The following is a 54,775-nucleotide window of genomic DNA, read 5'->3' on the forward strand; positions in this document are numbered from 1 at the left end:
GGCGGCATCGCCTTGAAACCCTGGGTCACGTGTTGCACCAGCGTCTCCATACCTTTCGCCAACCTCGGCGTCCAAGCTTCCTGATCGCCCTTTCTGGGCGCCATGGGTAGTTGGCCGGAATGACAGGCACCACAAACACGGTTGTACACAGCTTCCGGATCCTGTGTAGCCTGAGCGCTGTAAAGCGGCATCAAGACACCGGCAGCTAGCAGCCATTTCGTCATAAAACGACCTTTTCAGGGTTGAGAGCGTTCTGCGTTCTAATGCGCAATCAAGGTCAATCGCTCTCGTGAACTTCATCCTACGCTGGGACAAAGCGCACACAAAATCTGCGGCATTATATACTGGCGTCACTGAAACGGAAACGACACCGCTTGCCGCGTCCATTCCCGGCGCCGCCCACATCGGAAATCCCATGCAACTCAAGAACCCCATCCTCGGCCTGTGCCAACAGTCCACCTTCATGCTCAGCGCTGCCAAAGTCGACCAATGCCCCGACGACGAAGGCTTTGAAGTGGCTTTCGCCGGGCGTTCCAACGCCGGTAAATCCAGTGCGCTGAACACTTTGACGCACGCCAGCCTGGCGCGGACCTCGAAAACTCCGGGTCGCACGCAGCTCTTGAACTTCTTCAAGCTAGACGATGATCGTCGTCTGGTCGACCTCCCGGGTTACGGTTACGCGAAAGTACCTATCCCGTTGAAGCTGCACTGGCAGCGTCACCTGGAAGCTTATCTGGGTGGTCGCGAGAGCCTGAAAGGTCTGATTTTGATGATGGACATCCGTCATCCAATGACCGATTTCGATCTGTTGATGCTCGATTGGGCTGTCGCCAGCGGCATGCCAATGCACATTTTGCTGACCAAAGCCGACAAGCTGACCTACGGCGCGGCGAAAAACGTCCTGCTCAAGGTTCAGACTGACATCCGCAAAGGATGGGGCGATGCGATCAGCATCCAGTTGTTCTCGGCGCCAAAACGCATGGGCCTGGAAGACGCCTACACTGTACTGGCAGGCTGGATGGAACTGGCGGACAAGGGCTCCGAGGTTGCCCAGCAATAAATCGCAGGCAAAAAAAACCCCGGACTTCTTATGGGGAGGGGGAAGTTCCGGGGTTCAAGTTCCGGACCGCTAGGGCGGGGTCCAGATATCTGCCAACACTTAACACAACATAGGAGCATCGAAGGGCTTCACCAGCCATTCAGTAACTCTGAGTGGCAGTTCACAGGTTTAGTTCCGGAGTTTCAGAAACCATTCGAAATAAGTTTGATTTCTTTCCGAGATAAGGGCCCTTCAGCCTTCTGCTGCGGCGTTATGCCGCAGCAGAAATCGCCTTTTCAGACGGCTCAGTGAGCCTCATCCCAGTTATTGCCTACGCCAACCTCGACCAGCAGCGGTACATCCAGCTTCACGGCGTTGCTCATGTGCGCACGAATTTCATCGCGAACTTGGTCGACCAGATCTTCACGTACCTCAAGCACCAATTCATCGTGCACCTGCAGGATGACTTTTGCGTCGAGGCCCGAGGAAGTCAGCCAGTTATCCACCGCCACCATGGCTTTCTTGATGATGTCCGCCGCCGTGCCTTGCATCGGCGCGTTGATCGCCGTGCGTTCGGCACCTTTGCGCAGCGCCGGGTTTTTCGCGTTGATTTCCGGCAGGTACAGGCGACGTCCGAAGATTGTCTCGACAAAACCTTGCTCGGCCGCCTGGGTGCGGGTGCGTTCCATGTATTCCAGAACACCCGGGTAGCGGGCGAAATAACGATCGATGTAAGCCTGGGATTGCTTGCGATCAACGCCGATCTGCTTGGCCAGCCCAAACGCGCTCATGCCGTAGATCAAACCGAAGTTGATCGCCTTGGCGCTGCGCCGCTGATCGGTGGTGACGTCGGCCAGTTCCACGCCGAACACTTCGGCGGCGGTGGCTTTGTGCACGTCCAGGTCATTGCGGAATGCGTGCAGCAACCCTTCATCCTTGGCCAGGTGCGCCATGATCCGCAGTTCGATTTGCGAATAGTCCGCGGCCAGCAGTTTGTAGCCTTTTGGCGCGACGAACGCCTGACGAATCCGACGCCCTTCGGCAGTGCGGATCGGAATGTTCTGCAAGTTCGGATCGCTGGAGGACAAACGCCCGGTTGCCGCGACAGCTTGATGATAAGACGTGTGAATCCGCCCGGTACGCGGGTTGATCTGCTCTGGCAGGCGATCGGTGTAAGTGCTTTTCAGCTTGCTCATCGAGCGGTACTGCATCAGCACCTTGGGCAGCGGGTAATCCTGCTCAGCCAGTTCCGCGAGGACGGCTTCGGCGGTGGACGCCTGGCCCTTGGCGGTTTTGCTGAGGATCGGCAGACCGAGTTTTTCGTACAGGATCACGCCCAATTGCTTCGGCGAGCCGAGGTTGAATTCCTCACCGGCGATGGCGAATGCCTCACGCTCCAGTGCGACCATTTTGTCGCCCAGCTCAACGCTTTGAATGCCCAGCAGGTTCGCATCGACCAACGCGCCCTGACGTTCGATGCGGGCAAGTACCGGCACCAGCGGCATTTCGATTTCGCTCAGGACTTTGCTCAGGCTCGGGATGGCATTGAGCTTTTCTTGCAAGGTTTGGTGCAGGCGCAGCGTTACGTCGGCGTCTTCGGCGGCGTAAGGCCCGGCCAGTTCCAGCGAGATCTGGTCAAAGGTCAGCTGCTTGGCGCCCTTGCCGGCGATGTCCTGGAAGCTGGTGGTGGTGTGATTCAGGTACTTGAGCGCCAGGCTGTCCATGTCGTGGCGGGTCGCGGTGGAGTCCAGCACGTAGGATTCGAGCATGGTGTCGAACGCGATGCCTTGCACGGTGATGCCGCAGCTTTGGTCGCCACCGATGGCGCAGTTGGCCAGGATGTTCATGTCGAACTTGGCGTGCTGGCCGACCTTGAGTTTGTTCGGGTCTTCCAGAATCGGTTTCAGCGCGCGCAGCACGGTGTCGCGATCGAGCTGATCCGGCACGCCCATGTAGGAATGGGTCAGCGGGATGTAGGCCGCTTCGTTGGCTTGTACAGCAAACGACAGACCGACCAATTGCGCCTGCTGCGCGTCGATACCGGTCGTCTCGGTATCGAAGGCAATCAGCGTGGCGTCGTTGAGCTTCTTCAGCCACAGGTCGAAATCGGCCTGGGTCAGGATCGTGGTGTACTTGAGTTCGGTCTCGACAGCGGCTTCTTCAGCCACCGGCGCTGTGACTTCCTGGCCGGAACGCTTGGCATCGCGCTGGTTCTCGTCGAACCAGCTCTTGAATTCCAGCAGGGTGTAGAGCTCGGCGAGTTTGTCGTGATCCGGCCGGCCCATTTGCAGGTCGTCGAGCCCGATGTCCAGCGGCACGTCGATCTTGATGGTCGCCAACTGATAGGAGAGGAACGCCATCTCCTTGTGCTCTTCGAGCTTGGCCGGCAGGGTCTTGGCGCCACGAATCGGCAAGGTCGGGACAATTTCGAGCTGTGCATACAGCTCGGTCAGGCCACCGTTCACGCCGACCAACAGGCCGGAAGCAGTCTTCGGACCAATGCCCGGAACGCCCGGAATGTTGTCGGAAGAATCGCCCATCAGTGCCAGGTAATCGATGATCTGCTCGGGAGCGACGCCGAATTTCTCCTTCACGCCGTCCACGTCCAGCGCGCTACCGGTCATGGTATTGACCAAGGTAATGTGGCCGTCGACTAGTTGCGCCATGTCTTTGTCGCCGGTGGAGATCACCACCGGGCGGTCAGCCGCGGCGCTGCTGCGGGCCAAAGTGCCGATCACGTCATCGGCCTCGACGCCTTCGACGCACAGCAGCGGGAAGCCGAGGGCGATCACGCTCTGGTGCAGGGGTTCGATCTGCACGCGCATGTCATCCGGCATGCTCGGACGGTTGGCCTTGTATTCGGCGTACATGTCATCGCGAAAAGTCCCACCCTTGGCGTCGAACACCACGGCGAACGGACTGTCCGGGTACTGCTTGCGCAGACTCTTGAGCATGTTCAGCACGCCTTTGACCGCTCCGGTCGGCAGCCCCTTGGAAGTGGTCAGCGGCGGCAGGGCGTGAAAGGCACGGTACAGGTAAGAAGAACCGTCCACCAGGACGAGGGGGGCTTGGCTCATGAGCAGGATCAACCTTTTCGGCGGGTCCGGCGCTAGAATAGCGGGACCGTTGACGACAAAGGGACAAGGTTATCATGCGCACACTAAATCGCCTGTTGCTGGCTGGCTTGTTTGCAACCGTTCCACTGTCCGTCATGGCGGCGGATGATGCGCCGACACCGGAGCCGGAAGTCACGATTCGCACGGAAGGCGATAAAACCATCCAGGAATACCGCCAAAACGGTTTCCTGTATGCGATCAAGGTCACACCGAAAGGCGCACCGCCTTATTTTCTGGTGCGCGCGGACGGGACCGATGCAAACTTCATCCGCTCGGATCAGCCGGATATGCTGATTCCGTCGTGGAAGATCTTTGAGTGGAAGTAGTTTCTTAATTTCAATCGGCGCTGGCTCAAGCAGCGGCGCCCGTACTGGCAGTTCAAACATGTCTGTGTTCACCCCGCTGGCTCGGCCCGAGCTGGAAACCTTTCTCGCCCCATACGGGCTCGGCCGCCTGCTTGATTTCCAGGGGATTGCCGCCGGTAGTGAAAACACCAATTTCTTCATCAGCCTGGAGCAGGGCGAATTTGTCCTGACCCTGGTTGAGCGCGGTCCGGTTCAAGAGATGCCGTTCTTCATCGAACTGCTCGACGTGCTGCATGACGCCGACCTGCCAGTGCCTTACGCGCTGCGCACCACCGACGGCGTTGCCTTACGTGAGCTGGCGGGCAAACCGGCGCTGTTGCAACCACGCCTGGCCGGCAAGCACATCAAGGAAGCCAACGCGCAGCATTGCGCCCAAGTCGGCGAGTTGCTGGGCCATCTGCACCTGGCGACCCAGGCCAACATGATCAAGCGCAAAACTGATCGCGGCCTGGACTGGATGCTGGAGGAGGGCACTCAGTTGCTGTCGCACCTGAATGCCGAGCAAAGCGATCTGTTGCAACGGGCACTGGACGAAATCACGCAGCAGAAGACGAAAATTCTGGCGTTGCCAAGGGCCAACATCCACGCGGATCTGTTCCGCGACAACGCGATGTTCGAAGGCACGCACCTGACCGGGTTGATCGATTTCTACAACGCGTGCTCGGGGCCGATGCTCTATGACGTGGCGATTGCCCTGAATGACTGGTGTTCGGATGACGACGGACTGATCGACGGGCCGCGAGCACGAGCATTGCTTGGGGCTTATGCGGCGTTGCGGCCGTTCACGGCAGCCGAAGCCGAGTTGTGGCCAACCATGCTGCGCGTGGCGTGTGTGCGATTCTGGTTGTCACGGTTGATCGCCGCGGAGTCGTTCGCCGGGCAGGACGTGTTGATTCACGATCCGATGGAATTCCAGCAGCGGTTGGCGCAGCGGCAGAAGGTCAGTACACCCCTACCGTTCGCCCTCTGAATTGTGGCGAGGGAGCAAGCTCCCTCGCCACAGGGTTATCGCTGTATTTACAACGACTCCAGACACCCCGCCAAATCATTCCCCAATTTCTCCAGCACCTGCTCATACCCCTGAGCAGTAGCCGGTGTGTATCCGCCCAGCGCGTCCAGTTCCGCCAGCTTCACCGGCAGACCCGCCACCAGGGTTTCCGCCAGGCGCGGACGCAACGGCGGCTCACTGAACACACACGTCTTGCCGACTTCCTGCAAGCGCGTGCGCATCGCCGCGACGTGCTGGGCGCCGGGCTGGACCTCGGCGGCGACGCTGAATACGCCGGCGTGTTTCAGGCCGTAGGCATCTTCGAAGTAGTCGAAAGCCTCGTGGAACACGAAGTAAGGTTTGCCCGCGATGCCGGCCAGGCGTGCCTTCAAGCGCACGTCCAACGCATCCAGTCGCTCATCGAATGCCTTGAGATTGCTCTGATAACGCGCCGCATTGGCTGGGTCGGCGGCACTCAGATCAGCAGCCATTTTGCTGGCAATTACGCGGGCGTTCACCGGCGATAACCACAAATGCGCGTCAAGACTGCCCGGGCGATGATCGTGATCATGCTCGTCGGCTTCTTCCGCGTGGGAATGGCTGTCTTCGGCAAACCGGCGCAGTTTCAGCCCCGGCAGATCCTGAATCGCGACGCTCGGCAGCGTACGACCGTTCAGCACGCGAGGCAGGAAACCTTCCATGCCCGGACCGATCCAGTAAACCAGATCCACCGATTGCACCTTCCGTACGTCGGAAGGACGCAAGGCATAGTTATGCGGCGAAGCACCCGGTGGCAGCAGCACTTCCGGAATCGCCACGCCGTCCTGCACCGCAGCGGCTATCAGCTGAAGCGGCTTGATGCTGGTAAGGACTTTGACGTCGGCTTGAGCTGAGCCAATGAACAGAAAACTTGCGACAAATGCGACAAAGATAGAAAAAAGTCGGGACACGATGACCACTCGAAGAGGCGAGAACGGGTAACATAATAACGTCTCTCACAAAACTCGTCGCCGCTCATGCCTAAAACACCGATTGCCAGCCGTCCCCACGACCACTCTCATTGCGTGCACAGCGCTCTGTCGGAGGCCGATGCCTTGTGCGCACGTCAAGGCCTGCGCCTGACCGCCTTGCGTCGGCGGGTGCTGGAACTGGTGTGGCAAAGTCACAAGCCGCTGGGTGCCTACGACATTCTCGCGGTACTCAGCGAGCAGGACGGCCGCCGCGCCGCGCCGCCAACCGTGTACCGCGCACTGGATTTCCTGCTGGAAAACGGCCTCGTCCACCGCATCTCCTCGCTGAACGCCTTCGTCGGCTGTAATCACCCGGAGCATGCCCACCAGGGCCAGTTCCTGATTTGCCGCGAATGCCACGCCGCCATCGAACTCGAACAGAAGTCCATCAGCGACGCGATCATCAGCAGCGCCAAGGAAGTCGGTTTCGTCGTCGAAAGCCAGACGGTTGAAGTGGTCGGCATCTGTTCGGGTTGCCAGGGGGCTTGATGAGCAATGCGCTGATCCGCCTCGAGCAGGTTGCCGTCACCTTTGCCGGGCAAAACGTGCTGGATAACATCGAGCTGAGTGTCGAGCCGGGGCAGATCGTCACCCTGATCGGCCCGAACGGCGCGGGCAAAACCACGCTGGTGCGCGCCGTGCTCGGTCTGTTGAAGCCGGACAGCGGCAGCGTCTGGCGCAAGCCGAAACTGCGGGTCGGCTACATGCCGCAGAAACTTCACGTCGATCCGACGCTGCCGCTTTCAGTGCTGCGCTTCTTGCGCCTGGTGCCGGGTGTGGACCGCGCCAGGGCCTTGGCGGCACTCAAGGAAGTCGGCGCCGAACAGGTGATCGACAGCCCGGTGCAAAGTGTTTCCGGTGGCGAAATGCAGCGCGTGCTGCTGGCTCGGGCCTTGTTGCGCGAGCCGGAACTGCTGGTGCTCGACGAACCGGTGCAAGGCGTCGATGTGGCCGGCCAGGCCGAGCTCTACAGTCTGATCACGCGACTGCGCGACCGTCACGGCTGCGGCGTATTGATGGTTTCCCACGATTTGCATCTGGTCATGAGCACCACCGACCAGGTGGTTTGCCTGAATCGTCATGTCTGCTGCTCCGGGCACCCGGAACAGGTCAGCGGCGATCCGGCTTTCGTCGAGCTGTTCGGAAAGAACGCACAAAGCCTGGCGATTTATCACCACCACCACGACCACGCCCATGACCTGCATGGTTCGGTGGTCAGCGCGGCCCCGACGGCCCAACCCCATGTCCATGGAGATAGCTGCAAGCATGGCTGATTTTCTGCTCTACGCCCTGCTTGCAGGTCTGGCTTTGGCATTGGTCGCAGGACCGCTGGGTTCATTTGTGGTCTGGCGGCGCATGGCTTATTTCGGCGACACCTTGTCCCACGCGGCCTTGCTTGGCGTCGCGTTGGGCTTTCTGCTGGATGTCAGCCCGACCGTGGCCGTCACCGTCGGCTGCTTGCTGTTGGCAGTACTGCTGGTGACCTTGCAACAGCGTCAGCCGCTGGCGTCCGACACGCTTTTGGGAATTCTCGCACCGAGCACGCTCTCTCTGGGCCTGGTCGTACTAAGCTTCATGCACGAAGTACGGATCGACCTGATGGCGTATCTGTTCGGCGACTTGCTGGCGATCAGCCCGACCGACCTGGCCTGGATCCTCGGCGGCAGCGCTGCCGTTCTGGCCTTGCTGGTGACGTTGTGGCGGCCATTGCTGGCGATCACGGTGCATGAAGAACTGGCCAGGGTGGAAGGTTTGCCCGTGCCGGCACTGCGCCTGACCCTGATGTTGCTGATCGCTGTGGTGATCGCTGTGGCGATGAAAATCGTCGGTGTGTTGCTGATTACTTCGCTGTTGATCATTCCGGCGGCTGCGGCACAACGTCACGCCCGCTCGCCGGAGCAGATGGCGCTGGGCGCGAGCCTGCTGGGCATGCTCGCGGTCTGTGGCGGGCTGGCGCTTTCATGGTTCAAGGACACCCCGGCGGGACCCTCGATTGTTGTGACGGCCGCCGCACTGTTTCTGCTGAGTTTTGTCCTGCCCCGTCGAGGGGTGTAGACTTGCTCGTTTTTTGCGCAAATAGAGAGTCGCAGGAATGAAGCTGTCAGCCTCCCGTTATCTGCTCCTTGTCGCATTTTCGCTGCTACTGGGCGCTTGCCAAAGCACGCCATCGGCCACCACTGAGGCGACCGATGCACGGGCCACGGCCATCGCGCAGCTGGAACAAAACCTGGCCAGCAGCGAGCTGGCCACCGCCGAGGATCAATTGGCAACCTTGCAGGCCCAGTCGCCCGACGATCCATCCCTTGTGCAATATCAGCGGCAATTGGCCGAAGCCTATCTGCGCCGCAGCCAGATCGTGCTGCAAAAGGGCGATGTGAATGCGGCCGCCACGGCGCTGGCCCGGGCTCGGGCGTTGATGCCAAAGGCCCCGGCGCTGACGGGTGGGCTCAACAACGCTATCGTCGATGCCCGTAAAGCCGAGCTGGACAGGGCCGAAGCCGCGCTCTTGGCTGCCGAGGCCAAACCGCAGGCGAAAGTGATCGATCCAACCGCCGAAAGCACCACGGTTGCGTTGAACCTCACCGATATGACCAAGCTTCGCCGTCAACTGGATGCGATCGCCGCTGATGTGGTGAATTATCAATGTGACGTGAGCATTCAGGCGCCACGCACGCAGGATTACCCTTGGTTGGCCACATTGCTGACCAAGCGGGTGAAGAAGCTGGATTCGGATTTTGATCTGAATCTGCAGAAGCAGATCCTGCGCAATGTTCCGGCGCAGATCGTCTTGAGTCCTCGCAAACCCTAAAAGCTTCGCGGGCAAGCCCGCTCCCACAGGTCCTGTGTCGTTCACATAACGAGCGAACGACACAAATCCTGTGGGAGCGGGCTTGCCCGCGAAGGCGTCCTCCCTATCGATACAAAGCTTTAAGCGGGAATCGCCTTGGCCTTCGGCTCCCGATCCCAAACCCGATGCTGCCCGATCGCCGCAAAGAACGGTTTGATCAACTTGGCATCTGCTCCGATGATCAACCCCGCATCCACCTCAAGCTTCAACACATCCAGCAACTGCTTCGCCTCGCCATGCAGCGCAATCGCCTTCAAGTGCTTGTATGCCTCCAACAGGTAATGCAGCGCCACGCCATCGCCGCTCAACGCCTTGATCGACGCCGCGCCACCGGGCACAAACACCGCATCGAATGCCACCGAAGGCAAGCCTTCCATCGAAGCGTCCACCGGCAGAGTTTTGCCATCGGCGGTGGTCACAGGCGCGGAAGTCGGGCCGAGCAACTTGGCGTGCGCGCCCTCGGCCTTCAGCGCCTTCTTCATTGCATCAATCGCAGCACCATCGACTCCGTTGGCCGCCAGAATCGCCACTTTCCGGGTTTTGATATCCGCCGGAAGCAGGTTGGCCTGGCTCAATGCCGGCGAGCGGTCCAGGGAAGTTTTACGCACGTCGACGGTGCCAGCCTTCGGCGCCGGCAAGCCGAGGTTCTGCGCTACGCGTTTGGCCAGTTCCAGGTCGATATTGGCCAGAATCTCATTCACCTGACGCGCACGGATGAACTCACGCTCAACCTTGCCCAGCTCAAAGCTGTAGGCTGAGATGATGTGTTCCTGCTCGTGCTTGCTCATGCTGTGGAAAAACAGCCGTGCCTGGGAGAAATGATCGCTGAACGACTCGCTGCGCTGGCGAATTTTGTTGGCGTCGATACGCTCAGGGTAGCTCTCGAATCCACCGTCCTGCGCAGCGGGCGGCGTTTCTTTCGGCCAGCCGCCATCGATGGAATTCGGTTCGTAGGACGCGCGCCCCTTGTCGATGGTGGTGCGATGCAACGCATCCCGTTGGCCGTTATGGAACGGTGCTACGGGACGGTTGATCGGGATCTCGTGAAAGTTCGGCCCGCCCAGTCGGCTGATCTGCGTATCGGTGTAGGAAAACAGTCGACCCTGCAGCAAAGGATCGTTGGAGAAGTCGATGCCCGGCACGATATGGCCCGGGCAGAACGCTACCTGCTCGGTTTCGGCGAAGAAGTTGTCGGGGTTGCGGTTGAGGGTCATTTTGCCCAACGGGGTGATCGGTACCAGCTCTTCCGGGATCAGTTTGGTCGGGTCGAGGATATCGAAGTCGAAATTATGTTCGTTTTCTTCCTCGATGACCTGTACGCCCAACTCCCATTCCGGGTAGTCGCCCATCTCGATCGACTCCCAAAGATCGCGACGGTGAAAGTCGGTATCTTTGCCAGCGAGCTTCTGCGCTTCATCCCACACCAGCGAGCACGTGCCGGCAGTAGGGCGCCAATGGAATTTGACGAAGCGCGACTTACCTTCGGCGTTGATTAAGCGAAAGGTGTGCACGCCGAAGCCTTGCATGCTGCGCAGGCTTTTCGGGATCGCCCGGTCGGACATGGCCCAGATCACCATGTGCGCGGATTCCGGCACCAACGAAACGAAGTCCCAAAAGGTGTCGTGAGCCGAGCCGCCGGTAGGGATTTCGTTATGTGGCTCCGGTTTTACCGCATGCACAAAGTCAGGGAACTTGATCGCGTCTTGAATGAAAAACACCGGCATGTTGTTGCCCACCAGGTCGAAGTTGCCTTCGTCGGTGAAGAACTTCACAGCGAAACCGCGTACGTCCCGCACGGTATCGCCCGACCCACGCGGGCCCTGTACCGTGGAAAATCGCACGAACACCGGGGTTTTCTTCCCCGGATCCTGTAGGAAACCGGCCTTGGTCAGTACCGAATGATTCTCGTAGGCCTGGAAGAATCCATGGGCGCCGGTACCGCGGGCGTGAACGATGCGCTCCGGGATTCGCTCATGGTCAAAGTGCGTGATTTTTTCACGCATGATGAAGTCTTCCAGCAGCGACGGCCCGCGAGCGCCCACCTTCAAGGTGTTCTGGTTGTCCGAAACCTTCACGCCCTGATTGGTGCGCAGGGCTTGCTCGGTGGCGTCGGAGCGGAATTTTTCCAGGCTTTCCAGCTTGGTATTGGTGTTGCCGCGGTCCAGGGTATCGGTCCCGGCCAGTGCGCTTTTGGGTGCGGCAGGCTTTTTAGTGCTCATCAGTCGTAAACTCCTCGTTGCGATCCCGTAGCCAGGACTTATATGCATTCCCCAGGCACGGCACCGGGGGCGTTTTCGAGTTGCCTTATTAGTGACTGGCGAGCTTTTTAGCCGTTCCTTTTTTCTAACCTTCTATCGCGTTATTGCCAAATGGAAGGTTGAATGCGGAATAAATGCTAATAACCTCTATACGGACAGGCTAAAATGCGCGCCCGGCTAACCGCTGATCCTTTTCCAACGCGCCCCACAAGGTTCGCTACGTGATCGAGTTTCAAAACGTCCACAAAACCTACCGCGTCGCCGGTAAGGATATCCCCGCCCTGCACCCGACCAGTCTGACGATTGAGAACGGTCAGGTCTTCGGCCTGATCGGCCATTCCGGTGCGGGAAAAAGTACCCTGTTGCGTCTGATCAATCGCCTGGAAGAGTCCAGCGGCGGCAAGATCATCGTCGACGGCGAAGAAGTCACCGCGCTCGACGCCAACAGCCTGCGACGCTTCCGCCAACAGGTCGGGATGATTTTCCAGCACTTCAACCTGCTGGCGTCCAAGACCGTGGCCGACAACGTCGCGCTGCCGCTGACCCTGGCCGGTGAGCTGTCGCGCAGTGAAATCGACCAGCGTGTCGCCGAGTTGCTGGCGCGGGTCGGCCTGTCCGACCACGCCAAAAAGTACCCGGCGCAGTTGTCCGGCGGCCAGAAGCAACGCGTCGGCATTGCCCGCGCCCTGGCGACCAAGCCGAAAATCCTTCTGTGCGACGAAGCCACCAGCGCCCTCGACCCGCAGACCACGGCGTCGGTCCTGCAATTGCTGGCCGAGATCAACCGCGAGCTGAAACTGACCATCGTCCTGATTACCCACGAGATGGACGTGATCCGCCGGGTTTGCGACCAGGTGGCAGTGATGGACGCGGGTGTGATCGTCGAGCAAGGTTCGGTGGCCGAGGTGTTTCTGCATCCCAAGCACCCGACCACCAAACGTTTCGTACAAGAAGACGAACAGATCGACGAAAGCGAACAGCGTGACGACTTCTCTCACGTGCCGGGCCGCATCGTGCGTCTGACGTTTCAGGGCGAAGCGACCTACGCGCCGTTGTTGGGTACCGTCGCTCGGGAAACGGGTGTGGACTACAGCATCCTGGCCGGTCGTATCGACCGCATCAAAGACATCCCTTACGGGCAACTGACCCTTGCCGTCACCGGTGGCGACATGGAGGCGGCGTTTGCTCACTTCACCGCGGCTGACGTCCACATGGAGGTCCTGCGCTGATGGAAATCCTGACAAGTTTCTTCGTCAACATCGACTGGTACGAAATCTGGCTGGCCACCGGCGATACCTTGCTGATGCTTTTCGGTTCGTTGCTGTTCACCGTGTTGCTTGGCCTGCCGTTGGGCGTGCTGTTGTTCCTGTGCAGCCCGCGTCAGTTGCTGGAAGCCAAAGGCGTCTACGCGATGCTGTCGCTGATGGTGAACATCCTGCGTTCGCTGCCGTTCATCATCCTGCTGATCGTGATGATCCCGTTTACCGTGCTGATCACCGGCACGTCCCTTGGGGTTGCCGGTGCGATTCCGCCGCTGGTGATTGGCGCTACGCCTTTCTTCGCGCGACTGGTGGAAACCGCCTTGCGTGAAGTGGATCGCGGCATCATCGAGGCCACCCAGGCCATGGGCGCCACGACCCGGCAGATCATCACCAATGCCTTGCTGCCGGAAGCCCGCCCGGGCATCTTCGCGGCGATTACGGTGACAGCCATTACACTGGTGTCCTACACGGCAATGGCCGGTGTGGTCGGCGCGGGTGGTCTGGGCGACCTGGCGATCCGTTTCGGTTACCAGCGTTTCCAGCCTGACGTGATGGTCGTGACCGTGATGTTGCTGCTGGTGCTGGTGCAAGTGCTGCAAACCGTCGGCGACAAGCTGGTCGTACACTTCTCACGTAAATGATCAATGAGCCGGCCATTCGCTGGCAGGCGCCGCAGACAGGCGCCTCACATGGAGTTAGCTGAATGAAAAAACTACTCGTCGCGTTCGCAGCCGTTGCAGCGTTTTCCGCTCACGCGGACACCCTGACCGTTGCAGCCACCCCGGTCCCGCACGCAGAAATCCTCGAATTCGTGAAACCGGCCCTCGCCAAAGAAGGCGTGGACCTGAAGGTCAAAGTCTTCACCGACTACATCCAGCCGAATGTGCAGGTTGCCGAAAAACGCCTGGACGCCAACTTCTTCCAGCACCAGCCGTACCTTGATGAGTTCAACAAGGCGAAGGGCACCAACCTGGTCGCCGTTGCCGGCGTACACCTGGAACCGCTGGGCGCTTACTCCAGCAAGTACAAAGCACTGACCGAGCTGCCAGGCGGCGCCAACGTGGTGATCCCGAACGACGCCACCAACGGCGGCCGTGCGCTGTTGCTGCTGGCCAAGGCGGGTCTGATCAAGTTGAAGGATTCGAACAACATCCTCTCGACGGTCAAGGACATCACCGAGAACACCAAGGACCTGAAGTTCCGCGAACTGGAAGCCGCGACCATCCCGCGTGTGCTGACCCAGGTCGACCTGGCGCTGATCAACACCAACTACGCGCTGGAAGCCAAGCTTGATCCGTCCAAGGACGCGCTGGTCATCGAAGGCAACGACTCGCCTTACGTGAACATCCTCGTTGCCCGCCCGGACGACAAGGACAGCGAAGACATGAAGAAACTGATTGCTGCCCTGCACAGCCCGGAAGTGAAAGCCTTCATTCTCGAGAAGTACAAAGGCGCGGTATTGCCGGCGTTTTGATCCTGCAGCAATAAAAAAACGGGGACGCATTGATTGCGTCCCCGTTTTTTTATGCCTGGAATACGGACCTGTGGGAGCGGCGGTGCGACGATTCGACTTGCTCGCGAATGCGGTGTGTCATTCAGCATTTATGGCAACTGATCCACCGCTTTCGCGAACAAGCCTGCTCCCACACGAGTTCTCTGTCCGCCCAACTATTTGCGGTTAAGCATCACCGGTAACTGCGCCACCAACTTGGCGTTATTCAACGGTGCGCGAATGAACCCGCGCTGTGTCCCGTCCGGCCCGATCACCGCGAGGTTGCCGCTGTGATCAACTGTGTAATTCGGCTTGCTGGTGTCCGCCGGAATGAACGGAATACTCACCGCGTTGGCCAGTTTCTGAATGTCTTCAACCGACGCCGCCGTCAGGCCTTGGAACTGCGGATCGAAGTAGCCCAGGTATTGCTTGAGCTGCTGGGGCGTATCGCGATTCGGGTCGACGCTGACCAGAATGATCTGCAACTTGGCCACAGCCTCTGGCGGCAGTTCGCTCTTGATCTGACGCAGTTGGGCGAGGGTGGTCGGGCAAATGTCCGGGCAGAAGGTGTAGCCGAAGAACAGCAGCGACCACTTGTCTTTCAGCTCGTTGACCGCCACTGGTTTGCCGTCCTGATCGGTCATCGTCACGTTTGGCAGGTTGCGGCTTTGCGGCAGCAAAATGATCCCGGCGTCGATCAACGCCGTCGGATCGCCCTCGCCTTTGCCCGACAGCACTTTGTTGATGGTCAGGCCCATAACCAGCGCGATCAGGGCGACGAGGATGAAGACGGTTTTCTGAGTTCGAGTCATAGGTTCAACAATAAGTAGTGGTCAACGAGCAGCGCGATAAACAGCAGGAACAAGTAGTAAATAGAGTACTTGAAGGTGTTGATCGCCGCGTGCGGCCGAGTGCCACGGTACAGCACCACGGCCCATTGTAGAAACCTTGCGCCCAGTCCCAGGGCGCAAATCAGGTAGAGCATGCCGCTCATGTGAATCACGTACGGCATCAGGCTCACGGCCAGCAGCGCAAAGGTATAAAGCAGGATGTGGACCTTGGTGTAGTGCTCGCCATGGGTCACCGGCAGCATCGGAATGTCGGCCTTGGCGTATTCCTCTTTGCGGTGAATGGCCAGCGCCCAGAAGTGCGGCGGGGTCCAGGCGAAGATGATCAGCACCAGCAGCAAGGGCTCGGCGCTGATATGACCGGTGGCAGCGGTCCAGCCGAGCAGCGGCGGAGCAGCACCGGCGAGGCCACCGATGACAATGTTCTGCGGCGTCGCACGTTTCAGGAAACCGGTATAGACCACCGCATAACCGAGCAAGGACGCGAGGGTCAGCCAGGCCGTCAGCGCGTTGGTGAAGGCCAGCAGCACGGCTTGCCCCAGCACCGCCAGGACCAGGGCAAACGTCAGCGCCGCCGCCGGAGACACCCGGCCTTCGGCCAAGGGACGTTTGTGGGTTCGGGCCATCACCGCATCGATGCGCCGGTCCACCACATGATTCACCGCCGCCGCACCCCCGGCACACAACGCAATCCCCAGGTTGCCGAACACCAGCACCGTCCACGGCACTCCGGCGCGGGTCGCGAGGAACATGCCGACCAGCGAAGTGATGAGCATCAGCACCACCACTTTTGGCTTGGTCAGCTCCAGATAGTCGCGCCAGATTGCCTGACTGTGACGTTCGCCGATCAGAGTCGCCATGGCATCTCTCCTTTTATTGTTATGGGCCCGGCTGAGTGTTTGCGCGGCCTGAACCGCCAGCGCGCAGGGGATTGCTGTTTGACCCGAACCAGGCTGGTTCGCGCGTGATAATTGACCAGTACCATCGTCAGCAACAGTGCTGCGCCGCCGGCGTTGTGAGCGACGGCGACGGGCAGCGGCAGGTGAAAAATCACGTTGCTGATGCCCAGGGTGATCTGAGCCGCGAGGGCGATCAGCACCAGCCCCGCCAGACGCGTCATGCCGACCACCTTCAGTTGCCAGGCCAGACCCAGCAGCACCAGCGTCACCAGCATCGCGCCGATGCGGTGAGTCAGGTGAATCGCCGTGCGGGCATCGCTGTCCAGTTGTCCGCCGAGGTAATTGGGGCCGATGTGTTGAGTCAGGTGAAAACCGTTGGCGAAATCAGCCGGCGGCAGCCATTGCCCGTGGCAGGTCGGAAAGTCGATGCAAGCCACCGCCGCATAGTTGGAACTGACCCAGCCACCGAGGGCAATTTGCAGGATCACCAGCAGCAACCCGGCCGTCGCCCAGTGCTGCAAACGTCGGGGCACGGTCAGCGCCGGCAGTACGCCGGACAGGCGCAACGTCAGCAAAAACAGCAGGCTCAAGGTCGCAAAACCGCCGAGCAGATGCCCGGTCACCACTTGCGGCCAGAGCTTGAGCGTCACCGTCCACATGCCGAACGCCGCTTGGGCGATCACCACCGCCAGCAGAAACAACGGCAACTTCACCGGTTGCCCCGGATGACGGCGATGCACCCAGGCACGACCGGCCAGCACCGAGATCAAAAGGCCGAGCGTGCCGGCGAAATAGCGGTGGACCATCTCGTTCCAGCCTTTGTGGGCTTCAACGGGCGCATCGGGAAAATGCAATTCGGCATGGGCCAATTGGGCTTCGCTTTTCGGCACGCTGATAAAGCCGTAGCAACCGGGCCAGTCCGGGCAACCGAGGCCGGCGTGGGTCAGGCGGGTATAGGCGCCGAGCAACACCACAATCAGTGCCAGCAAGGTGGCAAACAGCGCGAGGCGAAATCCAGGTTTGGCCATGACGATGCCCTTATCCGATGTTCGACAGTTTCAGCAGATGCCGAAGGTCGTTGAGCAAGTCCTTACCCTTCACCGTCGGGTCATAACGCAGCACCAGATTGCCGTGCGGGTCGATGATCCACAGTTGCGGCGCGGTCTTGTCTCCCGCTGTTTTGGTGAACGTGGTCAGGTCCATTGAGTAGCGTTGCAGTTGCGGGTATTCGCGGGTCAGCTTGGCGTCGTAATCACTGCTTAGCGGTTGCGCCGCAGCCAACGCGTGACTGGCGCGCCCGGCATCGCGGCCGAGGCCGATCTGGATCTGCCGAGCCAGATAAACCAGTTGCTGGCAGTCCACCGAACACTCCTTGGGCGCCGTGACCAGCAATTGCCAACGCTCCTCCTGCGCCTGCACGCCAAGGTCGGCGCGGGTCTGGCCGTTGCCGATCAGCTCGCCGTGATAACTGCGGCCCTCCGGCACCCAGAACTGCAATTTGTACATGCCGGTGGCGAGGATCATCGGACCGATCACCCCAAGCAGGATCAGCAGCAACTGCAAGCGACCCTTGCGCCGACTCGCCGGCGTTTTCGCCTCAGACATGCTGGGTGGATTCATGGCCGCTCCCATGGTGTTTCTCCTTTGCGTTGTGCCAGCCGAGATAGAGATAAAGGCCGAACAGGGCGATCGACATGGCGAACCACTGCACGGCATAAGCGATATGTTTTTCCGGCCCCATGGCCACCACCGGCCAATCGGCCTGGTAGGACGCGGGGCCGGTTTCTGCGCGTAATTCGTAGGCAAAACCGTCACGATCGAGCGCTGTCCACAGCTTGGCCGGTTCGACGGCGGTGATCAGTTGTGGCCAGGTGGTGGTGCTCGGATCGGCGTGCAATTGGAAAGTGGCGCCGGGGGAGACGTAGACCCAGGCATGCAGGCTCAAGGCCTGAGTCGGGGTGGTGAATTGGGGCGGGGTGCGCCGGTCCGGCCACGGCAGCCAGCCGCGATTGACCAGCAGCCAGAGCCCGGTCGCCTGATCCTGAAACGGTTGCAGCAGTTCGACGCCAACCTTGCCGTCGCGCTGGCGGTTATCCAGCAGCAGGCTGTGCGCGGCATCGAACTGGCCGTGAATTCGAACCCGGCGAAAGGCTGGATCCTCGGTGTGTTGCAGCTCGGTACTGGCCATCGGATCCGCCGCGCGGCGCTCGGTGTAGCTTTGCAGCAGCGAGCTTTTCTCCGCGCCCCGGCTCAATTGCCAGAACCCCAGTGACACCAGCATGGGCAGCAATAACGCGACCACGAGGGTCGGCACGATGCCCGGCCGGAAGTGCTTCATGGCGCCGCCAGAAAGTCGCTGGTTGCGATAGCTATACTCAAGTGCATCGCCTTCCCCCCGGAGTCTCACCATGCTCAAAGCAGCCATCGTCCTGATGCTGATTGCCACGGTTGTCAGCCTGTTCAGCGGCCTGTTTTTTCTGGTCAAGGACGACAGCAGCTCGAACCGCCTCGTCATTGCCTTGAGTGTTCGTGTTGCCCTGGCCGCTATAACCGTCGGCTTGATTGCCTGGGGTTTTTTCAGCGGCCAGCTGGTTTCTACTGCGCCTTGGTAAAGCCTCAGAGCACGTAGACGAAAACGAACAGCCCGATCCACACCACGTCCACGAAGTGCCAATACCAACTCGCCGCCTCGAAGCCGAACTGGTGCTCGTTATCGAAGTGCCCGCGCAGGACCCGCATCAGCATCACAAACAGAATGATGGTGCCCATGGTCACGTGGGCGCCGTGGAACCCGGTGAGCATGAAGAACGTTGCACCGTAGATGCCCGAACCCAGGGTCAGGCCCAGTTCCTGATAGGCGTGGATGTATTCTTCGGCCTGAAAACCGAGGAACGCGCAGCCCAGCAGCACGGTGATTGCCAGCCAGATTTTCAGTGCACCGCGATGGCCCTTTTTCAAGGCGTGGTGGGCGATGGTAATGGTGACGCTGGAACTCACCAGCAACACGGTGTTGAGCAGCGGCAGGCCCCAGGGACTGATGACGTCCTTGGGTGCCGGGAAGAGTTTCGGGTCCGGGTTGTTCAGCAGCGGCCAGACGAACTCGAAGTTCGGCCACAGCATGTGGGCGAGGCCTTTGGCGCCGTCACCGCCCAGCGATGGGCCAGTGATGTTGCGCACATAAAACAATGCGCCGAAGAAGGCGATGAAGAACATCACCTCCGAGAAGATGAACCAGCTCATGCCCCAGCGGAACGAGCGATCCATCTGCGCGCTGTACAACCCCTGACGACTTTCCTTGATCACCGTCCCGAACCAGCCGAACAGCATGTAGGCCAGCAGCAGGCCGCCGACGAAAAAGATCAGCGGGCCGTGGGATTCGGGCCGCGCAGCTTTCAGGTCGTTGAACCAGGTAGCCAGGCCGAACACGGTGACGAACATACCGACGGTGGCGATGATCGGCCATTTGCTCTGGGCCGGTACGTAATAGTGTTCATGAGTTGCCATTTATTGTTCTCCTTATCGGGCACGCTCAGCCGCCAGTGTTTACAGCCACCGGGGGATGTCGGGCGGTGATATCGAACAGCGTGTAGGACAGCGTCAGGTGCTTCACTTCCTTGGGCATGTCTCGGTCAACGATGAAACGTACCGGCATCTCGATCCGTTGACCGGGCTGCAGCACTTGCTGGGTAAAGCAGAAACATTCGGTCTTGTGGAAGTACGCCGCAGCATTGCTCGGCGCGATGCTCGGCACCGCCTGGGCGCTCATCGGGCGATCGGTCGGGTTGTGCGCGATGAAAATCATCTCGTTCACCGCCCCCGGGTTGGCCGTCAGCTCGTCACTCTTGGGATAGAAATCCCAGGACATGTCGGCGGCATTGGTCGACAGGAACTGCACGCGCACCTGCCGCGACGTGTCGACCGTCTGCTCGCCTTCGTACTGCCCGGAGGTCTTGCCATTGATGCCGAACGCCTTGCACATCACGTCGTAGATCGGCACCAGGGCAAAACCGAAGACAAACATCGCCACCACCACCAACAGCAGGCGGGTGACCAGCTTCTTCATCGAAATCGAGTCAGCCATGATTTCCAGCCTCTACGCATAACCCGATAGGAGCGGGCCTTTGTGGCGAGGGAGCTTGCTCCCGCTGGGTCGCGAAGCGGCCCCAAAAGCTTGGCGTCTGCTTCGCAGCCGAGCGGGAGCAAGCTCCCTCGCCACACAAGCTCGCTTCCACAAAGGCAAGGCTGTTCATTTCACTTCCGGCGGTGTGGTGAAGGTGTGATACGGCGCCGGTGACGGGACGCTCCATTCCAGGCCTTCCGCGCCATCCCATGGTTTGGCCGGTGCCGGCTCGCCGCCGCGAATGGTCTTGATCACGATGAACAGGAAGAAGATCTGCGTGGCGCCGAACATGAATGCGCCGATCGACGACACCATGTTGAAGTCGGCGAATTGCAGGTTGTAGTCGGGAATCCGCCGCGGCATGCCCGCCAGCCCCACGAAGTGCATCGGGAAGAACGCCATGTTCATGCCGATGAACGAGAGCCAGAAGTGCAGCTTGCCGAGGGTTTCGTCGTACATGTGGCCGGTCCATTTCGGCAGCCAGTAGTAGGCCGAGGCGAAGATCCCGAAGATCGCCCCCGGCACCAGTACGTAGTGGAAGTGCGCTACCACAAAATACGTGTCCTGGTACTGGAAGTCCGCCGGTGCGATGGCCAGCATCAGTCCGGAGAAGCCGCCGATGGAGAACAGGATCACGAACGCCACCGCGAACAGCATCGGCGTCTCGAAGGTCAGCGAGCCCTGCCACATGGTGCTGGCCCAGTTGAACACCTTCACGCCCGTTGGCACCGCGATCAGCAGCGTGGCGTACATGAAGAACAGCTCGCCCACCAGCGGAATGCCGACCACGAACATGTGGTGCGCCCAGACGATGAATGACAGGAAGGCAATACTGGCCGTGGCATAGACCATCGAGGTGTAGCCAAACAGCGGCTTGCGCGAAAAGGCCGGAATGATCGAGCTGACGGCACCGAAGGCCGGCAGGATCATGATGTACACCTCGGGGTGACCGAAGAACCAGAACACGTGCTGGAACAACACCGGATCACCGCCACCGGCGGCACTGAAGAAGCTGGTGCCGAAGTGGATGTCCATCAGCATCATCGTCACGCAGCCGGCCAGTACCGGCATCACTGCGATCAGCAGGAACGCGGTAATCAGCCAGGTCCAGACGAACAGCGGCATTTTCATCAGCGTCATGCCGGGGGCACGCAGGTTGAGAATGGTGGCGATCACGTTGATCGCGCCCATGATCGAACTGATCCCCATCAAGTGGATGGCAAAGATGAAGAACGTCACGCTTTCCGGCGCGTAGGTCGTCGACAGCGGGGCGTAGAACGTCCAGCCGAAGTTCGGTCCGCCACCGGGGGTGAACAGGGTCGACACCAGCAGGATGAACGCCGCCGGCAGCAGCCAGAAGCTGAAGTTGTTCATCCGTGGCAGGGCCATGTCCGGCGCGCCGATCATCAACGGGATCATCCAGTTGGCGAGGCCGACGAAGGCCGGCATCACCGCACCGAAGACCATGACCAGACCGTGCATGGTGGTCATCTGGTTGAAGAATTCCGGCTGGACGATCTGCAGGCCCGGCTGGAACAGTTCGGCGCGAATCACCATCGCGAATGAACCGCCAAGCAAGAACATGGAGAACGCAAACCACAGGTACAGCGTGCCGATGTCCTTGTGGTTGGTGGTCAGCACCCACCGCATCAGGCCTTTGGCGGGACCGTGGGCGTGGTCGGCATGACCATGGTCATCGATGACGGCGCTCATGGCTTGTCTCCTGCAAACAGATGGGCTGGGCAGGCCGGGGCGCGCTGCCCCGACCGGTTCCTTGGTTGCGCAATAGACCGGGTCATTTGCTTTCCGCCTGTTTCAGCTCCAGCACTTCTTTAGGAGTGACCATGTCGCCTTTGTTGTTGCCCCAGGCGTTACGTTCGTAGGTCACGACCGCTGCGATATCGACTTCCGAGAGCTGCTTGCCGAACGCCGCCATAGAGGTGCCAGGCTTGCCGTGGAAGACAATGCTCAGGTGATCCTTGATCGGGCCGGTAGCGATTTTCGAGCCCTTGAGTGCCGGGAACATCGGCGGCAAGCCTTGACCTTCGGCCTGGTGACAGGCTACGCACGTGGTGTGATAGACCTTGTCGCCGCGCTCCTTGAGCTCCTCGAGGGTCCATTCCTTGCTGGTCAGCTCTTTAAGCTGCAGGGCTTCGGCTTTGCGCTCGGCCAGCCATTTTTCGTAATCGGCCTTTTCCTTGACCTCGACCACGATCGGCATGAAGCCGTGGTCCTTGCCGCACAATTCGGCGCACTGGCCACGGTAGATGCCGGGCTTGTCGACGCGGGTCCAGGCTTCATTGACGAACCCCGGGATCGCATCGCGCTTGACCGCAAAGGCCGGCACCCACCAGGAGTGGATAACGTCGGCGGACGTCACGAGGAAACGCACCTTGGCGCCAATCGGCAGCACTAAAGGCTTGTCGACCTCGAGCAAGTAATGCTCGCCCTTGGTTTCCTTGTTGTGGATCTGATCGGCGGGGGTCGTCAGGTTGCTGAAGAACTCGACGTCCTGGCCCAGGTATTTGTAGTGCCACTTCCACTGATAACCGGTGACCTGGATATCGATATCCGGCTCACTGGCGTCGTACATCTTGATCAGGGTTGCCGTCGCAGGAACCGCCATGGCCACCAGGATCAGGAAGGGCACGATGGTCCAGAGGATTTCAACGGTGGTGCTTTCATGAAATTTTGCGGCCACCTGCCCGGTGGAGCGGCGGTGGACCATCATCGACCAGAACATGGCGCCGAAGACGATGATGCCGATCACTACACAGATCCAGAAAATGGTCATGTGCAGGTCAAATACTGCGTGACTGATTTCAGTCGCTCCCGGCGCCATATTCACAGTCCAAGCGGCTTGCGCCTGACTGAAAATCGACCACAACAGGAGGCCCATCCAGACATGTGGATGTCGCATCATTGCGGGTTCCCCTTATCGTTCTTGTTATCCCGCCGGCTTTCACCTGCGGCAAGGGAGCGGCTTTTTCAGACTACGAAACTTGAATCGCCGAGCCTTGCTGCGTGTGCAGTCGGGCGTCATCAGCTAACTCCATTCCCACCCGAGTATAGACAGCGACTGCTACCTCGCAATGTGATGGCGTAAATGATCTGAAACAGCTGGGACTTGTGTTCAAGGTCGCGAATGGAGAAGGATGTAGACGAGTGGTGGCAAATCGATATAACGGAGGCGTCTCAAGGATGAAACAATTATGACAAATGCGTCTTAGCATTTTTCATAAGCCAGCTAAGTTATGTCTTCCCTATTTCATTGCCTTTGTTTCCTGGAGTTTTCATGAACACCGCCGCATTGCGCGAGCAGATCCAAAAAGCCCAACAACATGAGGCCGAGACCGGCCTGCTGACTCGTCAGCTTGAAACCCAATTGCCACACCTTCACTCCGCCATCCAATTGCCGGATGTCGACGCCAATGGCGTGATGACGCGTTTTGTGGCCGCGTATATAGAGCAAGTGCCAGACCTGCTGGACGCAGCCAATGAAGTCGCCAGGGAAGCGGGCATCGAATCACAGATCAAGCCGGTGCTGAACATCGCCGAGCAGTTCTTCCTCCAGCCGCCGGCAATCATGGCCGGTCATGTCGGCCTGGACAGCCTGCTGGACGAAGCCTATCTGGCGCATCGGTTGGTGGAAGAGGTCAATGACCTGTACATCAAGCATTTTGGCCAGCCACTGATCCCCTTGGACATGACTGTTGCCAACCTGATAGCCCACCAACTGATCGGCGAGGAATTTGCCAATCAATTGGATGAGGCGGTGCATCACGCGGTGGACGAGATGCTTAATGAAGACAGTTTCGCGCTGGAGTCCGTGGAGGCCTACCGCGAAAAACTCAATAGCCCGGACACCGGCGCTGCGTGGAAACGCTGGCCGTGCCTGTCGCGCCAGTTGGGTGTAGGGCTGGAGCTGGATCAGCCGGCTGCCTGATTCTTTGGAATCGACACCATCCCTGTGGGAGCGAGCCTGCTCGCGATAGCGGTGCATCAGTCGACATTAATGTTGAATGACACACCGCAATCGCGAGCAGGCTCGCTCCCACACTGTTTTCTACGCGGCTGAACCTACTCCGGTGGTCGTGCGCAACCGCCCTTCCAACCTGCGCTTCAACCCCCGCGCCTCAATCAGCAGCTTCGAACCCTTGGCTGCATTGGCCCGGCCCCATTCCTCGAACAATTCCAGACACGAATGATCGATGTAGCTCAGATTGTTGAGCGGCACATGCACCGTCGCGCCTGCGGGAATGGTCCCCAGCACCTGGGTCAGCGCCGGCACCTTGAGAAAGGTCGCGGCCCCCGTCAGTCGCAACTCCATCTCTCCTTCAGCTGGCAGGTCGATCAGGCTGATTTTCAGCCGTGAAGCCTTCCAGGCCAGTTTGGCCAACGTCAGTCCGAAGCCAATCAGCACGCCGGTCAGCAGATCGGTGAAGATGATAGCCAGCGCTGTCGCCGCGTAAGTGAACATCGGCATCCGGCCATAACGGCCCAGACCGCGGAAGGCCTTGAGGTCGACCAGTTTGAAACCGGTGTACACCAGCACGCCCGCCAGGCTCGCCACCGGAATGCTTTGCAGTACGCTGGACAGCAGCAACACGAACGCCAGCAGCCACAGACCGTGGAAGATCGCCGACATGCGCGTGGTGGCGCCAGCCTGGACGTTGGCCGAACTGCGCACGATCACGCCGGTCATGGGCAGCGCACCCAGCAGACCGCAGAGCATGTTGCCGACACCTTGGGCCGACAATTCCCGATCAAAGTCGGAACGCTGGCCACTGTGCATGCGGTCCACCGCTGCTGCCGAAAGCAAGGTTTCAGCGCTGGCGATGAAGGCTACGGCGAAAGCGGCGATCAATAACGTCGGGTCGGCCAGATTGAGCAAGTCGGCAGGCTTCAGCCAGTCGATGGCCTCCGCCAGGTTGGCTGGAACTTCCACGCGTTTGACCTGCAAGGCGAGCATCAGGCTCGCGACCGTCGCCAGGCCTACGCCAAGCAACGCGCCGGGAATGAAGCGCAGGGAATGGGGACGGAATTTCTCCCACAGCCACATCACCGCAATCGTCGACAGCCCCAGTAAACCGGCTTGCCAGCCAAGGGAAGGCAGGGCCTGGATGACGGCAGCCGGGAAGGCCGCCAGGTTATCCAGCCCGGAAGGCTTGGGCACGGCGTCGAGCATCACATGCACCTGTGAGAGCACGATCAACACGCCAATCCCGGCGAGCATGCCGTACACCACCGCTGGCGCCGTCACCCGAAACCAGCAACCCAGCTTGAAGCGCCCAGCCATCAGTTGCAGAAAACCCGCCAGCAGCAGGATGGGCCCGAGCATGGCGATGCCATGCTGGCGCACCAGTTCGAACACCAGAACCGCCAGGCCCGCCGCCGGGCCACTGACTTGCAGCGGTGACCCGGCAAGCCAGCCCACCACCAGACCACCGATGATCCCCGTGATCAAACCTTTGGCCGGCGGCAGACCCGAGGCGATGGCGATGCCCATGCACAAGGGCAGGGCGACCAGAAACACAACCACGGACGCCAGCAGCTCCCGTGGCAGAACAGCTTTAAGTTGAGCAGCACGCATGGTGACTCTCCCGACGTTTTCTTCAGGCGTGGCAAAGCCAGGCTGCTTGATCAGCAGCCCCGGCTAAACCACACAAGGATTTAGGAGGATTTAGAAGCGCGCTTTAGGCGTCGCCACCGGAATCGGATGGCTGCCATCAAGCGGCAGGAAACACCCTTTGTCGGCGTCGTAAGCTCTGATTTCGCTGGTTTCGATGTTGTAGATCCAACCATGAATAAACAGCTGACCGTTGGCCATGCGCGAGGCCACGGAAGGGTGCGTGCGCAGATGCTGCAGCTGAGCGATCACATTCTCTTCGGTGAGGACGTGCATGCTTTCGCTTTCGTCAGCGCAATGGCAGTTTTCCTGGACCATGGTTTTTGCCACTTCCGCATGACGCAGCCAGGCTTTGACCGTGGGCATTTTTTCCAGGCTTTGCGGGTTGAGCACGGCGCGCATCGCGCCACAGTCGGAATGTCCGCAAATGATGATGTGCTGTACGCCGAGGGCCAGGACCGCGTATTCGATGGCCGTGGAAACACCGCCGTTCATCTGCCCATAAGGCGGCACAACGTTGCCGACGTTACGGGTCACGAACAGGTCGCCGGGGGCGCTTTGGGTAATCAGCTCAGGAACAATGCGCGAGTCGGCGCAGGCGATAAACATCGCTCGCGGGCTTTGGGCCGTGGCGAGCTTTTTGAAGAGTTCTTCCTGTTGGGGAAAAACTTCGTGATGAAAATGCAAAAAGCCGTCAACGATATGCTTCAGCGCTGCATCGGCGGTTTCCGCCTCGGGTTGGGCTGAAGCCGACGCAGCCAACGGCTGTTTATCCTTGTCACTCATGATTCATCCTCTTTGGCGGAGTCAGGGAATTTTCCCGTTTTGTCCGGTGTGAAGCCAGTGGCTGTTTAAAAAACATCCAGGTCGATAATCTCGACCCGTCAGTCACTCGATGAACAAGGTATCTGCCGAAACTTAACTCAAACTGAATCAAGCGCTCTAGAACGTGTGTTCCAGGTCACAAAAAACGTGACCAGCCTAATGGCCAAGTGCTTTTCCCACTACTCAACCATAGGCCAATTGTCCTCAAATCAATGACATCTGGCGACCCGGCGGACAGAAGGCGTCGCAATCCAGATTAAAGCCTTCGCGATGATTGAGCCCCAAACGTTTGATGGTTTTGGCAAAGCGTTGCGCCAACAGATCGGCAAACGGCCCTTCACCACGCATCCGGGCGCCAAACCGACTGTCGTAGAGCTCTCCGCCACGGCTCTGGCGGATCAGGCTCAACACATGCGCGGCACGTTGCGGATAGTGGGCGGCCAGCCATTCTTCGAACAGCGGCGCCACTTCCAGCGGCAGACGCAACATCATATAGGCCGCGCTCTGGGCGCCGGCGGCATGCGCCTCGGCGAGCAGGCTTTCGAGTTCGCTGTCGTTGATCATCGGAATCATCGGCGAACACAGCACCCCCACCGGGATCCCGGCTTCACGCATCACCCGGATCGCCCGCAGCCGGGCCTTGGGCGCCGCCGCGCGCGGTTCGAGGATGCGTTTGAGTTCATCGTCCAAAGTGGTGAGGCTGATCATCACGGCCACGAGCCTCTGCTCGGCGAGTTCGGCCAGCAGGTCCAGATCCCGAAGAATGAGTGAGCCCTTGGTAATGATGGTCACCGGATGGCGATAACGCAGCAGCACTTCAAGGGTCTTGCGGGTGATTTTGTGTTCGCGCTCGATCGGCTGATAAGGATCGGTGTTGGAACCCAGGTTGATCGGCGCACATTGGTAACCGTGCTTGGACAGCTGTTCTTCCAGCACATCGGCGGCGTTGGTCTTCGCGATCAGTTTGGTTTCGAAGTCGAGCCCCGGTGACATGTCCCAATATGCATGGCTGGGTCGCGCATAGCAGTAGATGCAACCGTGCTCGCAGCCTCGGTAGGGATTGATTGAGCGATCGAAGGGCAAGTCCGGCGAGTTGTTGCGGGTGATGATGGTTTTCGCCGTTTCGATGCGCACTTCCGTGCCCTGGGTGATCGGCGCTTCCTGATACCAGCCGTCATCCTCGGCCACCGAGCGATTCGGTGCGAAGCGGTTGTGCGGGTTGGTTGCGGTGCCGCGGCCGCGAGGTGGCAGAGGAGTAGCCATCGACATGATCCTTTAGCTGTATGTTCATACAGTATAGGGCCTCAATCGAATAGGCCAGTGCCGTTCGGCGCCTGAAATTTTTCAAGTATTGATTATTTGTCTCTTACTAGTGAGTTCCTTGTAATTATGAGAAACAGATAGAAAGTAGATTAGTTATAAGCAATCGGTATTATTGCGCTTCGCACGAAGTTGTCGTGTTATCACTATTAAAAGGATTTAGTTTAATGTCGAATTACAATCAGCGTGGTGTTTTTCTTCAACTGTTAACCCCGTCCATTTCTAGTCCGAAAGAAGTTCGGGTGTCTATGCAGTTTGCTTTGAAAGAAGAAGGTTACGACCCGGAAAACCGTAGCGCCACATACTCCCTGCTGGATTCGACCTCCCGCGAGGCTGTGTCGAATGATGGCGGCGTGACCTTCACCATGGGAAACACACCTGATGTGGACGATGATGGTGATATCGACGCGCAGGACAAGGCTGTTCTGATTGCGCTGGCGAAAGCGTATTCGAAAATCATCAATCCTTGAATACTATCGGGTACCTGCAACTTATAAGTTGGGGTGTGAGTGTACGTTAATCAGCGTTGAATAAAGCGATACGGAAATCCGTATCGCTTTTTTGTTGCTCGTTACTTACCCTGACGAAGCCAGGTGCGAACGGTTAAATTCACGATTCTTTGACAACTGACTCACAGGACTTTGACTGCTCAGTGTTGAAACTATGTGGCATCTAACCACCTTTCCCCACACGGTCGTCCGATCATGTCCCGATTGCGCCTTTTACCTGTGACGTTCCTGTTGTCGCTGGCTTCCCTTTTCAATCTGACAGTGGCCTGCGCAGATGAAACCGCGCCACCCCGCCCGGCGGAATGGGCTCAATCGGTCGAGGTGCAATACAACCTCTATCAGATGTCCCCGACACTGTACCGAAGTGCGTTGCCCGACAGCGGTGCCCTACCGTTGTTGAAGAAACTCAACGTCGCGACCGTCATTACTTTTCTGCCCGAGACAGATTCAAGCTGGTTGCCCACACCGGGCATTGCTCAGGTGCAGCTGCCCTATCGCACCAATCACGTGGATGACGCGCAGGTGCTCAAAGCCCTTCGTGCCATCCAGACCGCCGAATCCAGGGGGCCGGTGCTCATACACTGCAAACACGGTTCGGACCGCACCGGCCTGATGGCGGCGATGTATCGCGTGGTGGTGCAAGGCTGGAGCAAGGAAGACGCTCTGAACGAAATGACCGAGGGCGGCTTTGGTGACAGCCACCATTTCAAGGACAGTGTGCGTTACATGATGCAGGCCGATGCCGAGAAGCTTCGGACCGCTCTGGCCAACGGCGATTGCAGCACCAGCCCGTTTGCTGCCTGCTCGATGAAGAACTGGTTCCAATCGGCCCACGTCGAATGAGCCTCGGTTCAACGGCCAGCGGCGACTGGCGCAGGCGCGAAGAAATTCTCGGCGATCGGCCGTCCGAGAAATTCTTCCAGTGCGACCAGCAGTGAGCGCGAATCACCCGGTGAAAAAAAGGCTTCGCGAAAAGCCCTGCCGGTTCGAGGGTTGAACACCCAGTCTTGCTGAAACCGTTTGAACGCTTCGGTCGCCAGTACACCCGACCATTTATAGGCGTAAACCGACGCCGCGTATCCGGTCACCATGTAATCGAAGCTGTTGGCGAATCGACTGTGGGGCGGCAGTTGCAGATGAGGAATTTCGCGCTGCACATCGTCGAAAATTTGCTCAACGCTACGGCTGTCACCTTGGCTGCGGTGCAATTCGAAGTCGAACAATGCGGCCATTAGCAACTCTGCGGTTTGCCGACTGGTCTGGGCGTGAATGGCTGCCAGCGCTGCGTCGACGCGGGCTTCGGTCAGGCGCTCGCCGGTCTGGTAATGAGCGGCCAGCCACAGCAGGAACTCCCGAGACAGGCACCATTGTTCGAACAGTTGTCCCGAAAACTCCGCCGTATCGCGTCCCAGTTGGGTAATACCGGACAGGCGATGGTGAGGCGAGCGGGTCAGAACATGCTGCAGGCAATGGCCGAACTCATGGAACAAAACGCGCAGGTCCTGATGGGAGAGGAGGCAGGGATGCTCGGCATTGCCAGGCGTGAAGTTGCCATGAAGCACGGCGATCGGCAGCGTCAATTGACCTTCGGCATCCACCCGTCGATTACGTCGCGTGGCGGTCCAGGCATAGTCCGGCGCTTCATCCCGATGAAAAGGGTCGATGTAAATATGCCCGATCACCAGGCCATGCTCGCTGATTTCAAACAGGCGCACGCTGTCATGCCAGCGGTTGATTACCTGCTGTTCGACGATCTGGATGCCAAACATTCGCTCGCTGAACAGGCAGAGCCGCTGCAATGTCCCGTCCAGCGGAAAGTACGCTCTCAGGTCTTTCAACGCCCCTCCGAGACGTTGCTGGCGTAATTGTTCGGCGAGAAACTCGTGGTCCCAAGGGTGGACTTCATTCATGCCGCGCTCAAGCGCAAACGCCTTCAGTTCCTGCGCATCCTTCTCGAAGCTCGGTGTCGCCTGGATGATTTGCTGGCGCAGGAAACCGGTGACTTGCTCGGTGGACTCCGCCATTTCCGTGACCAGGCTCAGTTGCGCGAAGTTCTCATACCCAAGCAATTTGGCTTTCTGGTGGCGCAGTGACAACAGCAGCTCCAGCACCGGACCATTATCGAATTGCCCGTCGTGCGGGCCTTGATCCGACGCTCGGGTGGAGTAGGCGACAAAGTATTCTTCGCGCAGGGAGCGGTCTTCGGCATAGGCCATGACGCGAGTGAAGGTGTCTTGGTCCAGACGCATCAGCCAGCCTTCATGCCCCGCCTGTTGAGCGTTGCGCGCCAGACGCTCCAGCGTCGCCGCGGACAAACCGTTCAATTGCGTGACGTCGTCGATGCGTTTGCTCCAGGCCGCGCTGCTGCGTTCCAGGTTGGTCAGGAACAAGCTTCGCAGCACACCGATGTCGCGATTCAGCCGGGCCAGCGTCTGCTGTTGTTCGATGGGCAAGTCGATGCCGGACAAGCGAAACCTGCGCAGAATTTTGTTCAAGACGGCCTGTCGCGGCTCGTCGTAATTCACTGCGGCCGGACTCTGCGCCAGCCGCTGAAACGCGCGGAACAGCGCCTGATTACTCATCATTTCGGACTTGTACTGCGCAATGGCCTCGCTGCACTTGGCGCTCGCCTTGTCCCAAGTCTTGCCCTCATGTTTCACCGTTGAAAGGGTTTCGATAATGCCCATGACCTCTTCGAGGCGCGCATCGGTTTCATCAACGGCCAGTACCAGATCGTCCCAGGTCGGGATCGCGGATTGGCTCGCGACAATCCCGGCAATGGCCAGGCGGTTGTCAGCAATGACGGTGTCGATGGCGGGGACCAGATGTTCGGCGCGGATGTCCGGCCAGGGTGGCAGGTTCCAGCGCTGTAACAGTGGATTGGTATCAGGCATGGCGTCTTCCTTGAATAGGACTGAAGGATTCAGCCTAAGGAGGAAGCGCGGGAGAAGGGCGGTAAATAGATACCACCTGCCACCCCGTCAAAGGGTGGAAGGTGGTGCTGACTCAGTGTTGCTCGTCAGGCTTTTTCTTCAGCTTCGGGTTCGGGAAGAACTGCACGGCCTGAACCTTGGCGTCCGGCACCTTCAGCGCCGAAGTATTGACCCGTGTGCCCAATTCCTTGGGCACCGACAGGCCTTGTTCATTGAGCGTGTCCGAATAACCGCAGGCCACGCATTCGCGATGCGGGACTTCGTCTTCGTTCCACATCATCAACTTGTCCGGCTCGCTGCATGCCGGACAGACCGCCCCGGCGATAAAGCGCTTTTTCGTGATCACAGGCCCCTCACTCATGCTGCTGCGTCCTCACTCAGGCCGCTATGGCGCAAGAGTGCGTCAATCGATGGCGCACGGCCACGGAAGTCGACGAACAGCACCATGGGTTCCTGAGAACCGCCGCGCGCCAGGATCGCTTCGCGGAACGCCCGACCTGTTTCGGCATTGAGTACGCCGTCTTCTTCAAACTTCGAGAAGGCGTCGGCCGACAGCACTTCAGCCCACTTGTAGCTGTAGTAACCCGCCGCGTAACCGCCGGCGAAGATGTGGGCGAAGCTGTTCGGGAAACGGTTGTAGGCCGGTGGACGCATCACGGACACCTCGTCGCGTACGCCTTCGAGCACTTGCAGCACGCTGCGGCCATCGCCGTGGGTGGCGTGCAATTCGAAGTCGAACAGCGAGAACTCCAGCTGACGCACCATCATCAGGCCGGACTGGAAGTTCTTCGCCGCGAGCATCTTTTCCAGCAGGTCTTGTGGCAGCGGCTCACCGGTTTCGTAGTGACCGGAGATCAGCGCCAGGCCTTCCGGCTCCCAGCACCAGTTTTCCATGAACTGGCTTGGCAGTTCGACCGCATCCCAGGCCACGCCGTTGATACCGGACACGCCAGCGTGTTCGACGCGAGTCAGCAGGTGATGCAAGCCGTGACCGAATTCGTGGAACAGGGTGGTGACTTCATCGTGGGTCAGCAGGGCGGGTTTGCCGCTGTCGGCCGGGGTGAAATTGCACACCAGATTGGCCACCGGGCTTTGCAGCACGCCGCTGATGGTGCGGCGACGGTCACGGGCGCCGTCCATCCAGGCACCGCCACGCTTGTTGGCGCGAGCATAGAGGTCAAAGAAGAAGCGACCGACGTGCTGACCGTTTTCCTTGATTTCGAACAGGCGAACATCCGGGTGCCAGGCGTCGAAGCCTTTCAGCTCTGCGATCTCGATGCCGTACAGGCGCTGGACGATAGCGAACAGGCCGCCCAGCACTTTGTCGATCGGGAAGTAAGCGCGCAGCGCTTCTTGAGCCACGCTGTAACGTTGTTCGCGAAGTTTTTCACCGTAGAAACCGCTGTCCCAGCTTTGTAGGTCCGGGCAGCCCTGTTCTGCGGCGTAAGCCTTGAGTTGTTCCAGATCCTGAGCGGCGAACGGTTTGCTGCGCTTGGCGAGGTCGCGCAGGAAACCCAGCACCTGATCGCTGGATTCAGCCATTTTGGTGGCCAGGCTCAGTTCCGAGAAACTGGCGAAGCCAAGCAGCTTGGCCAGTTCCTGGCGCAGGTCGAGGATTTCTTCCATGACCGGGCCGTTATCGTTCTGGCCGGCGTTCGGGCCTTGGTCCGACGCACGGGTGCAGTAGGCGGCGTAGACTTCTTCGCGCAAGGCGCGGTCCTGGGCGTAGGTCATCACCGCGTAATAACTCGGGAATTCCAGGGTGATCAGGAAGCCGTCGAGGCCTTTGGCCTGGGCTGCGGCAGCCATTTGCGCCTTGGCTGAATCGGTGAGGCCGGCGAGGGCAGCTTCATCAGTAACGTGTTTGGTCCAGGCCTGCGTCGCGTCGAGCAGTTGGTTGGAGAAGCGGCTGCCCAGCTCCGACAATTTGCTCTGCACTTCGGCGTAGCGCTTCTGTTCGGCTTCTGGCAGGTCAATACCCGACAGACGGAAGTCTCGCAGGGCGTGTTCCAGGATGGTTTTCTGCGCGACGTCGAAACCGGCGGCTTCCGGGCTGTTCGCCAAGGCTTCGAAGGCCTCGAACAATTCGCGGTTCTGGCCCAGCTCGGTGGAGTAGGCGCTCAAGGCCGGCAGGCAGGACTCGTAGGCTTCGCGCAATTCAGCGCTGTTGCACACGGCATTCAGGTGGCTGACCGGGCTCCAGGCTGCGCCCAGACGATCGTTCAGTTCGTCCATCGCCAGCACCAGGCCGGCCCAGGTCGGTTGTTTGCCCTGGCTGTCGAGGATCTCGATAATGGCGGCACGGTTGTCAGCCAGGATCTGTTCAATGGCCGGTTGCACGTGTTCGGCACGGATCGCCGAGAACGGCGGCAGGTCGTAGGACTGCAAAAGAGGGTTGTTCACGCTCACGGTTGGCACCTTGGCTGGAAGAAACATGCGGCCATCTTAATTACAATCGACGCTCACCGCAGCTATCAGCAACAGAGAGAAACCCTATCGTGACCCTTCGCAAGTATCAGAACCACACGCCGCTACTGGGCAATGGCGCCTTTGTCGACGGCTCGGCGGTGGTGATCGGCGACGTCGAAATCGGCGAAGACAGCTCCGTCTGGCCCCTGACGGTGATCCGTGGCGACATGCACCGCATCCGTATCGGTGCGCGCACCAGTGTCCAGGATGGCTGCGTGCTGCACATTACTCATGCCGGGCCGTTCAACCCCGATGGCTTTCCGTGCTTGATCGGGGACGACGTGACCATCGCCCATAAGGTCATGCTGCATGGCTGCAGCGTCGGCAACCGGATTCTGATCGGCATGGGCAGCATCGTCATGGACGGTGCAGTGATCGAGGACGATGTGATTGTCGGCGCCGGCAGCCTGGTACCGCCCGGCAAGCGTCTGGAAAGCGGCTTCCTTTATGTCGGTAGCCCGGTGAAACAAATTCGTCCGCTGACGGACAAGGAAAATGCCTTTTTCACCTACAGCGCGGCGAATTACGTGAAGCTCAAGAATTTGCATCTGGCTGAAGGCTACGACCAGCTCTGAGCCTTCGCCCTTATTCAGGATTCAACATGCATTACCAAACTGTACTGTTCGACCTCGATGGCACCCTGACCGACCCGCGCGAGGGCATCACCCGTTCGATCCAGTTCGCCCTGAGCAAATTGGGGATCGATGAGCCCGACCTCACCAAACTCGAACACTTCATCGGCCCGCCGTTGTTGCAGGCGTTCATGCAGTTCTACGACTTCGACGAGCCCAAGGCCTGGGAAGCCGTGAACTTCTACCGCGAACGATTCAAGGTCACCGGCCTTTACGAAAACCGTGTGTTCGACGGCGTCGCACCGCTGCTGGAAACCCTCAGCGGGCAAGGACGACAGTTGTACATCGCAACCTCCAAGCCATGGGTATTCGCCCGGGAAATCGCCCGGCACTTCGACTTCGCCAGGCACTTCAAGGTGATCTACGGCAGCGAACTGGACGGGACACGCACCAATAAGGTCGAGTTGATTGCCCACCTGATGGCCGAAGAAGGCCTTGACCCGGCCAACACCCTGATGATCGGCGACCGCAAACACGACCTGATCGGCGCGCGCAGCAATGGGCTTGATGCGGCGGCGGTGGGTTATGGGTTTGGCAGCCGGGACGAATTGAGCGCAGAAGCGCCGGCCTATCACTTCGAAACGCTGGATGAGATGCATCAGGCGTTTTTGCAGCGTTAGTTGAATCGCCTTCGCTGGCAAGCCTCGCTCCTACAAATGCAACTTAGATCCCGTAGGAGCGAGGCTTGCCCGCGAAGAGGCTCGCCCAGACATATCCTGAGTAACAGTTAGCACCTAAGTCCCTTCTAATCGTCCTAGGCTCAAAGTCTGTGGCCACGATCAAGGAGGATCATCAATGTCAGAGCTAAAACATGCTCATCGATTGCGCACTGGACGATATTCGGAGTCCGGACAGATTTACTTGCTGACCTCGGTCGTTCTGAACCGAGAACCGTTATTCTGTGACTTCAAGAGTGGGCGATTGGTAGTAGATGCCCTGAGAACTGCTGAGCAAGAAGGTTTCGCAACGTCACTGGCCTGGGTCGTCATGCCCGATCATTTCCATTGGCTGATCGAATTACAGAATATTCAGCTACCCAAGTTGATGGCTCGAACCAAATCACGCATCACCGTAACGCTTAATCGCTCGGCAGGCCGCCAAGGTCCGGTTTGGCAACATGGCTATCACGATCGCGCCATTCGCAAGGAAGAGGATCTACAGGCGGTTGCTCGCTACATCGTCGCCAATCCATTGCGAGCTGGCTTGGTCGAGAGGGTCGGAGATTATCCGCTGTGGGATGCGATCTGGTTGTGAGGTTGAAAACGCCTTCGCGGGCAAGCCTCGCTCCTACAAAAGCTACATAGACCCTGTAGGAGCGAGGCTTGCCCGCGAAGAGGCCCGTTCAGCCACCGGCCCTTTATGATCCAGCCAGCGCTTTCAGCGCCGCCTTGCGTTCCCCGACCGGTAACGCACCAAGCTGCTCGACGGCCACATAAAACCTGTCCCAATCCCCCCCCACCTGCCTGAACAGCGCCGAAAACGCCGGCACCCATTGGTCGTACAACCCAAACGGCAACAACCGCGCATTGTTCATCGGCGCATTGATCCACGCGTCGTAGCGTTTGTCCCCAGCCCACTGGCTGTCGCGCAGGTGCCGATATTCACTTCGCAGGCGTTCGAACTCCGCCGTCTTGCGTTGGCGCATCGGGTCGGCGGGCAGTGGCAGGGCGTAGAGTTTTTCAAGTCGCGTGCGAGTCTCCAGAACCAACTGAATGAATTGGTCGCGCCGCTGCGCCTGGGCCCCGTTTTCCGGCGCCAGACCGCGCGATGCGCGCCATTGCCGGGTGCCTTCCTGCTCGACGAAGGTGGCGAAAGACTCGTTGAACTCGGTGTCGTCCTTCACATAAAAGCGCTGATGGGCGAGCTCGTGGAAGATCAATGTCGCCAGCCGCTCGTCGCCCCAACCCATCATTGAACTGAGAATCGGATCGTTGAACCAGCCGAGCGTCGAATAGGCCTCGACGCCGCCAATGGACACGTCCATACCTTGCAAACGCTGCAAGGCCGCTTCGCCGCGAGCGGCACTCTGGCTGTAATAACCGCGGTAGGCGACGCAGCCAGCGATGGGGAAACAATGGTTTTGCGGTGTAAGGGAAAACTCCGGTGTGGCAAAAACGTTCCAGACCACGAACGGCCGGCCAATGTCGGCGTATAGACGGTAGCTCTGGTTATCCGGCAGATGCAGCTGTTGGCTGGCGAATGTCCGGGCCTTTTGCGACTGGGTCAGGTGCGCACGCAGCATCGGGTCGCGAGACGGATCGGCAAGCACGTCGGCCACTGGCTCCCTGGCCCGCAGCAATTGCAGCTGACCACTGGCCAATTGGCTGTAATAGCTGACACCCGCGCAACCACTGAGTAATAAAAGCAACACACCCGGAAACAAAATCCGTAAAACGCGATCAAGTAACCCAAGGCTTGGAAGCGGCCTGATCAAAATAAAATCATCCCTGGAGAGTCTGCCCGCAAGACTATCCCGCCTGACTGGAGCTCCGCTATGCGCAAATTGATGCTGACGGGAGGCTTGCTGATGCTGACCGGCTGTGCTGGTTTCGGATTACCTCACCATGATCCTTCGCAAGCGTGGATCGAGCTGGAGTCACAGCAAGAAGACACCGCCCTGCAAGCGCTGGAAGTCGATGACAAGGCTTCTACCGATAAGCGTTATTTCGAGGTGCATCCGGGCAGTCATGAGCTGACGGTTCGCTACCAATTCCCGGTTGCGCCCACCAACATCGGGCCCGATGCCGAACCGCTCTGGCGTGACTGCCAGTTGAATGTGAAATTCAACGACTTCAACGCCGGTCAGCGGTATCAGCTGCAAGCGGGAAATATCGGCTTCCGGCCGTGGGCAAAGCTCTATGACCAGCAACGAAAAGTGATCGGCCAAGGCACACCCGCGGGCTGTCAACGCAGCTAATCAGCGTTATGCTGAATAACCATCCTTTGGGACATTCATCATGCGCAGGTTGATGCTGTTGCTCGCTGCAAGTGTGGTTGCTGGCTGCCAGAGCCCGTTACCGGCGGTAAATCCACAGATGGCTTGGATCGATTTCTCGACGCCATTCCCCAACGATAAATTGCTGATGGCGGAGCGACTGGACAAGCAGCGAATGCGCGACGGGCGTTTTTTTCAGGTCACGCCCGGCAGCCATGAGCTGGTCGTCAGGTTTGACTTTGAAGTGCCCGGTGGTGGAGGCATAGGGATGATGAGCGCCCCCGTGGAACGGCTGTGCTACCTGACCATCAACTACGATCATTTCGAAGCCGGCCAGCGCTATGTGCTGGAGGGCCGTTCGATAGCGTTCACCCCTGGCGCCCGATTGTTCAACGCCAAGCGCGAGATCGTCGCTGAAGATCGGGAGGCCAATTGCGTCCCGTGAGGCGAATCAGCGGTCGTTTTTCTGGTAGATGATTTTCTTGGTGCCGTTTTCGCAGCTGCCGACGACCATGTTCTGGTCGTGAACTTCGTCATTGGTGACGATTTCGAGGGTGTAGGACGAGACGTTATTGGCCTGGATCTTGGCCTCGATCTCGGCCTTGAGTTCTTCGCAGGATTTCGGTGCTGCCAGGGCCGAAGTGGCCAGCGCACAACAGATAATCGCCAAGGCAAAACGTTTCATGGTTGAAGCTCCATTGAGGCAGCGCGCAAGAGGCTGCGTTTCAGCTGCTGTCATTTATTCGACCACAGTTTGGCAAAGCGAGTTCTGACATCGCTCACAAAGCTCAGGTTTAGCCGTTGGGAGGGTGTCGCTTACAAGATCGCTTCGCGAGCAGGGCCGCTCCCACATTTGGTACGCGTTTCAAAAGTGGGAGCGAGCCTGCTCGCGAAGGCGTCAGTACATTCAGCGCCTGATCATCAGCTGACCAGGGTCGCATCCAGGCTGATCTTCGCATTCAGCACTTTGGACACCGGGCAGCCTTCTTTGGCCTTGTTGCTCAGTTCTTCGAACTGCGCTTGAGTGGCCCCGGGGATTTTCGCCTTGAGGATCAATTTCACCGCAGTGATCGCAAAACCACCTTCGACTTGATCCAGGGTGACTTCTGCATTGGTATCGATGCTGTCGGCCTTGAGCCCGGCATCGCCCAGAATCATCGAAAACGCCATGGAGAAACAGCCCGCGTGGGCCGCGCCGATCAGCTCTTCCGGATTGGTGCCTTTGCCGCCTTCGAAACGCGCCTTGAAGCCGTAGGGCGCTTCTCTGAGCACACCGGTTTCAGTGGAGATCGAACCGATGCCGGTTTTCAGGTCACCTTCCCAATGAGCCGATGCTTTCTTCGTAATAGCCATGTCTGCCTCCTCAAGATCCGGTGCGAACGTCGCACCTTCGTGGTTTTCGGTTGCTAGGGTTCTGAGGATAGACGGCGGTGCAAAGTTCACCGGATCTGATTAGTCCTACCGTTTTCGTAGGTTTTTTTCGCCTGGCTATTGAAACTCGGGTATATGCCCTCATTGCATGAAGCACGCTTATAGATTCGGCAGGTTTTCGTTCGCAAGAAAAACCTGCGCTCACCATTGGAGAAGCAGGCTTATGAAACGACTGTCCGATATCAAGTTCTCGACCCTTGATCTGGTGCCCGTGCGAGAGAACGGCAGCGCGGCCCAGTCGCTGCGTAATTCCCTGGACCTGGCGCAGCATGTCGAGAAATTCGGCTATAACCGCTTCTGGGTCGCCGAACACCACAACATGGACGGCATCGCTAGCTCCGCCACCTCGGTACTGCTCGGCTACCTGGCGGGTGGCACGTCGACCATTCGTGTCGGTTCCGGCGGTGTGATGCTGCCCAACCACGCGCCGCTAGTGATCGCGGAGCAATTCGGCACCCTCGAAAGCCTGTATCCAGGCCGGATTGATCTGGGCCTGGGGCGCGCACCCGGTTCTGATCAAATGACTGCCCGCGCCTTGCGTCGCGAACGCTCCGGTAGCGCCGATGAATTTCCTGAAGACGTCGCGGAGTTGATGCGTTACCTCGGCCCACGCACGCCAGATCAGCGGATTATCGCAATGCCCGGCACCGGCACCAACGTCCCGGTGTGGTTGCTGGGTTCCAGCCTGTTCAGTGCACAACTGGCCGGTGAGCGCGGTTTGCCCTACGCCTTCGCCTCGCATTTCGCACCGCGCTTCATGCACGAGGCAATTCGCGTCTATCGCAATCACTTCAAGCCTTCGGCGGTGCTGGATAAGCCGTATGTGATGCTCGGCGTGCCGCTGGTTGCCGCTGACACTGACGAACAGGCAGATTTCCTGGCGACATCGGTCTATCAACGCATCCTGGCGTTGATGCGTGGCCAAAGCCTGGTGCAGCGTCCACCGGTGAAAACCATGGATGGCCTGTGGTTGCCCCATGAGAAAGAAGCCGTGGGCGATTTCCTCGGTCTGGCGATGGTCGGCAGCCCGCAGAAAATCCGCGCCAAGCTTGAGGTGCTGATCGAGCAGACTCAGGCTGACGAGCTGATTTTCACCTGCGACCTGTACGAACATGCCGATCGCGTGCACTCCTATGAGCTGCTGGCGCAAGTCATGAAAGGCTGAGGCACAGGCGCCGCCACACAAAAAAAGCCGACGCTATTGCGTCGGCTTTTTCATTTGTAAGGGACGTCAGCCTTGCTTATATATGATTTTCTTGGCGCCCTTTTCACAGGTACCCACGACTTTCCCGCCGGCCTCAGTGCCCTTATCGACGATTTCCAGTGAATAGCCGGCAACGCCCTTGGCATCAAGTTTCGCTGCGATTTCGGCTTTCAGCTCTTCGCACGATTTGCCATCAGCAAAGGCTGTTCCCGCAAGGCTTAATAAACCTACCGCTAAAATAAAATGCTTCATCTGTCGCATTCCCTCGTCGGATCAAAGGGAGCATCCAGCCATCAGCCGGAGGCACTCATGTAACGCTTGCCATTTCCCTATGGCACTCGGCCGGCGCGCAAGTTCAGGAGACTAGCTCAAACTCAGCTGCTGGCAATCCGGAACCCGACTTTGAGCGTCACCTGAAAGTGGGCGGCCTTGCCGTCCTTGATGTGCCCGCGAGTTTCGGTCACTTCAAACCATTCCAGGTGCTTGATGCTTTTATTGGCTTCGGCCAGCGCGTTGTTGATCGCGTCTTCAATGCTGCTGGTGGACGAGCCGACAAGCTCGACTTTCTTGTAGGTGTGGTGATCAGTCATGGCGTTCTCCTCAGGGTGTGAAATACAGCCTAGCAGTGATTTTTCGTATTACTTCTGTCGGCTAATGCAGCGCAGAAGTTCAGATTTACTGCACTTTCTCGAACCCTTGAAGTCCCAACCAACACACGCTACTCATCATCAATGAAGGAGAGCCACCATGGCCAACACCTCTTTACGTAAAGCCTCATTGCAAAGCATGGAAGCCGAGATCGAGAGTCTGCTGAAATCTTTGGAAAATCTGAAAGACGACGCCTCGGACGAGTCGCGTAAAACACTCAAAGTGTTGAAAGGCAACGCCGAGAACGCGCTGAAACATTCGCGCCATCTGCTCAGCGATGCGTATGAAGAAGTCAAAGTCAAAACCCGCGAAACCGGGATTGCCACTCGGGACTACGCCCAGGAACACCCTTGGACTACCGCGGGCGTCGCTGTGGGCGCACTGGGTCTGCTTGCGGCTTACCTGCTGTTCAAACGCGGCGAATAATCGGTCTGGCGCAGCTCGGCCTTTAGCCACTGCGCCAACTGCCGAGCGCGCCCGTCTGCGGCGCGCTTGGGTAGCCACAAGGCCAGTTGCGCCGGGGTTTCACTGAATCCCCAAGGTGCAACCAGACGACCGGCCTTCAAATCCTCGGCTACCAGCGGCTCCGGTGCAATCGCCACCCCGAGCCCCGCCACTGCGGCCTCCAGCAAATAATACAAATGCTCGAAACCCTGACCGTACTTCAACGCCTTGGCGTCGAGGCCGCTTTGCTGTGCCCAACTCGGCCAGGCTTGTGGGCGCGAGGTGGTGTGCAGCAAGGGTTCGTTCAATAACGCTGTGGCCGGCGCGCCTTGCAGCCTTTCATAACCCGCGAAGCGTGGGCTCAGCACCGGGCCGATTCGTTCGCTGGCCAGCTCATAGACCTGCATGTCCGCCGGCCATGGCGGCTCGGCAAACACCAGCAAGGCATCCAGCCCCGGTCGACGCGGATCGAGATCGCCTTCTCCGGCCGACAAGTGCAGGCGCAGGTCCGGCAAGTCCGCATTCAATCGTCCCAGGCGTGGAATAAACCAACGCGCCAACAAGCTGCCCGAGCAACCCAGTACGAACGGCGCGTCGGCGGTGCTTTGGGTCAGCTCCGCGCAAACCGTTCGCAGACGCTCAAAGGCTTCTCCGCTGGCATCACGCAGACGAACGCCGGCATCTGTGAGTTTCAGGCCGCGCCCCTCCTTGATGAACAAGCTCACGCCCAAGTGTTCTTCAAGCACCTTGAGTTGCCGGCTGACCGCGCCGTGAGTGACGTGCAGCTGTTCGGCTGCCTGACTGACGCTGTTCAGCCGTGCCGTGGCTTCGAAGGCGCGAAGGGCGTTCAGCGGGGGAAGGTCGTGGCTCATGGGATCTGTGAGTTTTCCTGACAGGTTGTGGCGATCTTATCGGTTTTCAGGCTGGGGCGTCAGGGGTAGAGTGACCGTCATTGTCATCTCACGAATCCCACTGGAGCGACCCATGACCCAGACTAATCTGCGCAACGGCCCCGACGCCAACGGCCTGTTTGGCTCGTTCGGCGGCCGTTACGTCGCCGAAACCCTGATGCCGTTGATCCTCGACCTGGCCCGTGAATACGAATTGGCCAAGGAAGATCCGGCGTTCAAAGAAGAATTGGCCTACTTCCAGCGCGACTACGTCGGACGTCCAAGCCCGCTGTATTACGCCGAACGCCTGACCGAATTCTGCGGTGGCGCAAAGATTTACCTGAAGCGCGAAGAGCTGAACCACACCGGCGCGCACAAGATCAACAACTGCATCGGCCAGATTCTGCTGGCGCGGCGCATGGGCAAGAAACGCATCATCGCTGAAACCGGCGCCGGCATGCACGGTGTGGCGACGGCGACCGTGGCTGCACGTTTCGGCCTGGACTGCGTGATCTATATGGGCACCACTGATATCGAACGTCAGCAAGCCAACGTATTCCGCATGAAATTGCTGGGCGCCGAAGTGATCCCGGTTGTCGCCGGCACCGGCACCCTGAAAGACGCGATGAACGAAGCGCTGCGTGACTGGGTGACCAATGTCGACAGCACCTTCTATCTGATTGGCACCGTGGCCGGCCCGCACCCTTATCCCGCCATGGTCCGCGACTTCCAGTCCGTGATCGGCAAGGAAACCCGTGATCAACTGCAAGCCCAGGAAGGTCGTCTGCCGGACAGCCTGGTGGCATGCATCGGTGGCGGTTCCAACGCCATGGGACTGTTCCACCCGTTCCTCGATGACAAAAGCGTCGAGATCATTGGTGTGGAAGCGGCCGGTTACGGCATCGAAACCGGCAAGCATGCTGCCAGCCTGAATGGAGGCGTTCCGGGCGTGCTGCACGGTAACCGTACTTTCTTGCTGCAGGACGACGATGGCCAGATCATCGACGCTCACTCGATTTCCGCCGGCCTCGATTATCCAGGCATCGGCCCTGAACACGCCTGGTTGCATGACATCGGCCGTGTCCAGTACACCTCGGTGACCGACGACGAAGCCCTCGATGCATTCCACAAATGCTGCCGTCTGGAAGGGATTATTCCGGCACTGGAAAGCGCCCATGCCCTGGCCGAAGTGTTCAAACGCGCACCGACCCTGCCGAAAGATCACCTGATGGTGGTCAACCTGTCCGGCCGCGGCGACAAAGACATGCAGACCGTGATGCACCATATGGAACAGTCCCAGCAGGAGAAACACTGATGAGCCGCCTGCAAACCCGTTTTGCCCAACTCAAGGAACAGAATCGCGCCGCCCTGGTGACCTTCGTCACCGCTGGCGACCCGAGCTATGACACTTCCCTGGCTATCCTCAAAGGCTTGCCCGGTGCTGGCGCCGATGTGATCGAGCTGGGCATGCCCTTCACCGATCCGATGGCGGACGGCCCGGCCATCCAGCTGGCGAACATCCGCGCCTTGGGCGCCAAGCAGAACCTGGCGAAAACCCTGCAAATGGTTCGCGAGTTCCGTGAAGGCAATGCCGAGACGCCGCTGGTGCTGATGGGGTATTTCAACCCGATCCACATGTACGGCGTGCCACGTTTCATCACCGACGCTAAAGAGGCCGGGGTTGATGGTTTGATCGTGGTCGACCTGCCGCCGGAACATAACGGTGAGCTGTGCGACCCGGCTCAGGCTGCGGGCCTGGACTTTATCCGTCTGACCACGCCGACCACCGATGATGTGCGCCTGCCGACTGTTCTGAATGGCAGCTCCGGTTTCGTCTACTACGTCTCTGTTGCCGGTGTGACCGGCGCTGGCGCGGCGACCCTGGAGCATGTTGAAGAGGCCGTTGCCCGTTTGCGTCGCCACACCGATCTGCCGATCAGCATCGGTTTCGGCATTCGTACACCGGAGCAAGCGGCGTCCATCGCGCGTCTGGCCGATGGTGTGGTCGTGGGTTCGGCATTGATCGATCACATCGCCAATGCCACCACGGCGGAACAGGCGGTTGATGACGTGCTGAGCCTTTGCTCGGCACTGGCTGACGGCGTGCGTAAGGCCCGCGTCAGCTGAAGGTAAAGTTCCTGATACAGAGGAATTAGAGCCTCACGGCACAGACTAAACAGCAAGACCGAGGGCTTCAGGACTACGTTCTGAAGCCCTTTTTGCTGTATGTGCAGTGAGGAAAGACCTGATGAAAATGCCGAAACGTCTGATTGCCAGCCTGGGCGTGCTGATGCTCAGTGCCACCCCGCTGCTGCACGCGAGCGCCGATCAGCGCGACGATCACGACCACGGCGGCCCGCAGCAGGGCCATTATGATAACCGTGGTGACAATCATGGAGATGACCACCGAGGCCCACAGGACAATCGTCGCGGCGGCCCACCGCCACGGGACTTCGGTCCGGTGCGTCAGACTATCCACGATAACCACGGCTATTTCGTACGCGGCGCACCGCCACCGCCTGGCATTCATCTGGTGCGTGGCCGGCCGTTGCCTCACGGTTATTACGGTGAGCGCCTGGACAATCGTGCCTTGGGACGGCTGCCGTATTACCCGGGATACGAATGGCGCCGTGCCGGGGGCGACATTGTGCTGATCGCCGTGGGCACCGGGATCGTCTATGAGATTCTGGAAGGCGTGCTTTGATTTAACGTGCGGGCAAAAAGAAGGCTTCGTGGGTGATCCACGAAGCCTTCTTTTTTATGGCAACTCCAGTCCGCCCGCGGCTTTATGCAATTTGCGCAAATGCTCGCCCACCTGTTTCAGGTTGGCTTCGTTGGCGGCCATCTCGGCTGCACGGCCCGGTTCGAGCAGCGCTCTGACTTCCTTGTCCAGATCGCCGGTCAGCACTTGAAGCTGCTTCTGCCGCAGGTTGCTTTCCGATTCCAGGCGCTGCCATTCATTCGGTTGGGGCAATCCATATCCGCCGGTGCCGAGCAGCTCCGCCGGACGACTCAGGAAGCCGCTATTGGCGAGAATCTGCTGCAAGGTCGCGTTCGCCTTGTCCATGCCGCCGTTCTTCAGTTCCCGAGCGCCCAGATAACGCTGTTTCACTTCATCCTGGGCCAACACCAACTGTTGACGGAAGCTTGCCTGCTCCAGCAACAGCAACGCTGCGCTGGTGCGTAGGTCAGCCTGCTCAAACCATTGCCGGCGCTCTTCTGCTTTCAGTGCCAGCCAGTCTTCGACTTTTTCCTGCTTGATCGGCAAGTGCTTCTTCAGCACTTCGAACATCGCCTGATAGCGGTCACGGAAGGAGTCGAAGCGATAGCCCAGGCGCAGCGCTTCGCGAGGGTCATCCAGCACGCTGGTATTCGCCAGTCCGCGGCCCTTCATCACTTCCAGCAAACCGTTTGGCATGATGCTGTCGAGCCCGACCAGCTTCGCGTTGTTGCTGCCGCTGCGCAGTAATTTCAGGCCTTCCACCGCGCAATTGTTGGAGAGGAAATAATAGTTGCCGTCGTAACTCCAATGCATCTCGGCGGCGTGTTCCACGACGTCTTCAATTTCTTTGCGCGACAGGTTCAGCGGGACCGAGGCCAGGCTGCGCAGTTCAGTCTTGGTGTATTCGTCGATCACTTGGGCTAGCGGCAGTACAAACAGTCGCGACGGGTATTTACCCACCAGTCCATCCCAGCTCGAGAGCTGTACGTCGCCGACGAAGGCGCGGTAGGACAACACCAGATGCTGGTCGAGATCGAGGCGGCAGTCCGGTCCCCGTGGCCGGCCCGGCGCGCAGATCACCAGACGCAACATGCTGTGGCCCCAGCGGCTGACCCAGTTCTGGTTGGCTTCGGCCAGCAGATAGTCGACGGCGTACACCCGTTCCGGATCGACCTGGCCCAGCGGTTGTTTGGCGAAGTCGTTGCCGGCATTGAGGAACGCGAAGGATTTGCCGCAAGCGTCTTTGGCGGCGGGAGCCCAGCCGAAATGTTCTTGGTAGTAGCGATATAGCGCGGGGCGACGGCAGGCGTAGCTCGGGTCGAGGAGGAAATACTCCATGTTGACCGCGACAAACTCTTTGGGGCTGCTCGTTTCGTAGATGTCCGGGCTGCGGGCGATTTGCCGGTTGTGCTGTTCGCGCTCGCCGCGGCGACCAACGTATTGCGGCCAGCCGGCCAGGTCGAGCAGGCGCGGGTCATCGCTCAAGGTAAAGCGGCGGTCGGATTGACCACGGCATTCATCCGGGATGCCAATCAGGCCTGAACTGCTGTTGCGCCGGGTGCAGCGCTGGATCAGCGTGCGCTCCGCATCTGGCCATAGGCGCGAGCGGTCGTAAATGTGGGTGAGTTCATGCAACACCGTGGCGAGCATCTCGCGGCGGACGGTGCCGTGGGGGCGATAGGTTTTCTTGGTGGCGGCACTGCCGTTCGTGAGGTTGACGAGCAAGTTGCGGTTCAGATCGAGCTCGGACACCAGCGATGCCTGGCCATAGGCATTGCTCGGCATGTCGTCGGTCCAGCCGACGTCAATGCGCCGGTCCAGTTGTTCGATGAAGCGTGGCGGCAAGGCCTGCATGGCTTCATCGAGCAACGCCTGACTGGCTTGCTGTTGTTCAGGACTCAGACCTTCGGTCTTGAGCCGTAATTGCAGACCAGCCTGGGCCGTGTTGCAGAGTAGCAACATCAGCCCGGCCAGCAGCCAGGCGCTTGTCGACCTCACAGTGCGAGGATGGCTTCGGCGAGCACCTGATCACTGGCGTCTCGTGCTTCCGGCACACGGGTGCGCAAGGTGTTGATGGCCGCTTCAAGGTGCGCGCCGCGTATGTCGCCATCGCTGGCAACGAAGCTGGCTGCATCGTCGTGGGCTTCACGGATGATCTTCGAATCCCGGATCGACGTGGTGGTATCGGACGTGAAATCAAGGGTGCGCTGGGTGGCATTGATGATGATGTTACTGGTGGCGACCAGGGTGTGCGCCTGGGTCACATCGGCCAATAAAAGCAGGCCAAGGGCAACAGCAATCAGAGGGCTACGCATGGAACGACTCCGCAAGGACAAAGGATAACTATTGGACGAGAATTGCCTGCGCCAGTTCAAGGTCGCTTGCATGAAGTTTTGGCTGGCTGCGGCGCAGGTAATCCAGCGCGGATTCCAGTTGTGCTCCGCGTAGTTGGCCGTCGCTGGCAATGAACGCCGCAGCGTCATCGTGTGCCGCGATCAGTAGCTTACGGTCGAAGGGGGCGGCGGTCACCATGCTGGTGGCGTAACCCGTGACGACGATGCCTTGGGTCGACAGGTTGAACGCGTCGTAGGCACAGGCCGAGGCCGACCAACAGGCCGCGAGAAATACCGAAGTAGAAAACCGCTTTGAAAGAAAACGCATGGGACTCGATTGCTGAAAGCGAGTCCAAAGGCTAGCGCAATGCCCAGGCTAGAGCCAGCGCCGAAACATTGGGACACGACAAGCGTGTCCCACGTAACTGTGTTGCTTAGATTGTCAGGATGGCTTGGGCCAGCTGTGCATCGGTAGCGTTCAGCTGAGGCGCCTGGTGACGGATGTGGTCGAGTGCGCTTTCCAGTTTCACACCACGAATGGCGCCTTCGCTGGCGACGAAGCTGGCGGCATCATCACGGGCAGCGCGCACAATCTTGTCATCGCGAAAGGAAGAAGTGACGTCGGAGGTTGCATCGGAACTGGACTTCAGCGCGCCGACGACGGCATCCGTGGTCACGATAAAGCTGGTCGCGTGGGAATTGGCAGCCACGGCAAGCAGGGCTGCAGCGCTGAGCAGACGAAGACGGGACATGGTGTAACTCCTTTGGATAACCGATTGAGAGGTGTTGAGGTAGCTGTTGGATCAGACGCCTGTCGTACAGCACTCGCCACGTTCTGCCTTGATATTAGGCCTGCTTTTATCGGTTCGAATAGTCCCTTCTTTTTAAAGCAGGACCCTAGCGCCAGAACGGCTTATCCAATTCATTGAGCCGATCGGCGTGGCTGATGCCCAGGTCCGAGAGTTGCCGATCATTGAACTGGCCCAGCAAACGCCGGGTGCGAGCTCTCTCAAGGGCGGCGGCAAGCGACTTCAGCAATCGTTTAAATCTGTGGAGTCGAGGCTTCTTTAGAAGGGCGGGGCAGAAACATTCAGTAAGTTATCCATGGCGCGAAGTCCTTTGCCGGAGAGTCAGGACTTCATGTTGAGCGTTGCGAGTCTGGAGCTACAGATACACTGCCGTGAAATTGTACTGGTTAAATATGATAAATATCTAAACTGTACTTGTTGTTGGCTATTCCTTTTGTTCAGCCGCCGATCAAGGCTGAAAACGACAAAGCCCGTCGTGGTTTCCCACGACGGGCTTTGTTTTTTCAATTTGGAGTGCTGGCGGTGGACCCGGTGGGTCAGAGCCAGCGACGCTAACTTAGCGCCAGAACGGCTTGCTCAGCTCTTCGTAGCGTTGTGCTTCGCTAATACCGGCATCAGCCAGCAGACGCGAATCCAGACGAGCCAGTTGATGGCGGCTGGAGATGCGGCGCTGCCACAGCATCAGGTTGGCAATAACGCGAAGAGGCATGGAAGCCTGGGTTTTTGCAGCGGTATCTTCGAAGAACAGTTCGGAACTGAGTGTACGTTCCATGGTTGACATCCTTCCGCTTGTGGCGGGATTAGGTAGTGGTTTAACTGATGCCAATGATCCTCTCGTTTGGCTAGTCTCTGTAGATACAGTTCACTTGTATTGTGAGGGACCAGTTAACTGTTAATAGGGGGTGTACTGGTCGAAATTGAGGCAACTGTACCTGTCGGCACTATGTTGGTGCAATTTTGACGTTTTGACTTGATTGTGTAGGCAAATACGGTAGGAAATGACCAGTACAGCAGTACAGTTTTAAATAGAATCTAAAGCGGTAAGCGCCAGCTGACGCAACTGTGTTTGCGTCAGCTGTTTTTTCTCTGAATCAGACCGCCAGCATTCGCCCGGTTTCTTCCAGGTTCATGTGCCAGCTCAGTGCGTCACGCAGGATATGCGGGGTGTGTCCGCCCAATGCACAAGCAGCCGTAAAGTAGTCATCCAGTGCCTGGCGGTAATCCGGGTGCACACAGTTGTCGATGATGACCCGAGCCCGCTCCCGTGGCGCCAGGCCGCGCAGGTCGGCCAGACCGATCTCCGTCACAAGGATGTCGACGTCATGTTCGGTATGGTCGACGTGGCTGACCATCGGCACCACGCTGGAGATCGCGCCACCCTTGGCAATCGATTTGGTCACGAAGATTGCCAGGTGCGCGTTGCGCGCAAAGTCCCCGGAACCGCCGATGCCGTTCATCATCCGTGTGCCGCAGACATGGGTGGAGTTGACGTTGCCGTACAGGTCGAATTCCAGCGCGGTGTTGATGCCAATGATGCCCAGGCGACGCACCACTTCCGGATGGTTCGAGATCTCCTGCGGCCGCAGAACCAGTTTGTCCTTATAGCGCTCCAGATTGCCGAAAACGTCGGCATTGCGCCGGCTCGACAGGGTGATCGAACTGCCCGAGGCAAAACTCAGCTTGCCGGCGTCGATCAGGTCGAAGGTCGAGTCCTGAAGCACTTCGGAGTACATGGTCAAGTCTTCGAACGGCGAATCGATCAAGCCGCACATCACCGAGTTGGCGATGGTGCCGATACCGGCCTGCAAGGGGCCGAGCTTGTTGGTCATGCGCCCTGCGGCCACCTCTTCCTTGAAGAAGTCGATCAGGTGATCGGCAATGGCCTGAGTGTCGACATCCGGCGGCAATACCGTGGAGGGCGAGTCGGGCTGATTGGTGATCACGATCGCGACGATCTTTTCCGGCGGAATCGGAATGGCGGTGCTGCCAATGCGGTCATCGACCTTGACCAGCGGAATAGGCGTACGGGTCGGACGGTAAGTCGGGATATAGATGTCGTGCAAACCCTCGAGGTTCGGGTTGTGCGCCAGGTTGATCTCGACGATCACGTGTTTGGCGAAAATCGCAAAGCTGGCCGAGTTGCCTACCGAAGTGGTCGGCACGATATGGCCCTGCTCGGTGATCGCCACGGCCTCGATCACGGCGATGTCCGGCAGTTTGAGCTGCTGGTTGCGCAGTTGCTCCACGGTTTCCGAGAGATGCTGGTCAATGAACATCACTTCGCCAGCGTTAATCGCCTTGCGCAGGGTGCTGTCGACCTGGAATGGCATGCGTCGTGACAATACGCCGGCTTCGGTGAGCTGTTTATCAAGGTCGTTGCCCAGACTGGCACCGGTCATCAAGGTGATTTTCAGCGGGGTGATTTTGGCGCGCTCGGCCAACGCGTGGGGCACGGCTTTGGCTTCGCCGGCGCGAGTGAAACCACTCATGCCGACGGTCATGCCGTCCTGAATCAGAGCGGCAGCGTCAGCGGCGCTCATCACCTTATCCAACAACGAAGGCAAGCGAATACGATCACGGTACATGGATGGTTATCTCGGGCAACGGAAGCAAGGTATGCAGTCTAGTGATTTGAAAAAAATCCGTCCCGCTACCATGGTCGAATGCAGAGGCTTGATTTAGAGCCTTTGGTCGGGTTTCACGGGGAATAAAAAAACCCCAGCCTACTAAAGGCTGAGGTTTTGGGTATTGCGTTGGAGCAGGTTTTACTCGACAGCTTTGACCATGTCTTCGATGACTTTCTTGGCGTCGCCGAAGACCATCATGGTTTTGTCGAGGTAGAACAGTTCGTTGTCCAGGCCTGCATAGCCGCTGGCCATCGAGCGCTTGTTGACGATGATGGTCTTGGCTTTGAACGCTTCGAGAATCGGCATGCCGGCAATCGGCGATTTCGGGTCGTTCTTCGCGGCCGGGTTGACCACGTCGTTGGCGCCGAGCACCAGCACCACGTCGGCCTGGCCGAACTCGGAGTTGATGTCTTCCATCTCGAACACCTGATCGTAAGGCACTTCGGCCTCGGCCAGCAGCACGTTCATGTGGCCAGGCATACGACCTGCAACCGGGTGGATCGCGTACTTCACGGTCACGCCGCGATGGGTCAGTTTCTCGGTCAGCTCTTTCAGCGCATGTTGCGCCCGTGCGACCGCCAGGCCGTAGCCTGGAACGATGATCACGGTGTCGGCGTTGGTCAGCAGGAAGGTCGCGTCATCAGCTGAACCGGATTTCACCGGGCGGGCTTCTTTCGAACCTGCAGGGCCTGCCGCGTCCGCCGTGTTGCCGAAACCACCGAGCAGCACATTAAAGAAGGAGCGGTTCATCGCCTTGCACATGATGTACGAGAGGATCGCACCGGACGAACCCACCAGCGAACCGGCGATGATCAGCATCGAGTTGTTCAGCGAGAAGCCGATACCGGCCGCTGCCCAGCCGGAGTAGCTGTTGAGCATCGACACAACTACCGGCATGTCGGCGCCGCCAATCGGGATGATGATCAGCACGCCCAGCACGAAGGCCAGGGCCAGCATCAGTGCGAAGGCGCTGAGATTGCCGGTCAGCATGAAGGTGATGCCCAGCGCCAGTGTCGCCAGACCCAGCACCAGATTCAGCTTGTGTTGGCCACTGAACTGTACCGGTGCACCCTGGAACAGGCGGAACTTGTACTTGCCCGACAGCTTGCCGAACGCGATCACCGAACCGGAGAAGGTGATTGCACCGATGGCAGCGCCGAGGAACAGCTCAAGACGGTTACCGGCAGGAATCGCATCGCCCAGCTGTTTAACGATACCCAGCGATTGCGGTTCAACAACGGCCGCGATCGCAATGAACACCGCGGCCATACCGATCATGCTGTGCATGAAGGCGACCAGTTCCGGCATCTTGGTCATTTCAACGCGCTTGGCCATGATGGAGCCAGCAGTGCCGCCGACCAGCAGACCGACGATAACGTAACCGATGCCGGCGGTGGCCAGCTCAGCGCCCAGCTTATAGATGAGGCCCACGGTGGTGAGGATCGCCAACGCCATGCCGAGCATGCCGTACACGTTGCCGCGTCGAGAGGTTGTCGGGTGCGACAGGCCTTTGAGGGCCTGGATGAAGCAGATCGACGCGATCAAGTAGAGCGTCGTGACAAGATTCATGCTCATTACTTAGGCGCCTCTTCTTTTACGGCTTTCGGGGCTTTTTTCTTGAACATCTCAAGCATCCTGCGGGTCACCAGGAACCCACCAAACACGTTCACGGCCGCCAGGGCTACCGCGAGGGTGCCCATGGTCTTGCCCAGTGGCGTCACGGTCAAAGCCGCGGCGAGCATGGCGCCGACGATGACGATCGCCGAGATCGCGTTGGTCACCGCCATCAAAGGCGTGTGCAGTGCAGGCGTAACGTTCCAGACCACGTGATAACCGACATAAATCGCCAGCACGAAGATGATCAGGTTGTAGATACCGGGGGAGATAAGCTCTTCCATCGTCTGAATCCCTGCTTAGGCGTTTTTGCGGATGACTTGGCCGTCGCGGCACATCAGGCACGCGGCGACGATGTCGTCTTCGAGGTTGATCTCGAACTGGCCTTCTTTGTTGAAGACCAGCTTCAGGAAGTCCAGCAGGTTGCGTGCGTACAGGGCCGAAGCATCTGCCGCGACCGCGCCGGCCAGGTTGGTCGGACCGCAAATGGTGACTCCATTCTCGACCACAACCTGATCGGCCACGGTCAGCGGGCAGTTGCCGCCCTGAGCCGCCGCGAGGTCGATGACCACCGAGCCTGGCTTCATCTGCGCCACGGTTTCCGCGCTCAACAGTGTCGGCGCCTTGCGGCCCGGGATCAGTGCGGTGGTGATGACGATGTCAGCCTGCTTGGCGCGTTCGTGCACGGCCAGGGCCTGACGTTGCATCCAGCTGGCAGGCATTGGCCGGGCGTAACCGCCGACACCGACAGCGCATTCACGCTCTTCATCGGTTTCGTACGGCACGTCGACGAACTTGGCGCCGAGGGATTCGATCTGCTCCTTCACCGCAGGACGCACGTCAGATGCTTCGATCACTGCACCCAGGCGTTTCGCCGTGGCGATCGCCTGCAACCCCGCAACGCCGGCGCCGAGAATCAGCACACGTGCCGCTTTCACGGTGCCCGCAGCCGTCATCAGCATTGGCATGAAGCGAGGGTAGTGGTGAGCGGCCAGCAACACGGCTTTATAGCCGGCGATGTTCGCTTGCGAAGACAGCACATCCAGGCTTTGAGCGCGGGAAGTACGCGGCGCAGCTTCCAGCGCAAACGCGGTAATGCCGCACTCAGCCAGCTTGGCAATGGTTTCATTGCTGAACGGGTTGAGCATTCCGACCACAACGGTGCCGCTTTTAATCAGCGTCAGCTCGCTGTCGCTGGGGGCGACCACCTTGAGAATCAGCTCGGCACCAAACGCATCGTTGGCGCTGCCAATGATTGCGCCTGCCGCTTCATAGGCACTGTCGACAACGCTGGCGTTAATGCCGGCGCCGCTTTGCACAGTGACCTTATGACCCTGGCCGATCAGCTTCTTGATGGTTTCCGGGGTTGCAGCAACCCGTGTTTCACCCGTCTGGGTTTCGAGAGGAACACCAATGTGCACGTCAAATCTCCTGCGTGATCTTATTGAGTAAACCCAGGCACTTCGGATGGTGCGGCTGGGGCGGCCGATCAGCACGATCCCGCCAAATCAGGGCGGGGCGCGGCATTTTGCAGGCGAACTTTGTGCCCTTCAAGGGATTATGACGGGTGACGGAAAATTAACTACAAGTCACCCCGTGACCGAATGTCGCAACCAGCTGACTCAACCCCTTGCAGGCCGTGCCTTTCAAGGATTCTGGCCGAATTTCAAGAATTTACACATCCGCACGGTGAATGAGGCGTCATTGCTGGTGAATAGAGGCTCAAAGCCATGTAGACAGGCACTTGTGGGACGTTTGTACTGCTTGTCGGTACAGTCTGCGAATATGCGACAAATACGTATATCTGTAGGGCTTTTTGTTTGCTGACTACGGGGTCAGTTAGTTCGTGAAAGCCTTTATCCTTCTAGGCTGTAGCTTTGTGCCTGGGTGACTAGCCAATCGCGAAATGCCCGTAAAGAGGCCGATTCGACCTTTCGCTCCGGAATCATCAGGTAATAAGCCTTGATGCTCGACAGCGCTTGAGCGTTGGCTATTACCAAGCGTTTCTCCGTCAGTTCGCGTTGAATCAGGAATGGCGGAATCAGCGCGATCCCCATGTCGTGCATCGCCGCTTGGGCAAGCATGGAGAATAGCTCGTAGCGCGGGCCTGTCATGTCACGCGGGACATTTAGGTGCTGGGAGTTGAACCACTGGCGCCAGGCATAAGGGCGCGTGGTCTGTTGCAGCAAGGGCAATTCAGCGATTTCATCGGGCGTCAGATCGGTTTTTTTGCCCAGTAGCGTGGGGCTGCACACCGGCATCGGATTTTCGCCCATCAGCCTGTGGGATTCGGTACCCGACCAATCCGCATCGCCGAAATAGATCGCGGCATCGAAGTCGGTGTCGGCAAACAGGAAGGGGCGTGTGCGGTTGGTGAGGTTGACCGTCACTTCCGGGTGTTTGTGCTGGAAGTCCTTGAGCCGTGGCAGCAACCACTGAGTACCGAAGGTCGGGACCACGGCCAGTTCGATCACGTTGGCGCCTTGTTGACCCATCACTGACAAGGTGTCCCGTTCAACCGCATCGAGTTGGGTGGCGACGCGGCGGCTGTAGGAA

59 protein-coding genes and 1 pseudogene (2 of these 60 only partly in view) are annotated in these 54,775 nt (G+C 59.0%); 24 read left to right on the plus strand and 36 right to left on the minus strand.

Going from position 1 to position 54,775, the window contains the following annotated elements:
* Positions 1 to 224: the 5' portion of a c-type cytochrome gene (locus tag ACA053_RS00265; RefSeq protein ID WP_017341757.1), read on the minus strand. Its footprint begins 67 nt before the window's first position; only the first 224 of its 291 coding nucleotides appear in the window; the start codon lies at positions 222 to 224; the stop codon falls past the left edge of the window.
* Between the two features lie 191 nt (positions 225 to 415).
* On the opposite strand from ACA053_RS00265, the gene yihA reads away from it, so the two are divergent.
* A complete protein-coding gene (yihA, locus tag ACA053_RS00270; protein ID WP_109627074.1) occupies positions 416 to 1,060 on the plus strand; it encodes a ribosome biogenesis GTP-binding protein YihA/YsxC in 645 nt (214 codons plus the stop codon).
* Between the two features lie 284 nt (positions 1,061 to 1,344).
* On the opposite strand, the gene polA is transcribed toward yihA, so the two are convergent.
* Complete coding sequence (gene polA, locus ACA053_RS00275; protein WP_497394311.1) at positions 1,345 to 4,116, minus strand: DNA polymerase I; 2,772 nt, start codon at positions 4,114 to 4,116, stop codon at positions 1,345 to 1,347.
* Between the two features lie 74 nt (positions 4,117 to 4,190).
* On the opposite strand from polA, the gene ACA053_RS00280 reads away from it, so the two are divergent.
* Positions 4,191 to 4,481, plus strand: a complete 291-nt coding sequence (locus ACA053_RS00280; RefSeq protein WP_109627077.1) for a DUF2782 domain-containing protein — start codon at positions 4,191 to 4,193, stop codon at positions 4,479 to 4,481.
* Between the two features lie 58 nt (positions 4,482 to 4,539).
* The gene (locus tag ACA053_RS00285; RefSeq protein ID WP_497394312.1) at positions 4,540 to 5,490 is read left to right on the plus strand and encodes a homoserine kinase; all 951 of its coding nucleotides are present in this window, start codon (positions 4,540 to 4,542) and stop codon (positions 5,488 to 5,490) included.
* A 47-nt stretch (positions 5,491 to 5,537) separates the two neighbouring features.
* Here the strand turns inward: ACA053_RS00285 and ACA053_RS00290 are convergent, their stop codons facing one another.
* Positions 5,538 to 6,458, minus strand: coding sequence for a zinc ABC transporter substrate-binding protein (locus ACA053_RS00290; RefSeq protein WP_497394313.1), 921 nt, complete (start codon positions 6,456 to 6,458; stop codon positions 5,538 to 5,540).
* Between the two features lie 66 nt (positions 6,459 to 6,524).
* On the opposite strand from ACA053_RS00290, the gene zur reads away from it, so the two are divergent.
* The 4 genes from zur to ACA053_RS00310 are packed head-to-tail and all read left to right on the plus strand — an operon-like array spanning position 6,525 to position 9,327.
* A complete protein-coding gene (gene zur, locus ACA053_RS00295) occupies positions 6,525 to 7,007 on the plus strand; it encodes a zinc uptake transcriptional repressor Zur (RefSeq protein ID WP_497314760.1) in 483 nt (160 codons plus the stop codon).
* The gene (gene znuC / locus ACA053_RS00300; protein ID WP_497314762.1) at positions 7,007 to 7,792 is read left to right on the plus strand and encodes a zinc ABC transporter ATP-binding protein ZnuC; all 786 of its coding nucleotides are present in this window, start codon (positions 7,007 to 7,009) and stop codon (positions 7,790 to 7,792) included. The genes zur and znuC overlap by 1 nt, the downstream gene beginning before the upstream one ends.
* Positions 7,785 to 8,573: a zinc ABC transporter permease subunit ZnuB gene (znuB, locus tag ACA053_RS00305; RefSeq protein ID WP_017341765.1), complete on the plus strand. Its 789-nt coding sequence runs from the start codon at positions 7,785 to 7,787 to the stop codon at positions 8,571 to 8,573. The genes znuC and znuB overlap by 8 nt, the downstream gene beginning before the upstream one ends.
* A gap of 37 nt (positions 8,574 to 8,610) precedes the next feature.
* The gene (locus ACA053_RS00310; RefSeq protein ID WP_497314764.1) at positions 8,611 to 9,327 is read left to right on the plus strand and encodes a PA5502 family lipoprotein; all 717 of its coding nucleotides are present in this window, start codon (positions 8,611 to 8,613) and stop codon (positions 9,325 to 9,327) included.
* 119 nt (positions 9,328 to 9,446) lie between these two features.
* Here ACA053_RS00310 and katE read toward each other — a convergent pair whose 3' ends face one another.
* Positions 9,447 to 11,585 (minus strand): catalase HPII, encoded by a 2,139-nt coding sequence (gene katE / locus ACA053_RS00315; protein WP_497314766.1) that lies wholly within the window; start codon positions 11,583 to 11,585, stop codon positions 9,447 to 9,449.
* 260 nt (positions 11,586 to 11,845) lie between these two features.
* Here katE and ACA053_RS00320 point away from each other — a divergent pair, with 260 nt between their 5' ends.
* The 3 genes from ACA053_RS00320 to ACA053_RS00330 all read left to right on the plus strand — a co-directional run bounded on the left by ACA053_RS00320 (position 11,846) and on the right by ACA053_RS00330 (position 14,360).
* Positions 11,846 to 12,853, plus strand: a complete 1,008-nt coding sequence (locus ACA053_RS00320; RefSeq protein WP_109627091.1) for a methionine ABC transporter ATP-binding protein — start codon at positions 11,846 to 11,848, stop codon at positions 12,851 to 12,853.
* Positions 12,853 to 13,527: a methionine ABC transporter permease gene (locus tag ACA053_RS00325; protein WP_109627093.1), complete on the plus strand. Its 675-nt coding sequence runs from the start codon at positions 12,853 to 12,855 to the stop codon at positions 13,525 to 13,527. The genes ACA053_RS00320 and ACA053_RS00325 overlap by 1 nt, the downstream gene beginning before the upstream one ends.
* A 62-nt stretch (positions 13,528 to 13,589) precedes the next feature.
* Positions 13,590 to 14,360, plus strand: coding sequence for a MetQ/NlpA family ABC transporter substrate-binding protein (locus tag ACA053_RS00330; protein WP_109627094.1), 771 nt, complete (start codon positions 13,590 to 13,592; stop codon positions 14,358 to 14,360).
* A gap of 194 nt (positions 14,361 to 14,554) precedes the next feature.
* Here the strand turns inward: ACA053_RS00330 and ACA053_RS00335 are convergent, their stop codons facing one another.
* The 5 genes from ACA053_RS00335 to ACA053_RS00355 are packed head-to-tail and all read right to left on the minus strand — an operon-like array spanning position 14,555 to position 18,463.
* Complete coding sequence (locus tag ACA053_RS00335) at positions 14,555 to 15,190, minus strand: SCO family protein (protein ID WP_109627096.1); 636 nt, start codon at positions 15,188 to 15,190, stop codon at positions 14,555 to 14,557.
* The gene (gene cyoE, locus ACA053_RS00340) at positions 15,187 to 16,086 is read right to left on the minus strand and encodes a heme o synthase (RefSeq protein WP_461956479.1); all 900 of its coding nucleotides are present in this window, start codon (positions 16,084 to 16,086) and stop codon (positions 15,187 to 15,189) included. The genes ACA053_RS00335 and cyoE overlap by 4 nt, the downstream gene beginning before the upstream one ends.
* On the minus strand, positions 16,074 to 17,153 hold the full coding sequence (locus ACA053_RS00345) for a COX15/CtaA family protein (protein ID WP_497394315.1): 1,080 nt from the start codon (positions 17,151 to 17,153) through the stop codon (positions 16,074 to 16,076). Before ACA053_RS00345 ends, cyoE begins: the two co-directional genes overlap by 13 nt.
* 10 nt (positions 17,154 to 17,163) lie before the next feature.
* Positions 17,164 to 17,757, minus strand: a complete 594-nt coding sequence (locus tag ACA053_RS00350; protein ID WP_497394316.1) for a PA_0111/PP_0108 family redox-active disulfide protein — start codon at positions 17,755 to 17,757, stop codon at positions 17,164 to 17,166.
* The gene (locus ACA053_RS00355) at positions 17,723 to 18,463 is read right to left on the minus strand and encodes an SURF1 family protein (protein WP_497394317.1); all 741 of its coding nucleotides are present in this window, start codon (positions 18,461 to 18,463) and stop codon (positions 17,723 to 17,725) included. The genes ACA053_RS00350 and ACA053_RS00355 overlap by 35 nt, the downstream gene beginning before the upstream one ends.
* A 70-nt stretch (positions 18,464 to 18,533) precedes the next feature.
* Between ACA053_RS00355 and ACA053_RS00360 the strand changes: the two genes are divergently transcribed.
* Positions 18,534 to 18,737, plus strand: a complete 204-nt coding sequence (locus ACA053_RS00360; protein ID WP_094469789.1) for a twin transmembrane helix small protein — start codon at positions 18,534 to 18,536, stop codon at positions 18,735 to 18,737.
* A 4-nt stretch (positions 18,738 to 18,741) separates the two neighbouring features.
* On the opposite strand, the gene ACA053_RS00365 is transcribed toward ACA053_RS00360, so the two are convergent.
* The 4 genes from ACA053_RS00365 to coxB form a co-directional block, all read right to left on the minus strand.
* A complete protein-coding gene (locus tag ACA053_RS00365; RefSeq protein ID WP_109627106.1) occupies positions 18,742 to 19,629 on the minus strand; it encodes a cytochrome c oxidase subunit 3 in 888 nt (295 codons plus the stop codon).
* Between the two features lie 25 nt (positions 19,630 to 19,654).
* On the minus strand, positions 19,655 to 20,206 hold the full coding sequence (locus tag ACA053_RS00370) for a cytochrome c oxidase assembly protein (protein WP_403105306.1): 552 nt from the start codon (positions 20,204 to 20,206) through the stop codon (positions 19,655 to 19,657).
* A gap of 165 nt (positions 20,207 to 20,371) precedes the next feature.
* Entirely contained in the window at positions 20,372 to 21,958 is a 1,587-nt protein-coding gene (ctaD, locus tag ACA053_RS00375; protein ID WP_497314773.1) for a cytochrome c oxidase subunit I, read from the minus strand.
* 82 nt (positions 21,959 to 22,040) lie between these two features.
* The gene (gene coxB / locus ACA053_RS00380) at positions 22,041 to 23,168 is read right to left on the minus strand and encodes a cytochrome c oxidase subunit II (protein WP_109627112.1); all 1,128 of its coding nucleotides are present in this window, start codon (positions 23,166 to 23,168) and stop codon (positions 22,041 to 22,043) included.
* A gap of 372 nt (positions 23,169 to 23,540) precedes the next feature.
* On the opposite strand from coxB, the gene ACA053_RS00385 reads away from it, so the two are divergent.
* Positions 23,541 to 24,191, plus strand: coding sequence for a hypothetical protein (locus tag ACA053_RS00385; RefSeq protein WP_109627114.1), 651 nt, complete (start codon positions 23,541 to 23,543; stop codon positions 24,189 to 24,191).
* Positions 24,192 to 24,311: 120 nt separating this feature from the next.
* Here ACA053_RS00385 and ACA053_RS00390 read toward each other — a convergent pair whose 3' ends face one another.
* From ACA053_RS00390 to ACA053_RS00400, 3 genes are all read right to left on the minus strand, one after another.
* Positions 24,312 to 25,838 (minus strand): SulP family inorganic anion transporter, encoded by a 1,527-nt coding sequence (locus tag ACA053_RS00390; protein ID WP_497314776.1) that lies wholly within the window; start codon positions 25,836 to 25,838, stop codon positions 24,312 to 24,314.
* Between the two features lie 90 nt (positions 25,839 to 25,928).
* A complete protein-coding gene (locus ACA053_RS00395) occupies positions 25,929 to 26,660 on the minus strand; it encodes a carbonic anhydrase (RefSeq protein WP_109627117.1) in 732 nt (243 codons plus the stop codon).
* Positions 26,661 to 26,903: 243 nt separating this feature from the next.
* Positions 26,904 to 27,962, minus strand: a complete 1,059-nt coding sequence (locus tag ACA053_RS00400; RefSeq protein ID WP_497314778.1) for a PA0069 family radical SAM protein — start codon at positions 27,960 to 27,962, stop codon at positions 26,904 to 26,906.
* Between the two features lie 224 nt (positions 27,963 to 28,186).
* Between ACA053_RS00400 and ACA053_RS00405 the strand changes: the two genes are divergently transcribed.
* Both ACA053_RS00405 and ACA053_RS00410 read left to right on the plus strand, forming a co-directional pair.
* Positions 28,187 to 28,489 carry a hypothetical protein gene (locus tag ACA053_RS00405; protein WP_109627121.1) on the plus strand — a complete coding sequence of 101 codons (303 nt, stop codon included), beginning with the start codon at positions 28,187 to 28,189 and terminating at the stop codon, positions 28,487 to 28,489.
* 234 nt (positions 28,490 to 28,723) lie between these two features.
* Positions 28,724 to 29,371 (plus strand): phosphatase domain-containing protein, encoded by a 648-nt coding sequence (locus tag ACA053_RS00410; RefSeq protein ID WP_497394318.1) that lies wholly within the window; start codon positions 28,724 to 28,726, stop codon positions 29,369 to 29,371.
* A gap of 8 nt (positions 29,372 to 29,379) precedes the next feature.
* Here ACA053_RS00410 and ACA053_RS00415 read toward each other — a convergent pair whose 3' ends face one another.
* The 3 genes from ACA053_RS00415 to prlC form a co-directional block, all read right to left on the minus strand.
* Complete coding sequence (locus tag ACA053_RS00415; protein WP_497394319.1) at positions 29,380 to 31,422, minus strand: M3 family metallopeptidase; 2,043 nt, start codon at positions 31,420 to 31,422, stop codon at positions 29,380 to 29,382.
* 112 nt (positions 31,423 to 31,534) lie between these two features.
* A complete protein-coding gene (locus ACA053_RS00420; protein ID WP_008152496.1) occupies positions 31,535 to 31,822 on the minus strand; it encodes a YheV family putative zinc ribbon protein in 288 nt (95 codons plus the stop codon).
* Positions 31,819 to 33,897, minus strand: a complete 2,079-nt coding sequence (gene prlC, locus ACA053_RS00425; protein WP_178082277.1) for an oligopeptidase A — start codon at positions 33,895 to 33,897, stop codon at positions 31,819 to 31,821. Before prlC ends, ACA053_RS00420 begins: the two co-directional genes overlap by 4 nt.
* Before the next feature lie 62 nt (positions 33,898 to 33,959).
* Here prlC and ACA053_RS00430 point away from each other — a divergent pair, with 62 nt between their 5' ends.
* From ACA053_RS00430 to ACA053_RS00440, 3 genes are all read left to right on the plus strand, one after another.
* Positions 33,960 to 34,505 (plus strand): gamma carbonic anhydrase family protein, encoded by a 546-nt coding sequence (locus tag ACA053_RS00430; protein ID WP_497394320.1) that lies wholly within the window; start codon positions 33,960 to 33,962, stop codon positions 34,503 to 34,505.
* Positions 34,506 to 34,531: 26 nt separating this feature from the next.
* A complete protein-coding gene (locus tag ACA053_RS00435; protein WP_497314784.1) occupies positions 34,532 to 35,182 on the plus strand; it encodes an HAD family hydrolase in 651 nt (216 codons plus the stop codon).
* 175 nt (positions 35,183 to 35,357) lie between these two features.
* Entirely contained in the window at positions 35,358 to 35,816 is a 459-nt protein-coding gene (locus ACA053_RS00440; protein ID WP_497314786.1) for an REP-associated tyrosine transposase, read from the plus strand.
* Between the two features lie 103 nt (positions 35,817 to 35,919).
* Here ACA053_RS00440 and ACA053_RS00445 read toward each other — a convergent pair whose 3' ends face one another.
* A complete protein-coding gene (locus tag ACA053_RS00445) occupies positions 35,920 to 36,996 on the minus strand; it encodes an aminopeptidase (RefSeq protein ID WP_497394321.1) in 1,077 nt (358 codons plus the stop codon).
* A gap of 60 nt (positions 36,997 to 37,056) precedes the next feature.
* Here ACA053_RS00445 and ACA053_RS00450 point away from each other — a divergent pair, with 60 nt between their 5' ends.
* Positions 37,057 to 37,479: a PA0061/PA0062 family lipoprotein gene (locus tag ACA053_RS00450; protein WP_109627130.1), complete on the plus strand. Its 423-nt coding sequence runs from the start codon at positions 37,057 to 37,059 to the stop codon at positions 37,477 to 37,479.
* A gap of 40 nt (positions 37,480 to 37,519) precedes the next feature.
* Positions 37,520 to 37,942, plus strand: a complete 423-nt coding sequence (locus tag ACA053_RS00455; protein WP_109627132.1) for a PA0061/PA0062 family lipoprotein — start codon at positions 37,520 to 37,522, stop codon at positions 37,940 to 37,942.
* 6 nt (positions 37,943 to 37,948) lie between these two features.
* Here ACA053_RS00455 and ACA053_RS00460 read toward each other — a convergent pair whose 3' ends face one another.
* Complete coding sequence (locus tag ACA053_RS00460) at positions 37,949 to 38,182, minus strand: DUF1161 domain-containing protein (RefSeq protein ID WP_109627134.1); 234 nt, start codon at positions 38,180 to 38,182, stop codon at positions 37,949 to 37,951.
* Between the two features lie 236 nt (positions 38,183 to 38,418).
* Positions 38,419 to 38,850 (minus strand): OsmC family protein, encoded by a 432-nt coding sequence (locus ACA053_RS00465; protein WP_064675278.1) that lies wholly within the window; start codon positions 38,848 to 38,850, stop codon positions 38,419 to 38,421.
* A 241-nt stretch (positions 38,851 to 39,091) separates the two neighbouring features.
* Between ACA053_RS00465 and ACA053_RS00470 the strand changes: the two genes are divergently transcribed.
* On the plus strand, positions 39,092 to 40,093 hold the full coding sequence (locus ACA053_RS00470; RefSeq protein WP_109627135.1) for an LLM class flavin-dependent oxidoreductase: 1,002 nt from the start codon (positions 39,092 to 39,094) through the stop codon (positions 40,091 to 40,093).
* Between the two features lie 66 nt (positions 40,094 to 40,159).
* Here the strand turns inward: ACA053_RS00470 and ACA053_RS00475 are convergent, their stop codons facing one another.
* Complete coding sequence (locus tag ACA053_RS00475; RefSeq protein WP_109627137.1) at positions 40,160 to 40,384, minus strand: DUF1161 domain-containing protein; 225 nt, start codon at positions 40,382 to 40,384, stop codon at positions 40,160 to 40,162.
* A 122-nt stretch (positions 40,385 to 40,506) separates the two neighbouring features.
* On the minus strand, positions 40,507 to 40,722 hold the full coding sequence (locus ACA053_RS00480) for a dodecin (RefSeq protein WP_010465710.1): 216 nt from the start codon (positions 40,720 to 40,722) through the stop codon (positions 40,507 to 40,509).
* Between the two features lie 157 nt (positions 40,723 to 40,879).
* Between ACA053_RS00480 and ACA053_RS00485 the strand changes: the two genes are divergently transcribed.
* Positions 40,880 to 41,206 (plus strand): ElaB/YgaM/YqjD family protein, encoded by a 327-nt coding sequence (locus ACA053_RS00485; protein ID WP_497314792.1) that lies wholly within the window; start codon positions 40,880 to 40,882, stop codon positions 41,204 to 41,206.
* Here ACA053_RS00485 and ACA053_RS00490 read toward each other — a convergent pair.
* Positions 41,179 to 42,096 (minus strand): LysR family transcriptional regulator, encoded by a 918-nt coding sequence (locus ACA053_RS00490; RefSeq protein WP_497314794.1) that lies wholly within the window; start codon positions 42,094 to 42,096, stop codon positions 41,179 to 41,181. The genes ACA053_RS00485 and ACA053_RS00490 overlap by 28 nt on opposite strands.
* 112 nt (positions 42,097 to 42,208) lie before the next feature.
* On the opposite strand from ACA053_RS00490, the gene trpB reads away from it, so the two are divergent.
* From trpB to ACA053_RS00505, 3 genes are all read left to right on the plus strand, one after another.
* Positions 42,209 to 43,429 (plus strand): tryptophan synthase subunit beta, encoded by a 1,221-nt coding sequence (gene trpB / locus ACA053_RS00495; protein WP_497314796.1) that lies wholly within the window; start codon positions 42,209 to 42,211, stop codon positions 43,427 to 43,429.
* Positions 43,429 to 44,241: a tryptophan synthase subunit alpha gene (trpA, locus tag ACA053_RS00500; RefSeq protein ID WP_497314798.1), complete on the plus strand. Its 813-nt coding sequence runs from the start codon at positions 43,429 to 43,431 to the stop codon at positions 44,239 to 44,241. The genes trpB and trpA overlap by 1 nt, the downstream gene beginning before the upstream one ends.
* A gap of 121 nt (positions 44,242 to 44,362) precedes the next feature.
* Positions 44,363 to 44,818, plus strand: a complete 456-nt coding sequence (locus ACA053_RS00505; protein ID WP_497314800.1) for an anti-virulence regulator CigR family protein — start codon at positions 44,363 to 44,365, stop codon at positions 44,816 to 44,818.
* Between the two features lie 54 nt (positions 44,819 to 44,872).
* On the opposite strand, the gene ACA053_RS00510 is transcribed toward ACA053_RS00505, so the two are convergent.
* From ACA053_RS00510 to ACA053_RS00560, 11 genes and pseudogenes are all read right to left on the minus strand, one after another.
* Entirely contained in the window at positions 44,873 to 46,834 is a 1,962-nt protein-coding gene (locus ACA053_RS00510; protein WP_109627148.1) for a DUF7844 domain-containing protein, read from the minus strand.
* Complete coding sequence (locus ACA053_RS00515; protein ID WP_094469762.1) at positions 46,831 to 47,151, minus strand: DUF2388 domain-containing protein; 321 nt, start codon at positions 47,149 to 47,151, stop codon at positions 46,831 to 46,833. Before ACA053_RS00515 ends, ACA053_RS00510 begins: the two co-directional genes overlap by 4 nt.
* A gap of 28 nt (positions 47,152 to 47,179) precedes the next feature.
* On the minus strand, positions 47,180 to 47,497 hold the full coding sequence (locus ACA053_RS00520) for a DUF2388 domain-containing protein (protein WP_109627150.1): 318 nt from the start codon (positions 47,495 to 47,497) through the stop codon (positions 47,180 to 47,182).
* A gap of 106 nt (positions 47,498 to 47,603) precedes the next feature.
* Entirely contained in the window at positions 47,604 to 47,921 is a 318-nt protein-coding gene (locus tag ACA053_RS00525; protein WP_010465729.1) for a DUF2388 domain-containing protein, read from the minus strand.
* A 145-nt stretch (positions 47,922 to 48,066) separates the two neighbouring features.
* Positions 48,067 to 48,275, minus strand: a pseudogene (locus tag ACA053_RS00530) (DUF1127 domain-containing protein).
* 259 nt (positions 48,276 to 48,534) lie between these two features.
* Positions 48,535 to 48,750 (minus strand): DUF1127 domain-containing protein, encoded by a 216-nt coding sequence (locus tag ACA053_RS00535; RefSeq protein ID WP_007902752.1) that lies wholly within the window; start codon positions 48,748 to 48,750, stop codon positions 48,535 to 48,537.
* A 319-nt stretch (positions 48,751 to 49,069) separates the two neighbouring features.
* Positions 49,070 to 50,563 carry a succinyl-CoA:acetate CoA-transferase ScpC gene (gene scpC / locus ACA053_RS00540; RefSeq protein ID WP_497314802.1) on the minus strand — a complete coding sequence of 498 codons (1,494 nt, stop codon included), beginning with the start codon at positions 50,561 to 50,563 and terminating at the stop codon, positions 49,070 to 49,072.
* Positions 50,564 to 50,743: 180 nt separating this feature from the next.
* A complete protein-coding gene (locus ACA053_RS00545; protein ID WP_109627155.1) occupies positions 50,744 to 52,180 on the minus strand; it encodes an NAD(P)(+) transhydrogenase (Re/Si-specific) subunit beta in 1,437 nt (478 codons plus the stop codon).
* Positions 52,180 to 52,503, minus strand: a complete 324-nt coding sequence (locus ACA053_RS00550; RefSeq protein WP_003187010.1) for an NAD(P) transhydrogenase subunit alpha part 2 — start codon at positions 52,501 to 52,503, stop codon at positions 52,180 to 52,182. The genes ACA053_RS00545 and ACA053_RS00550 overlap by 1 nt, the downstream gene beginning before the upstream one ends.
* Before the next feature lie 15 nt (positions 52,504 to 52,518).
* A complete protein-coding gene (locus ACA053_RS00555) occupies positions 52,519 to 53,640 on the minus strand; it encodes a Re/Si-specific NAD(P)(+) transhydrogenase subunit alpha (protein WP_046044834.1) in 1,122 nt (373 codons plus the stop codon).
* A 435-nt stretch (positions 53,641 to 54,075) separates the two neighbouring features.
* A protein-coding gene (locus ACA053_RS00560) for a LysR family transcriptional regulator (protein ID WP_497314805.1) crosses the window boundary here: on the minus strand, positions 54,076 to 54,775 show its 3' portion. 200 nt of this gene lie beyond the right edge of the window; 700 of the gene's 900 nt are visible here — the last part of the coding sequence; its start codon lies beyond the right edge, outside the window; the stop codon is at positions 54,076 to 54,078.

This window comes from Pseudomonas sp. LBUM1672, assembly GCF_059695655.1.

What these genes read in the sequence shown, in the direction of transcription:
- yihA (WP_109627074.1), top strand. Translation starts at nt 416, where the DNA reads ATGCAACTCAAGAACCCCATCCTCGGCCTGTGCCAACAGTCCACCTTC.
- polA (WP_497394311.1), bottom strand. Translation starts at nt 4,116, where the DNA reads ATGAGCCAAGCCCCCCTCGTCCTGGTGGACGGTTCTTCTTACCTGTAC.
- ACA053_RS00280 (WP_109627077.1), top strand. Translation starts at nt 4,191, where the DNA reads ATGCGCACACTAAATCGCCTGTTGCTGGCTGGCTTGTTTGCAACCGTT.
- ACA053_RS00285 (WP_497394312.1), top strand. Translation starts at nt 4,540, where the DNA reads ATGTCTGTGTTCACCCCGCTGGCTCGGCCCGAGCTGGAAACCTTTCTC.
- zur (WP_497314760.1), top strand. Translation starts at nt 6,525, where the DNA reads ATGCCTAAAACACCGATTGCCAGCCGTCCCCACGACCACTCTCATTGC.
- znuC (WP_497314762.1), top strand. Translation starts at nt 7,007, where the DNA reads ATGAGCAATGCGCTGATCCGCCTCGAGCAGGTTGCCGTCACCTTTGCC.
- znuB (WP_017341765.1), top strand. Translation starts at nt 7,785, where the DNA reads ATGGCTGATTTTCTGCTCTACGCCCTGCTTGCAGGTCTGGCTTTGGCA.
- ACA053_RS00310 (WP_497314764.1), top strand. Translation starts at nt 8,611, where the DNA reads ATGAAGCTGTCAGCCTCCCGTTATCTGCTCCTTGTCGCATTTTCGCTG.
- katE (WP_497314766.1), bottom strand. Translation starts at nt 11,585, where the DNA reads ATGAGCACTAAAAAGCCTGCCGCACCCAAAAGCGCACTGGCCGGGACC.
- ACA053_RS00325 (WP_109627093.1), top strand. Translation starts at nt 12,853, where the DNA reads ATGGAAATCCTGACAAGTTTCTTCGTCAACATCGACTGGTACGAAATC.
- ACA053_RS00330 (WP_109627094.1), top strand. Translation starts at nt 13,590, where the DNA reads ATGAAAAAACTACTCGTCGCGTTCGCAGCCGTTGCAGCGTTTTCCGCT.
- ACA053_RS00335 (WP_109627096.1), bottom strand. Translation starts at nt 15,190, where the DNA reads ATGACTCGAACTCAGAAAACCGTCTTCATCCTCGTCGCCCTGATCGCG.
- cyoE (WP_461956479.1), bottom strand. Translation starts at nt 16,086, where the DNA reads ATGGCGACTCTGATCGGCGAACGTCACAGTCAGGCAATCTGGCGCGAC.
- ACA053_RS00345 (WP_497394315.1), bottom strand. Translation starts at nt 17,153, where the DNA reads ATGGCCAAACCTGGATTTCGCCTCGCGCTGTTTGCCACCTTGCTGGCA.
- ACA053_RS00350 (WP_497394316.1), bottom strand. Translation starts at nt 17,757, where the DNA reads ATGGGAGCGGCCATGAATCCACCCAGCATGTCTGAGGCGAAAACGCCG.
- ACA053_RS00355 (WP_497394317.1), bottom strand. Translation starts at nt 18,463, where the DNA reads ATGAAGCACTTCCGGCCGGGCATCGTGCCGACCCTCGTGGTCGCGTTA.
- ACA053_RS00360 (WP_094469789.1), top strand. Translation starts at nt 18,534, where the DNA reads ATGCTCAAAGCAGCCATCGTCCTGATGCTGATTGCCACGGTTGTCAGC.
- ACA053_RS00365 (WP_109627106.1), bottom strand. Translation starts at nt 19,629, where the DNA reads ATGGCAACTCATGAACACTATTACGTACCGGCCCAGAGCAAATGGCCG.
- ACA053_RS00370 (WP_403105306.1), bottom strand. Translation starts at nt 20,206, where the DNA reads ATGGCTGACTCGATTTCGATGAAGAAGCTGGTCACCCGCCTGCTGTTG.
- ctaD (WP_497314773.1), bottom strand. Translation starts at nt 21,958, where the DNA reads ATGAGCGCCGTCATCGATGACCATGGTCATGCCGACCACGCCCACGGT.
- coxB (WP_109627112.1), bottom strand. Translation starts at nt 23,168, where the DNA reads ATGATGCGACATCCACATGTCTGGATGGGCCTCCTGTTGTGGTCGATT.
- ACA053_RS00385 (WP_109627114.1), top strand. Translation starts at nt 23,541, where the DNA reads ATGAACACCGCCGCATTGCGCGAGCAGATCCAAAAAGCCCAACAACAT.
- ACA053_RS00390 (WP_497314776.1), bottom strand. Translation starts at nt 25,838, where the DNA reads ATGCGTGCTGCTCAACTTAAAGCTGTTCTGCCACGGGAGCTGCTGGCG.
- ACA053_RS00395 (WP_109627117.1), bottom strand. Translation starts at nt 26,660, where the DNA reads ATGAGTGACAAGGATAAACAGCCGTTGGCTGCGTCGGCTTCAGCCCAA.
- ACA053_RS00400 (WP_497314778.1), bottom strand. Translation starts at nt 27,962, where the DNA reads ATGGCTACTCCTCTGCCACCTCGCGGCCGCGGCACCGCAACCAACCCG.
- ACA053_RS00405 (WP_109627121.1), top strand. Translation starts at nt 28,187, where the DNA reads ATGTCGAATTACAATCAGCGTGGTGTTTTTCTTCAACTGTTAACCCCG.
- ACA053_RS00410 (WP_497394318.1), top strand. Translation starts at nt 28,724, where the DNA reads ATGTCCCGATTGCGCCTTTTACCTGTGACGTTCCTGTTGTCGCTGGCT.
- ACA053_RS00415 (WP_497394319.1), bottom strand. Translation starts at nt 31,422, where the DNA reads ATGCCTGATACCAATCCACTGTTACAGCGCTGGAACCTGCCACCCTGG.
- ACA053_RS00420 (WP_008152496.1), bottom strand. Translation starts at nt 31,822, where the DNA reads ATGAGTGAGGGGCCTGTGATCACGAAAAAGCGCTTTATCGCCGGGGCG.
- prlC (WP_178082277.1), bottom strand. Translation starts at nt 33,897, where the DNA reads ATGTTTCTTCCAGCCAAGGTGCCAACCGTGAGCGTGAACAACCCTCTT.
- ACA053_RS00435 (WP_497314784.1), top strand. Translation starts at nt 34,532, where the DNA reads ATGCATTACCAAACTGTACTGTTCGACCTCGATGGCACCCTGACCGAC.
- ACA053_RS00440 (WP_497314786.1), top strand. Translation starts at nt 35,358, where the DNA reads ATGTCAGAGCTAAAACATGCTCATCGATTGCGCACTGGACGATATTCG.
- ACA053_RS00450 (WP_109627130.1), top strand. Translation starts at nt 37,057, where the DNA reads ATGCGCAAATTGATGCTGACGGGAGGCTTGCTGATGCTGACCGGCTGT.
- ACA053_RS00455 (WP_109627132.1), top strand. Translation starts at nt 37,520, where the DNA reads ATGCGCAGGTTGATGCTGTTGCTCGCTGCAAGTGTGGTTGCTGGCTGC.
- ACA053_RS00460 (WP_109627134.1), bottom strand. Translation starts at nt 38,182, where the DNA reads ATGAAACGTTTTGCCTTGGCGATTATCTGTTGTGCGCTGGCCACTTCG.
- ACA053_RS00465 (WP_064675278.1), bottom strand. Translation starts at nt 38,850, where the DNA reads ATGGCTATTACGAAGAAAGCATCGGCTCATTGGGAAGGTGACCTGAAA.
- ACA053_RS00470 (WP_109627135.1), top strand. Translation starts at nt 39,092, where the DNA reads ATGAAACGACTGTCCGATATCAAGTTCTCGACCCTTGATCTGGTGCCC.
- ACA053_RS00475 (WP_109627137.1), bottom strand. Translation starts at nt 40,384, where the DNA reads ATGAAGCATTTTATTTTAGCGGTAGGTTTATTAAGCCTTGCGGGAACA.
- ACA053_RS00480 (WP_010465710.1), bottom strand. Translation starts at nt 40,722, where the DNA reads ATGACTGATCACCACACCTACAAGAAAGTCGAGCTTGTCGGCTCGTCC.
- ACA053_RS00485 (WP_497314792.1), top strand. Translation starts at nt 40,880, where the DNA reads ATGGCCAACACCTCTTTACGTAAAGCCTCATTGCAAAGCATGGAAGCC.
- ACA053_RS00490 (WP_497314794.1), bottom strand. Translation starts at nt 42,096, where the DNA reads ATGAGCCACGACCTTCCCCCGCTGAACGCCCTTCGCGCCTTCGAAGCC.
- trpB (WP_497314796.1), top strand. Translation starts at nt 42,209, where the DNA reads ATGACCCAGACTAATCTGCGCAACGGCCCCGACGCCAACGGCCTGTTT.
- trpA (WP_497314798.1), top strand. Translation starts at nt 43,429, where the DNA reads ATGAGCCGCCTGCAAACCCGTTTTGCCCAACTCAAGGAACAGAATCGC.
- ACA053_RS00505 (WP_497314800.1), top strand. Translation starts at nt 44,363, where the DNA reads ATGAAAATGCCGAAACGTCTGATTGCCAGCCTGGGCGTGCTGATGCTC.
- ACA053_RS00515 (WP_094469762.1), bottom strand. Translation starts at nt 47,151, where the DNA reads ATGCGTAGCCCTCTGATTGCTGTTGCCCTTGGCCTGCTTTTATTGGCC.
- ACA053_RS00520 (WP_109627150.1), bottom strand. Translation starts at nt 47,497, where the DNA reads ATGCGTTTTCTTTCAAAGCGGTTTTCTACTTCGGTATTTCTCGCGGCC.
- ACA053_RS00525 (WP_010465729.1), bottom strand. Translation starts at nt 47,921, where the DNA reads ATGTCCCGTCTTCGTCTGCTCAGCGCTGCAGCCCTGCTTGCCGTGGCT.
- ACA053_RS00535 (WP_007902752.1), bottom strand. Translation starts at nt 48,750, where the DNA reads ATGGAACGTACACTCAGTTCCGAACTGTTCTTCGAAGATACCGCTGCA.
- scpC (WP_497314802.1), bottom strand. Translation starts at nt 50,563, where the DNA reads ATGTACCGTGATCGTATTCGCTTGCCTTCGTTGTTGGATAAGGTGATG.
- ACA053_RS00545 (WP_109627155.1), bottom strand. Translation starts at nt 52,180, where the DNA reads ATGAGCATGAATCTTGTCACGACGCTCTACTTGATCGCGTCGATCTGC.
- ACA053_RS00550 (WP_003187010.1), bottom strand. Translation starts at nt 52,503, where the DNA reads ATGGAAGAGCTTATCTCCCCCGGTATCTACAACCTGATCATCTTCGTG.